The sequence below is a fragment of the Pantoea sp. X-Soil-TKNS-1207 genome, assembly GCF_059730485.1.
In genome coordinates, this window is record NZ_AP035958.1 from 1,722,498 (window position 1) to 1,777,297 (window position 54,800).

60 protein-coding genes and 10 pseudogenes (1 of these 70 only partly in view) are annotated in these 54,800 nt (G+C 50.7%); 59 read left to right on the plus strand and 11 right to left on the minus strand.

Annotated features, from left to right (window positions below; genetic code table 11):
• Positions 1-1,282 precede the first annotated feature (1,282 nt).
• From AC6I8V_RS08000 to AC6I8V_RS08025, 6 genes are all read left to right on the plus strand, one after another.
• Positions 1,283-1,645, plus strand: a complete 363-nt coding sequence (locus AC6I8V_RS08000; protein ID WP_497845347.1) for a phage holin, lambda family — start codon at positions 1,283-1,285, stop codon at positions 1,643-1,645.
• Entirely contained in the window at positions 1,629-2,255 is a 627-nt protein-coding gene (locus AC6I8V_RS08005) for a glycoside hydrolase family 19 protein (RefSeq protein WP_497845348.1), read from the plus strand. The genes AC6I8V_RS08000 and AC6I8V_RS08005 overlap by 17 nt, the downstream gene beginning before the upstream one ends.
• Before the next feature lie 100 nt (positions 2,256-2,355).
• The gene (locus AC6I8V_RS08010) at positions 2,356-2,493 is read left to right on the plus strand and encodes a hypothetical protein (RefSeq protein WP_497845349.1); all 138 of its coding nucleotides are present in this window, start codon (positions 2,356-2,358) and stop codon (positions 2,491-2,493) included.
• Positions 2,494-2,550: 57 nt separating this feature from the next.
• Positions 2,551-3,006, plus strand: coding sequence for an Rz lytic protein (locus AC6I8V_RS08015; protein WP_497845350.1), 456 nt, complete (start codon positions 2,551-2,553; stop codon positions 3,004-3,006).
• Positions 2,897-3,133, plus strand: coding sequence for an Rz1-like lysis system protein LysC (gene lysC / locus AC6I8V_RS08020; protein WP_497845351.1), 237 nt, complete (start codon positions 2,897-2,899; stop codon positions 3,131-3,133). The genes AC6I8V_RS08015 and lysC overlap by 110 nt, the downstream gene beginning before the upstream one ends.
• 67 nt (positions 3,134-3,200) lie before the next feature.
• Entirely contained in the window at positions 3,201-3,572 is a 372-nt protein-coding gene (locus tag AC6I8V_RS08025; RefSeq protein ID WP_497845352.1) for a hypothetical protein, read from the plus strand.
• Between the two features lie 22 nt (positions 3,573-3,594).
• Here AC6I8V_RS08025 and AC6I8V_RS08030 read toward each other — a convergent pair whose 3' ends face one another.
• On the minus strand, positions 3,595-3,780 hold the full coding sequence (locus AC6I8V_RS08030) for a hypothetical protein (RefSeq protein ID WP_497845353.1): 186 nt from the start codon (positions 3,778-3,780) through the stop codon (positions 3,595-3,597).
• Between the two features lie 363 nt (positions 3,781-4,143).
• On the opposite strand from AC6I8V_RS08030, the gene AC6I8V_RS08035 reads away from it, so the two are divergent.
• From AC6I8V_RS08035 to AC6I8V_RS08050, 4 genes and pseudogenes are all read left to right on the plus strand, one after another.
• Positions 4,144-5,076, plus strand: a complete 933-nt coding sequence (locus AC6I8V_RS08035) for a hypothetical protein (protein ID WP_497845354.1) — start codon at positions 4,144-4,146, stop codon at positions 5,074-5,076.
• Positions 5,073-5,318 (plus strand): hypothetical protein, encoded by a 246-nt coding sequence (locus tag AC6I8V_RS08040; RefSeq protein ID WP_497845355.1) that lies wholly within the window; start codon positions 5,073-5,075, stop codon positions 5,316-5,318. Before AC6I8V_RS08035 ends, AC6I8V_RS08040 begins: the two co-directional genes overlap by 4 nt.
• A 21-nt stretch (positions 5,319-5,339) precedes the next feature.
• Positions 5,340-5,783, plus strand: a pseudogene (locus tag AC6I8V_RS08045) (ParB/Srx family N-terminal domain-containing protein); the annotation flags it as partial.
• Between the two features lie 45 nt (positions 5,784-5,828).
• Positions 5,829-6,761 carry a DNA methyltransferase gene (locus AC6I8V_RS08050; RefSeq protein ID WP_497845789.1) on the plus strand — a complete coding sequence of 311 codons (933 nt, stop codon included), beginning with the start codon at positions 5,829-5,831 and terminating at the stop codon, positions 6,759-6,761.
• On the opposite strand, the gene AC6I8V_RS08055 is transcribed toward AC6I8V_RS08050, so the two are convergent.
• The gene (locus AC6I8V_RS08055) at positions 6,758-6,982 is read right to left on the minus strand and encodes a hypothetical protein (protein WP_497845356.1); all 225 of its coding nucleotides are present in this window, start codon (positions 6,980-6,982) and stop codon (positions 6,758-6,760) included. The two genes, AC6I8V_RS08050 and AC6I8V_RS08055, sit on opposite strands and share 4 nt — an antisense overlap.
• Before the next feature lie 67 nt (positions 6,983-7,049).
• Here AC6I8V_RS08055 and AC6I8V_RS08060 point away from each other — a divergent pair, with 67 nt between their 5' ends.
• The 23 genes and pseudogenes from AC6I8V_RS08060 (at position 7,050) to AC6I8V_RS08170 (ending at position 25,753) form a co-directional block, all read left to right on the plus strand.
• The gene (locus AC6I8V_RS08060) at positions 7,050-7,316 is read left to right on the plus strand and encodes a PAS domain-containing protein (protein ID WP_497845357.1); all 267 of its coding nucleotides are present in this window, start codon (positions 7,050-7,052) and stop codon (positions 7,314-7,316) included.
• Positions 7,313-8,377: a terminase small subunit gene (locus AC6I8V_RS08065; RefSeq protein WP_497845358.1), complete on the plus strand. Its 1,065-nt coding sequence runs from the start codon at positions 7,313-7,315 to the stop codon at positions 8,375-8,377. Before AC6I8V_RS08060 ends, AC6I8V_RS08065 begins: the two co-directional genes overlap by 4 nt.
• Positions 8,355-9,659: a terminase large subunit domain-containing protein gene (locus AC6I8V_RS08070; protein ID WP_497845359.1), complete on the plus strand. Its 1,305-nt coding sequence runs from the start codon at positions 8,355-8,357 to the stop codon at positions 9,657-9,659. The genes AC6I8V_RS08065 and AC6I8V_RS08070 overlap by 23 nt, the downstream gene beginning before the upstream one ends.
• 2 nt (positions 9,660-9,661) lie before the next feature.
• Entirely contained in the window at positions 9,662-11,050 is a 1,389-nt protein-coding gene (locus AC6I8V_RS08075) for a DUF4055 domain-containing protein (RefSeq protein ID WP_497845360.1), read from the plus strand.
• Position 11,051: 1 nt separating this feature from the next.
• Positions 11,052-12,137 (plus strand): putative phage head morphogenesis protein, encoded by a 1,086-nt coding sequence (locus AC6I8V_RS08080; protein ID WP_497845361.1) that lies wholly within the window; start codon positions 11,052-11,054, stop codon positions 12,135-12,137.
• 110 nt (positions 12,138-12,247) lie between these two features.
• Positions 12,248-12,661: a GNAT family N-acetyltransferase gene (locus tag AC6I8V_RS08085; RefSeq protein ID WP_497845362.1), complete on the plus strand. Its 414-nt coding sequence runs from the start codon at positions 12,248-12,250 to the stop codon at positions 12,659-12,661.
• 81 nt (positions 12,662-12,742) lie between these two features.
• A complete protein-coding gene (locus AC6I8V_RS08090) occupies positions 12,743-12,985 on the plus strand; it encodes a hypothetical protein (protein ID WP_497845363.1) in 243 nt (80 codons plus the stop codon).
• Positions 12,986-13,098: 113 nt separating this feature from the next.
• Positions 13,099-13,863 carry a DUF6651 domain-containing protein gene (locus AC6I8V_RS08095; RefSeq protein ID WP_497845364.1) on the plus strand — a complete coding sequence of 255 codons (765 nt, stop codon included), beginning with the start codon at positions 13,099-13,101 and terminating at the stop codon, positions 13,861-13,863.
• 83 nt (positions 13,864-13,946) lie between these two features.
• Complete coding sequence (locus AC6I8V_RS08100) at positions 13,947-15,083, plus strand: major capsid protein (protein ID WP_497845365.1); 1,137 nt, start codon at positions 13,947-13,949, stop codon at positions 15,081-15,083.
• Between the two features lie 46 nt (positions 15,084-15,129).
• On the plus strand, positions 15,130-15,462 hold the full coding sequence (locus tag AC6I8V_RS08105) for a hypothetical protein (protein ID WP_497845366.1): 333 nt from the start codon (positions 15,130-15,132) through the stop codon (positions 15,460-15,462).
• A 2-nt stretch (positions 15,463-15,464) separates the two neighbouring features.
• Entirely contained in the window at positions 15,465-15,860 is a 396-nt protein-coding gene (locus AC6I8V_RS08110) for a protein singed (protein ID WP_497845367.1), read from the plus strand.
• A 2-nt stretch (positions 15,861-15,862) separates the two neighbouring features.
• A complete protein-coding gene (locus tag AC6I8V_RS08115; protein ID WP_497845368.1) occupies positions 15,863-16,285 on the plus strand; it encodes a hypothetical protein in 423 nt (140 codons plus the stop codon).
• A 2-nt stretch (positions 16,286-16,287) separates the two neighbouring features.
• Positions 16,288-16,671: a glutamate 5-kinase gene (locus tag AC6I8V_RS08120; protein ID WP_497845369.1), complete on the plus strand. Its 384-nt coding sequence runs from the start codon at positions 16,288-16,290 to the stop codon at positions 16,669-16,671.
• Positions 16,671-17,303 carry a hypothetical protein gene (locus AC6I8V_RS08125; RefSeq protein WP_497845370.1) on the plus strand — a complete coding sequence of 211 codons (633 nt, stop codon included), beginning with the start codon at positions 16,671-16,673 and terminating at the stop codon, positions 17,301-17,303. The genes AC6I8V_RS08120 and AC6I8V_RS08125 overlap by 1 nt, the downstream gene beginning before the upstream one ends.
• Positions 17,300-17,692 (plus strand): phage tail terminator-like protein, encoded by a 393-nt coding sequence (locus tag AC6I8V_RS08130; protein ID WP_497845371.1) that lies wholly within the window; start codon positions 17,300-17,302, stop codon positions 17,690-17,692. The genes AC6I8V_RS08125 and AC6I8V_RS08130 overlap by 4 nt, the downstream gene beginning before the upstream one ends.
• 23 nt (positions 17,693-17,715) lie before the next feature.
• Entirely contained in the window at positions 17,716-18,762 is a 1,047-nt protein-coding gene (locus AC6I8V_RS08135; RefSeq protein WP_497845372.1) for a phage tail tube protein, read from the plus strand.
• A 40-nt stretch (positions 18,763-18,802) separates the two neighbouring features.
• A pseudogene (locus AC6I8V_RS08140) lies at positions 18,803-19,254 on the plus strand (phage-derived protein YdaY family protein); the annotation flags it as partial.
• A 470-nt stretch (positions 19,255-19,724) separates the two neighbouring features.
• The gene (locus AC6I8V_RS08145; RefSeq protein ID WP_497845373.1) at positions 19,725-20,546 is read left to right on the plus strand and encodes a hypothetical protein; all 822 of its coding nucleotides are present in this window, start codon (positions 19,725-19,727) and stop codon (positions 20,544-20,546) included.
• Positions 20,530-20,913: a hypothetical protein gene (locus AC6I8V_RS08150; RefSeq protein WP_497845374.1), complete on the plus strand. Its 384-nt coding sequence runs from the start codon at positions 20,530-20,532 to the stop codon at positions 20,911-20,913. The genes AC6I8V_RS08145 and AC6I8V_RS08150 overlap by 17 nt, the downstream gene beginning before the upstream one ends.
• Positions 20,914-21,446: 533 nt before the next feature.
• On the plus strand, positions 21,447-24,434 hold the full coding sequence (locus AC6I8V_RS08155) for a phage tail length tape measure family protein (RefSeq protein WP_497845790.1): 2,988 nt from the start codon (positions 21,447-21,449) through the stop codon (positions 24,432-24,434).
• Positions 24,434-24,907, plus strand: coding sequence for a hypothetical protein (locus tag AC6I8V_RS08160; protein WP_497845375.1), 474 nt, complete (start codon positions 24,434-24,436; stop codon positions 24,905-24,907). The genes AC6I8V_RS08155 and AC6I8V_RS08160 overlap by 1 nt, the downstream gene beginning before the upstream one ends.
• On the plus strand, positions 24,894-25,376 hold the full coding sequence (locus tag AC6I8V_RS08165) for a DUF1833 family protein (RefSeq protein WP_497845376.1): 483 nt from the start codon (positions 24,894-24,896) through the stop codon (positions 25,374-25,376). Before AC6I8V_RS08160 ends, AC6I8V_RS08165 begins: the two co-directional genes overlap by 14 nt.
• 8 nt (positions 25,377-25,384) lie before the next feature.
• Complete coding sequence (locus tag AC6I8V_RS08170; RefSeq protein ID WP_497845377.1) at positions 25,385-25,753, plus strand: hypothetical protein; 369 nt, start codon at positions 25,385-25,387, stop codon at positions 25,751-25,753.
• On the opposite strand, the gene AC6I8V_RS08175 is transcribed toward AC6I8V_RS08170, so the two are convergent.
• On the minus strand, positions 25,734-26,003 hold the full coding sequence (locus AC6I8V_RS08175) for a DUF1883 domain-containing protein (RefSeq protein ID WP_497845378.1): 270 nt from the start codon (positions 26,001-26,003) through the stop codon (positions 25,734-25,736). The two genes, AC6I8V_RS08170 and AC6I8V_RS08175, sit on opposite strands and share 20 nt — an antisense overlap.
• A 141-nt stretch (positions 26,004-26,144) precedes the next feature.
• Between AC6I8V_RS08175 and AC6I8V_RS08180 the strand changes: the two genes are divergently transcribed.
• From AC6I8V_RS08180 to AC6I8V_RS08195, 4 genes are read left to right on the plus strand one after another with little or no spacing between them, the layout of a single operon-like run.
• A complete protein-coding gene (locus AC6I8V_RS08180) occupies positions 26,145-26,525 on the plus strand; it encodes a nitrite transporter (RefSeq protein ID WP_497845379.1) in 381 nt (126 codons plus the stop codon).
• The gene (locus AC6I8V_RS08185) at positions 26,522-29,245 is read left to right on the plus strand and encodes a host specificity factor TipJ family phage tail protein (protein WP_497845380.1); all 2,724 of its coding nucleotides are present in this window, start codon (positions 26,522-26,524) and stop codon (positions 29,243-29,245) included. Before AC6I8V_RS08180 ends, AC6I8V_RS08185 begins: the two co-directional genes overlap by 4 nt.
• A 37-nt stretch (positions 29,246-29,282) precedes the next feature.
• A complete protein-coding gene (locus tag AC6I8V_RS08190; RefSeq protein ID WP_497845381.1) occupies positions 29,283-31,709 on the plus strand; it encodes a putative phage tail protein in 2,427 nt (808 codons plus the stop codon).
• A 7-nt stretch (positions 31,710-31,716) separates the two neighbouring features.
• Entirely contained in the window at positions 31,717-32,004 is a 288-nt protein-coding gene (locus AC6I8V_RS08195) for a hypothetical protein (RefSeq protein WP_497845382.1), read from the plus strand.
• Between the two features lie 58 nt (positions 32,005-32,062).
• On the opposite strand, the gene AC6I8V_RS08200 is transcribed toward AC6I8V_RS08195, so the two are convergent.
• Complete coding sequence (locus AC6I8V_RS08200; protein ID WP_497845383.1) at positions 32,063-32,404, minus strand: NirD/YgiW/YdeI family stress tolerance protein; 342 nt, start codon at positions 32,402-32,404, stop codon at positions 32,063-32,065.
• 750 nt (positions 32,405-33,154) lie between these two features.
• Between AC6I8V_RS08200 and AC6I8V_RS08205 the strand changes: the two genes are divergently transcribed.
• Positions 33,155-35,029 (plus strand): type VI secretion system family protein, encoded by a 1,875-nt coding sequence (locus tag AC6I8V_RS08205; protein WP_497845384.1) that lies wholly within the window; start codon positions 33,155-33,157, stop codon positions 35,027-35,029.
• Positions 35,020-35,682, plus strand: coding sequence for a DUF2931 family protein (locus AC6I8V_RS08210; protein WP_497845385.1), 663 nt, complete (start codon positions 35,020-35,022; stop codon positions 35,680-35,682). The genes AC6I8V_RS08205 and AC6I8V_RS08210 overlap by 10 nt, the downstream gene beginning before the upstream one ends.
• A gap of 340 nt (positions 35,683-36,022) precedes the next feature.
• Here the strand turns inward: AC6I8V_RS08210 and AC6I8V_RS08215 are convergent, their stop codons facing one another.
• Positions 36,023-36,568 carry a Rha family transcriptional regulator gene (locus AC6I8V_RS08215; protein ID WP_497845386.1) on the minus strand — a complete coding sequence of 182 codons (546 nt, stop codon included), beginning with the start codon at positions 36,566-36,568 and terminating at the stop codon, positions 36,023-36,025.
• 455 nt (positions 36,569-37,023) lie between these two features.
• Here AC6I8V_RS08215 and AC6I8V_RS08220 point away from each other — a divergent pair, with 455 nt between their 5' ends.
• From AC6I8V_RS08220 to AC6I8V_RS08240, 5 genes and pseudogenes are all read left to right on the plus strand, one after another.
• Positions 37,024-38,898 (plus strand): type VI secretion system family protein, encoded by a 1,875-nt coding sequence (locus AC6I8V_RS08220; protein ID WP_497845387.1) that lies wholly within the window; start codon positions 37,024-37,026, stop codon positions 38,896-38,898.
• On the plus strand, positions 38,889-39,548 hold the full coding sequence (locus tag AC6I8V_RS08225) for a DUF2931 family protein (RefSeq protein WP_497845388.1): 660 nt from the start codon (positions 38,889-38,891) through the stop codon (positions 39,546-39,548). Before AC6I8V_RS08220 ends, AC6I8V_RS08225 begins: the two co-directional genes overlap by 10 nt.
• Before the next feature lie 322 nt (positions 39,549-39,870).
• Positions 39,871-40,044, plus strand: a pseudogene (locus AC6I8V_RS08230) (NADP-dependent isocitrate dehydrogenase); the annotation flags it as partial.
• 178 nt (positions 40,045-40,222) lie between these two features.
• On the plus strand, positions 40,223-41,038 hold the full coding sequence (locus tag AC6I8V_RS08235) for a RexA family antiphage protein (RefSeq protein WP_497845389.1): 816 nt from the start codon (positions 40,223-40,225) through the stop codon (positions 41,036-41,038).
• 13 nt (positions 41,039-41,051) lie between these two features.
• Positions 41,052-41,471 carry a hypothetical protein gene (locus AC6I8V_RS08240; RefSeq protein ID WP_497845791.1) on the plus strand — a complete coding sequence of 140 codons (420 nt, stop codon included), beginning with the start codon at positions 41,052-41,054 and terminating at the stop codon, positions 41,469-41,471.
• Here the strand turns inward: AC6I8V_RS08240 and AC6I8V_RS08245 are convergent.
• Positions 41,468-41,983, minus strand: a pseudogene (locus AC6I8V_RS08245) (tyrosine-type recombinase/integrase); the annotation flags it as partial. The gene AC6I8V_RS08240 and the pseudogene AC6I8V_RS08245 sit on opposite strands and share 4 nt — an antisense overlap.
• Here AC6I8V_RS08245 and AC6I8V_RS08250 point away from each other — a divergent pair.
• From AC6I8V_RS08250 to AC6I8V_RS08270, 5 genes and pseudogenes are all read left to right on the plus strand, one after another.
• Positions 41,978-42,610, plus strand: a pseudogene (locus AC6I8V_RS08250) (hypothetical protein); the annotation flags it as partial. The pseudogenes AC6I8V_RS08245 and AC6I8V_RS08250 overlap by 6 nt on opposite strands.
• A gap of 25 nt (positions 42,611-42,635) precedes the next feature.
• Positions 42,636-43,040: pseudogene (locus AC6I8V_RS08255) on the plus strand (hypothetical protein).
• Positions 43,040-43,657 (plus strand): annotated as a pseudogene (locus tag AC6I8V_RS08260) (hypothetical protein). The pseudogenes AC6I8V_RS08255 and AC6I8V_RS08260 overlap by 1 nt, the downstream one beginning before the upstream one ends.
• A 66-nt stretch (positions 43,658-43,723) precedes the next feature.
• Positions 43,724-44,308 (plus strand): hypothetical protein, encoded by a 585-nt coding sequence (locus AC6I8V_RS08265; protein WP_497845390.1) that lies wholly within the window; start codon positions 43,724-43,726, stop codon positions 44,306-44,308.
• A 41-nt stretch (positions 44,309-44,349) separates the two neighbouring features.
• Positions 44,350-44,742 (plus strand): tail fiber assembly protein, encoded by a 393-nt coding sequence (locus AC6I8V_RS08270; protein WP_497845391.1) that lies wholly within the window; start codon positions 44,350-44,352, stop codon positions 44,740-44,742.
• Between the two features lie 377 nt (positions 44,743-45,119).
• On the opposite strand, the gene AC6I8V_RS08275 is transcribed toward AC6I8V_RS08270, so the two are convergent.
• A complete protein-coding gene (locus AC6I8V_RS08275; RefSeq protein WP_497845392.1) occupies positions 45,120-45,572 on the minus strand; it encodes a hypothetical protein in 453 nt (150 codons plus the stop codon).
• A 9-nt stretch (positions 45,573-45,581) separates the two neighbouring features.
• On the minus strand, positions 45,582-46,076 hold the full coding sequence (locus AC6I8V_RS08280) for a lysozyme (protein WP_497845393.1): 495 nt from the start codon (positions 46,074-46,076) through the stop codon (positions 45,582-45,584).
• Positions 46,077-46,479: 403 nt separating this feature from the next.
• On the opposite strand from AC6I8V_RS08280, the gene AC6I8V_RS08285 reads away from it, so the two are divergent.
• The 5 genes and pseudogenes from AC6I8V_RS08285 (at position 46,480) to AC6I8V_RS08305 (ending at position 50,211) form a co-directional block, all read left to right on the plus strand.
• The gene (locus AC6I8V_RS08285; RefSeq protein WP_497845394.1) at positions 46,480-46,719 is read left to right on the plus strand and encodes a DNA polymerase V; all 240 of its coding nucleotides are present in this window, start codon (positions 46,480-46,482) and stop codon (positions 46,717-46,719) included.
• Positions 46,719-47,981 (plus strand): annotated as a pseudogene (umuC, locus tag AC6I8V_RS08290) (translesion error-prone DNA polymerase V subunit UmuC). The gene AC6I8V_RS08285 and the pseudogene umuC overlap by 1 nt, the downstream one beginning before the upstream one ends.
• A 409-nt stretch (positions 47,982-48,390) precedes the next feature.
• Entirely contained in the window at positions 48,391-48,996 is a 606-nt protein-coding gene (locus AC6I8V_RS08295) for a DUF2971 domain-containing protein (RefSeq protein WP_497845395.1), read from the plus strand.
• Between the two features lie 291 nt (positions 48,997-49,287).
• Positions 49,288-49,455, plus strand: a pseudogene (locus AC6I8V_RS08300) (isocitrate/isopropylmalate family dehydrogenase); the annotation flags it as partial.
• Positions 49,456-49,671: 216 nt separating this feature from the next.
• Positions 49,672-50,211: a DUF2058 domain-containing protein gene (locus tag AC6I8V_RS08305; RefSeq protein WP_497845396.1), complete on the plus strand. Its 540-nt coding sequence runs from the start codon at positions 49,672-49,674 to the stop codon at positions 50,209-50,211.
• 16 nt (positions 50,212-50,227) lie between these two features.
• Here the strand turns inward: AC6I8V_RS08305 and AC6I8V_RS08310 are convergent, their stop codons facing one another.
• Positions 50,228-50,926: an RluA family pseudouridine synthase gene (locus tag AC6I8V_RS08310; protein WP_497845397.1), complete on the minus strand. Its 699-nt coding sequence runs from the start codon at positions 50,924-50,926 to the stop codon at positions 50,228-50,230.
• A gap of 191 nt (positions 50,927-51,117) precedes the next feature.
• Here AC6I8V_RS08310 and AC6I8V_RS08315 point away from each other — a divergent pair, with 191 nt between their 5' ends.
• Entirely contained in the window at positions 51,118-51,600 is a 483-nt protein-coding gene (locus tag AC6I8V_RS08315) for a cold-shock protein (protein WP_497845398.1), read from the plus strand.
• 42 nt (positions 51,601-51,642) lie between these two features.
• The gene (locus AC6I8V_RS08320; protein ID WP_497845399.1) at positions 51,643-51,888 is read left to right on the plus strand and encodes a DUF2543 family protein; all 246 of its coding nucleotides are present in this window, start codon (positions 51,643-51,645) and stop codon (positions 51,886-51,888) included.
• Positions 51,889-51,933: 45 nt separating this feature from the next.
• Here AC6I8V_RS08320 and AC6I8V_RS08325 read toward each other — a convergent pair.
• Positions 51,934-52,152 (minus strand): annotated as a pseudogene (locus AC6I8V_RS08325) (site-specific integrase); the annotation flags it as partial.
• Positions 52,153-52,404: 252 nt separating this feature from the next.
• On the opposite strand from AC6I8V_RS08325, the gene AC6I8V_RS08330 reads away from it, so the two are divergent.
• From AC6I8V_RS08330 to AC6I8V_RS08340, 3 genes are all read left to right on the plus strand, one after another.
• Positions 52,405-52,833 (plus strand): hypothetical protein, encoded by a 429-nt coding sequence (locus AC6I8V_RS08330; protein ID WP_497845400.1) that lies wholly within the window; start codon positions 52,405-52,407, stop codon positions 52,831-52,833.
• Positions 52,834-53,222: 389 nt separating this feature from the next.
• On the plus strand, positions 53,223-53,522 hold the full coding sequence (locus tag AC6I8V_RS08335) for an energy transducer TonB (protein WP_497845401.1): 300 nt from the start codon (positions 53,223-53,225) through the stop codon (positions 53,520-53,522).
• A gap of 259 nt (positions 53,523-53,781) precedes the next feature.
• Positions 53,782-53,979 carry a DUF6404 family protein gene (locus AC6I8V_RS08340; protein ID WP_497845402.1) on the plus strand — a complete coding sequence of 66 codons (198 nt, stop codon included), beginning with the start codon at positions 53,782-53,784 and terminating at the stop codon, positions 53,977-53,979.
• Positions 53,980-54,040: 61 nt separating this feature from the next.
• On the opposite strand, the gene AC6I8V_RS08345 is transcribed toward AC6I8V_RS08340, so the two are convergent.
• Positions 54,041-54,800 carry the end of a TonB-dependent siderophore receptor gene (locus tag AC6I8V_RS08345; protein WP_497845403.1) on the minus strand. The gene runs 1,493 nt beyond the window's last position, so 760 of the gene's 2,253 nt are visible here — the last part of the coding sequence; its start codon lies beyond the right edge, outside the window; its stop codon occupies positions 54,041-54,043.

Here is a 54,800-nt window from a genome sequence, read left to right on the forward strand (position 1 = left end):
ATTAAAGAAAAGAACCCGCCAACGTGCGGGTTTTTTCTTTTCCGGGTTCGAACCTGAATAGAATTGATTTACGTCAAGCCATCCTGAACTTAAGGGGCGATATAAAATCATAGCTACGTTTTGTTTATCTTTTACCTGGTATGGTTTCTGCGTTACGGTGAATCCCCCTAAGCGGCGGGGTCAGCCCAGGATCTCCGACAATAAGTGACGGGACAGCTTGGCTATCTGTTCCACCGGGAGGCACCCGGCACCGTAGCAGCTAACACCAGGGCTATTAAATTAACACTCGCTCTCATATGACACTGAATTTATGATTGCCAGAGTGTGGAAATTGATTTTTGCCACTTCCGGAAAAAATAATTCCGGGTTAAGATTGATTTTGTGTCAAACGCGAATGCGATATTGCTTGGGTTTATACTTTATAGATGCGCTACCTGTACTTGCTTTTAACGTCACTTAATAGCCTTAACCTGCGAAAGCAGGTTTTTTTTACCTGAATTAAATGATTTGTTTGCCGCGCCGGTTGCGCGGGTTTTTACATCTAATTAATTCAACACCTTCCAGTGTGCCTCTTCCCATCGGGGTTTATATCCCACGAAACCGGAATTCTCCGGGCCATGCCGGAGGCGGGCATGTATTGACGGAACACGTTTACTGTCCGCGAGGTCTTTCATGACTGAATACCTTTGTAAGTCATAGCGCATTAATGCATTTCGGATTTTTACCTTGAAATATAAATTCTTACCAGCATTGATTTACGTCAAGCTGTCCTGAACTTAAGGGGCGATATAAAATCATAGCTACGTTTTGTTTATCTTTTACCTGGTATAGTTTCTGCGTTACGGTGAATCCCCCTGTGCGGCGGGGCTAAGCCATTTCTCCTGTGTCTATTGACTGAAGCGAGTCAGGTTATGGCTTTTTCTGACTCACCGGGAGGCACCCGGCACCGTAACAACTAATACCAGAAATTATTAATTTAACACTTCTTATCATATGGCGTTGTATTTATGATTTTCAGAGTGTGAAGATTGATATTAATCAAATATTACAATAGGCAGTGGATTATTATTGAAGTGCGTTAAACATCAATGAACTTTGTTCATATTGTTTAACTGCATGTCTGTCAAAAAGCTATTGTCTTCACTTTAAACCTGCGAAAGCAGGTTTTTTTTTGCCTCATATAAATACTTTCTCAACCCGCCATTGTGCGGGTTTTCTCGTTTTACTTCAGCGCAATTCATTCCTTTAACACTGGCATCCGCCCCATACGCGGGAGATGGAGATGAAAAGAATGCCGGAAAATGATGTTGGGTTCTGGGCCAGTCTTCTTGCATGGCTCTATGCCCACAAGAACGAAGCCGGTTATGCCGCAGCTTCAGGAGTAATGGCAATCATCAGAGCCTCATACTTTGGCAGGGACACCTGGCCCCGGCGTCTGATGGATGCCGCAATGTGCAGCCTTTTCGCCTTCTTCGTTAAGCCTTCGCTACAGCTACTGGTATCGATATTTCACTGGAATATCGGGGACGATTTCGCGTGGGTGGCGGCGATTCTGATTGGTTTTATTGGCATTGATTACCTGTCATTCCGCTTCAGGAGACAGCTGGATAAGAAACTCGGAGGAGCTGATGATAACAGCCAGTGATTTTCAACGGGCGACCGGGATTAGCCCCGGTCAGGCGACAACATGGTTTTTGTTTATTGCAGGGGCAATGGCTGATTTCCAGATCGATACTCCGCTACGGCAGGCCCATTTTCTCGCTCAGACCGGTCATGAATCAGCCGGATTCACGAAAGTGGAAGAGGGGCTTAATTACAGCGAGAACGCGCTGACGGCGATGTTTCGTAAACGTATCACCGCTGAACAGGCGCGTACTTACGGGCGTAATGATGACCACGCCGCCAACCAGAAAATGATTGCCAACGTCATCTACGCGAATCTGAACGGTAATGGCGATATTGCCTCGGGCGATGGCTACCGTTATCGCGGGCGCGGTTTAATTCAGATCACCGGCAGAAAGAATTACGCGGCACTGGTTAGAGCGCTGGGCGCTGACATCGTTGCGCAGCCTGACCTGCTTACCGGCAATCAGCTTGCGGCAGCATCGGCGGCGGCATGGTGGAAAAATCACGGTCTTAACGAACTGGCTGACCGGGATGATATCGACGGTATCACACGAATTATCAATGGCGACACTAACGGCCTGGATGACAGGAAGAAACGGCTGGCGCTGGCGAAAGCCGCGTTGCTCTGACGGTAAAGACAAACATTATTCGTTAAAAGGCAAAAACCCCGATTGCAGCAACAATCGGGGTTTTCTGTTTCTTCGCCTTGAGCATAACAAGGGAGAACCTGTGATTGATTTTAGCAAACTGATTCGGGAGATACGAGAAATGGCAGAAAAATTGCCCAACTGGAAGTTTTTACTCATCTGGTTCGTGTTGCTCATTTTATCAGCCGGTTATTTCATCGGTCAGGTGCGCTGGTGGTAATCCTTATAAATACCGACATCGCAAATGATACTGATAAAACAGAAAGTTAGAGGGTTTATGTTCAGTCTGATCAACTTCATCAGGAAAAATATCGGCATCTTTTTCGTGATTCTGGTCTGCGGTGCCCTGTGGGTACTGAATGCCAGAGACGCACAACTGGAAGCCACCAACCAGCGGCTGGAGAAGCTGAACGACAGCAAAGATCAGCAGATTAATGGCCTCCGCTCAAAAAATGATGATCTGGCCAACAGTGTGAAAGACCTGGTGATTGCAGTGAAGCGTCAGAACGACGTCATGGGCGAGGTCGCCGCACAACGCGCGGTGACAGCCGAGCAGAACAGGAAATTACAGGATGAAATTAAACGCTACCTTGCCGCCGATAAGTGCGCTTCTGCTGCTGTCGATGCTCGTGCTGTTGAGCGGCTGCGGGACGCCGCCAAATCCGCAAGTCGAGTACCGGACAATCAAACAACCCCGGCTAAATCTGCCAGCGGAGCTGACAAGCCCGATTGATGCGCCGGAACCAAAACCCGGAATGCTTTACGGCGATAGCGTGGAATTGAATCTGCTGCTTTATGGCGTGGTGAAAGAGTGCAATATCCATCGTGCTGCTGTTCGCCGGATTGATGCTGGCTTTTGATGAACATCGCTGATTCCATCAAAAGGCGCGTTTAAGAGTGCGTCTGATATTGGTTACTGGAGAAAGCATGGTAAAAACAAACTGGCCAGACTTACCTAATATGTCAGTTCCGCTCTTTGAGTGTGCTCAGGTCTTTTGCTGCTTTGAGCGTGAACGATGGTATGCAGCTTATAGTAGTCTCGGTTTAACAAGTAAAAGTGTCGACAATCTTTCGGGTTGTGTGCGTTATTTCAAAAGCGATACAGGCGGGGAATTAATATTTATTGGTGTATTCGATGGCAAACTTGGTACGGTAGCACATGAGTGCGCTCATGCAGCTTTCAGAATTTGCGAGATATGCGGTGTACCCGTGAGGGAAACGGAAAGTAACGAGACATTCTGCTATTTAATTGAGTCATTATATAAGTTTGTAATTGCTCATAAAAAACCGGCTAGTTAGCCGGTTTGATTAAATTTGGCTGTCACTTATCCCGTTTGCTGTCTGGGGTTCGGTCAACCTGCTGCCAGGAATGGCCTGGCTTCTGAGTCGGTGGCATGGGTTTATTATCGGGTACTGTTGTATAGTTCTCTTTTGCTCCACCACGCGGGCCAATCTCTTGATAAATCCCGCCATCTTTACCCGTGTTTTGACCAGGTTTTAAAGGCATAAACACCTCCTCATTTTAGACCACCTTATTGTGGCTTTAATTTTATAAGGCTGACGAGTGTTGAAATAAAGTGAAATCATTTCACTACTTTATATTTGAGTGAATTGACTTTGGTCAAAGATTTTTTTCGCCATTTCATATGGGCAATGATTCATTGTCATTAAATACTGACAGGCCGTTAAGTTGACTCCAAAGAATGACATAAGTTTATGACGCATTCTGATTCGGCTGGAGACACTAGATTCACGCCGGGAAGAATGAAATGAATGATGCACTACCTCAGCATGGCGAAAAATTAAGGGTTATAGAACTGACTGACCAGATACGTAGTGAATATCTACCCAATTCACAGCAGGTAGCGAAATGATGTCAGCCCATTCATTGCACACTATCAACGGGAAAACGAATATGATTTCAATACTTGAAGTACCGTTCATCGGTGGACATTCCGCAGGATTTTCATGTCCCTACGCAGGGGTTATTGGTGGCGCTATAACACCCATCAAAAGCGTTAAGCTGGATTTAATGGTGCAGGACGTGGATATCCGTCTCACCTTTAGTGGTCCGTCTCATTTTTACTGGAACGCCGATGGGCTGATGGTACTAAGTGTTGTAAACGAATGGCCGCTTGAATATCAAAACTGCATAGCAGTCGGCAGGCATGCCCCGGAACCGGCAGCAACTAACTTACAGTTACAGATGCGCGGTAATGTGGCGGTGGCCTCCGGTAATACAGGGCAATTCATTTACTCCACATCATCAGGCTACGCCATTGGCACCGGGCCAGATGGTGGGGGGATTTCCAGCGTAAACAGCGACAGCGTGCTGTACGGCGTGTATGACCAGACCAACGCTAAATGGCTGGTGGATGCGGTGTCTGTTACCGCCACGGCAGCGTGGCAGCGGATCAAATCAACCCTGACGGCCTCCGGCATCATCCGGACATATACAGGCCGCAAAGATTCAACCAACTACCTCTATGCGCTTTGTACACTGCCGCAATCAGCAATCTACACCATTTCGCACTACCGCAAACTTGGCACCAGCCTGCTGACCGGTTTTGTTCAGATTGAGGCGGGGTCAGTTGCAACTTCGCCAATTCTGACGACAACCGCCACGGTAACGCGCGCGGCAGCATCGGTTACGGTCGATACAACGGGTTATTCATCTGTACTGATCACCTACAGTGACGGCACCACGGAAGCAGGCACGCCAGAAAATGACGTGTTCACGCTGCCTTTGTCGTCGCTTAACTGGGGTGATCGTTATCTGGAGAGCATCTTACTGGAGGCATGATGGCCACAACCAACAAACAGGTTACGAAAGTGTGGACGCTGATCGCGTCCGATGCTGATTCAGCATTAGTCACGGCGATCGCGGGATACGGGGAAATCTGTAAATCCGACGGCACCCCTGATGCCAGTCTGAAGGGACATCCCATTGCAGCAGGTACAACGAACAGTGCCTACCAGGTGACGGGGGAAATCTATGCTCGTGCTGCTGCCGGCTCGAATGAAATGTTGCTGGCGCTGACCTGATAAAACATCCGGAGAAAGATTTTGAATCACAGTGAAAATCAGCTGAGTGTGGTTTACCGCCGCACGGCTGATCTCATTCCCTACGCGCAGAACGCGCGAACGCACGACAGCGATCAGGTCCAGCAGCTGGTGGCCAGCATAAAAGAATTCGGCTGGACGAATCCGGTGCTGGTGGATACTGCCGGTGAAATCATTGCCGGTCACGGTCGCACGATGGCTGCTGATATCATCGGGATGGATAAGGTGCCGTGCATCGTGCTGGCTAACCTGACGGATGCACAGAAACGTGCTTACCGGTTGGCGGATAACAGACTGCCATTAAACGCCGGGTGGGATGAGGAATTATTACAGCTGGAACTAAGCGATCTGCTCGATGGCGGATTTGATATTGAACTGACGGGTTTCAGCCTGGCCGATATCGATGACGTCCTTGATAACTTAGGGGCAACACCAGGCGAATCGAAAGCGGGCAATCTGGCAGAGAAATTCCTCATCCCTCCTTTTTCTGTCATCAGTGCCCGAGAGGGCTGGTGGCAGGAACGAAAGAAAAACTGGATCGCCACAGGTATCCAGTCAGAAGAAGGACGCGAAAGCGAACTGCTTTTTTCTAAATCAGCTCAGACCGGTGCCGTGTACGATAAAAAAAATGCGTATGAGGCTAAAACCGGCAAATCGGTAAGCTGGGAAGAATTTTTCCAGGTGCACCCTGAGCTACAGGCTATCTCCACGACGAGCATCTTTGATCCGGTATTGTGTGAACTGGCTTATCGCTGGTTCTCTCCGGAGAGTGGTACGGTCGTTGACCCGTTTGCGGGTGGCTCTGTCCGGGGCGTGGTAGCGGCAAAACTCGGTCGCCAGTACTTTGGCTGTGATCTGCGCAGTGAGCAGGTGGAGGCAAACAGACGGCAATGGGAAAGAATAGGTACTGACACAGTAACCGGCCCCCACTGGCACTGTGGCGACAGCCGGGATATTCACCAGCACTTTAAAACGGTGCAGGCTGATTTTTTGTTTAGCTGCCCCCCTTATGCTGATCTGGAAGTGTACTCAGATAACCCGGCGGATATTTCGACACTGGGTTACAGCGAGTTTGTCGACGCCTACCGGCAAATCATCAAAAACGCCTTGTCTCTTCTTAAAGATAACCGCTTTGCCTGCTTTGTCGTGGGGGAAGTCAGGGACCGCAAAGGCATCTACCGTAACTTTGTAGGCGATACGATCGCCGCGTTCACTGATGCAGGCGCGAAGTATTACAACGAGGCCATTCTGGTAACGCAGGCGGGAAGCCTGCCAGTCAGAGCCGGTAAGATGTTCTCATCCAGTCGCAAACTCGGTAAGACACACCAGAACGTACTGGTGTTTGTAAAAGGCGATCCGCGAAAAGCGGTGGAAGCGTGTGGCGACGTCGATGTTACGGACATATTTCCCGACGAAGAAGATTAAAGACGGTATTTCGCTTTCAGAGCTTCAATACCTGCGGCAATCAGTATGGCCGGATCTCTTCCCATCTGGATTTGAAAATCAGGCCGGAGCATCGCCTCTCTGGCGCGTGTAATCACCTTTGCTTCATGACCCAGGCGGGGAAAAGTCCCGGCAAGCCTGATCGCTGCATCCCATTCATTATTACTGGCCAGTTCCCTCAGAACGTCGATTTTCTTTTTCATCTGTATTTCTCCTTTGTCTGGACGATAGCGCAGCTATAAGCGACGTTCGAGGGCACCCGGGGAAGATATGCAGACTTTACCGATAGCAAAAATAGAGGCACTGGCAGCGTGCCGCCTGACCGAGCAACAGATAGCGGATGTCATTGGGCTGGATATGGAACAGATCAAACACCAGCGTGATGAGGTCGCCAGATTCCGGCGTGCCATCCGCACCGGCCGAGCAAAAGGAGAGGCGGAACTGCGTGGTGCTTTATACAAACGGGCAAAGAGCGGTGACGCATCAGCCTATAACGAACTGATGAGACTTTCGCGCAGTAAGGATAATGATTCATGAGCAAGCCCGACTGGAAGGAGTTGCAAGATCAGTTTTCTGCGGCTCATGCCAGTACGGGAATAAAGCTGAAAGACTGGTGTGAACTGCGGGGACTAAAGTACGAATCAGCTCGTCGTTACATAAAGAAAAATGCGCAAAAAAACGCGCAGAATGAAACTGCGCAAAAAACTGCGCAACCATCTACTGAAGCCGCGTCAGCAAAGGAAATGGCTGCCGAAGAAACTGCGCAAAAGCGCGCAATTACGGTTCCAAAAAGTTCCGCTTTTTTTGCTGGTTTATCCCCCGAAGAAGTCAGCATGGTTAACGGATATCTTGAGCATGGGGATAAGTACCGCGCCTATTCCGAAGCTAAGTTTAAGGGGGGCGACAGGGCTGCAAGAAAGCTGTTCCGGAAGCCCTCCATTATGAAGGCAATTAACTATGGCCTGTCGCTGATCCAATCAACGGCCATTCTGGACAGGCAGCAAGTGTTGCTCCATTGGCATGAAATAGCGACTGCCGATCCAAGTGAGATTTCACAATTGCGGCGCTGCTGCTGTCGTCACTGCTGGGGCGAAAATTTTCATTACCACTGGCGCGACGTTGATGAATATGACAAAGCAGCGGCAAAAGCCTCGTCGGATGGCAAACCGCCGCCGGATTATGGCGGGCTGGGGTTTATTGATAACGACGATCCCAATCCTGATTGCCCCCGTTGCGGTGGTGAAGGTATTGGCGATGTTTTCCATGCCGATACGCGGGATGTGACCGGTCCAGAGCGTCGGCTGATTGCCGGGGTGAAGAAAACTAAATTCGGCATAGAAATCCTGATGCGCGATCAGGATGCGGCGTTAAAGAATCTTGCCGCTTTCCATAATCTTGCTGCCAGTGAACAGGAGAGGGAACTACGCCTCCTTGAAATCGAACGCTCCCGGCTGACCAATCAAAAACTTAACGCTGAAATTGAGGCGCTGAACCGGGAACTGGCTGCTGATGCAGAAGATAACCAACCCACGCCGGTGACGATCAATATCAACGTTGTAGACGCGAGTGAAGACGATGGGGATCAGCCCGACACTTAATATCCCCCAGGCGCGCTTTCTGGCGATGCCTCATAAGTTCAAGGCATATGTAGCCGGGTTCGGCAGCGGAAAAACATGGGTCGGCTGTGGCGGCCTCTGCAAGGGGTTCTGGGAGTTTCCAAGGATCAATCAGGGCTACTTTGCGCCGACCTATCCGCAAATCCGCGATATTTTTTATCCCACGGTGGAGGAAGTGGCTTTCGACTGGGGGCTAAACGTCCGGATAAACGAGAGCAACAAAGAAGTTCATTTTTACGAGGGACGTTTATATCGCGGTACCACTATCTGCCGGTCGATGGAGAAACCGGCGAGTATCGTGGGCTTCAAAATTGGTAATGCGCTGGTGGATGAGCTTGACGTCATGCCTGCGGCGAAAGCCCGGCAGGCATGGCGCAAAATCATTGCCCGTATGCGTTACAAGGTGCCGGGACTGCGCAACGGTATCGATGTCACCACTACGCCAGAGGGGTTTAAATTCGTCTGGCAGCAGTTTGTTAAAGCTGTGCGTGATAAGCCTGAGCTGGCAACGCTCTACGGCCTGACGCAGGCGAGCACGTTCGACAACGCGAAGAACCTGCCAGCGGATTACATCCCGTCGTTGTTGCTGAGTTATCCCGAAGAACTGATTAAAGCCTATCTGCGCGGAGAGTTTACCAACCTTACCAGCGGCACCATTTACCACCAGTTTGATCGTGATAAAAACAATTGCAACGACGAAGAACAGCCCGGCGAACCGCTGTTTATCGGGATGGATTTTAACGTCGGGAAGATGGCGGGCATCGTACACGTAAAACGTAACGGACTGCCGCGCGCCGTGCGCGAACTGGTCAAGGTGTATGACACACCCGCCATGATTAAGCGCATTCAGGAGGAATTCTGGCGCTATGAAGGGGGGCGCTATGTTCCCAGCCGCCAGATTTATGTCTATCCCGATGCCTCGGGTGACAGCCGCAAATCCAACTTTGCCAGCGCAACCGATATTGCCCAGCTCAGACAGGCGGGTTTCAGCGTGGTCGTAAACGCGTCCAATCCACCGGTAAAAGATCGCATTAATGCCATGAACGCAATGTTCTGCAATGCGCTGGGCGAACGTCGTTATCTGGTGAACGTCCAGCGCTGTCCGGTTTACACCGAATGCCTGGAGCAACAGATTTGGGCGTCCAACGGTGAGCCGGATAAGAAAGCCGATAACGACCATCCCAACGATGGCGGCGGCTATTTCATTGTGAAGGATTACCCGATCATTAAACCGACCGGAAGGGTCGAAAAACTCCGGATATAACCATGCCCGATATTTCCACACCCAACCTTGATTACAACGACATGCTTGATGCATGGGATCTGAATGATGCGCTGATGGGCGGCACGTTCTATATGCGACAGCTGGGCGAGATTTACATGCCCCGCTGGATAAATGAGGAGAAAGAGGATTACCGGGCGCGTCTGGAGGTGGCAACGCTCCTTCCGGCCTATGAGGAAACCATAAAGCAGAACTGTGGCCGGGTGTTTGCGGAGCCGGTAAAACTCAGCGAGAGCACCCCGGACCGGATTGTTGAGTACAGCAAAAACTTTGATCTGTCCGGCACCCGTCTTGATGTCTGGGCGCAGGAGTTTTTCAGCATTGGTCAGCAGTACGGGCTGGCGCACGCGCTGGTGGATTATCCCAGGGTAGATTCAGAAGAGGTGAAAACACTCGCAGATGAAAAGGCCACCGGCGCGCGACCCTATGCCACCATGCTTAACCCCCGGCAGATTATCGGCTGGCGTTCCAAAATTGAGAACGGCAAGGAGGTGCTGACACAGCTGCGTATCCGGGAAGTGGTGATTATCGATGGCGATGATTACGGGCAGACGAAGGTCGAGCAAATCCGCAACATCACCGCGGGGCAAGTGGAAATATGGCGCAAGGGGCCGGGCGACTCTAACAGAGGGGCGTGGATAGTCCATGAAACCTATAAGACCAGCAGCACGTCCATCCCGTTAGTCACCTTCTACACCAAACGTACCGGCTTTATGCGCGGCAAACCACCGCTGCTGGAGGTGGCCCACCTGAACGTCAAACACTGGCAAAGCCAGAGCGAACAGGACAACATCCTGCACGTTGCCCGCGTGCCGCTTCTCGTGACGTATGGTCTGGACGAAAACACGACCCTTAAAATCGGTGCATCCAGTGCCACCCGCTTTCCCGATAAGCTCGATAAGGGGCTGGAATTCGTTGAGCATTCTGGCAGTGCGATCGGTGCCGGAAAAACGTCTCTGGATGACCTGGAAGAACAGATGCGGCAGGCGGGGGCAAAGCTGCTGCGCTCGGAAAACACCTCGACCAAATCGGTTGACCAGACCAGCGAAGAAAAAATGCAGGAGCATTCGCCGCTGTTCACGATGGCGAATTCGCTTGAGGATGCGCTCGATAACATCCTGCAAATCATGGCGGAATGGATTGATGAGGAAGACGGCGGCAATGTCGATGTGCGCACCGAGCTGGATGTGGCAGAGCAGAGCATCAATGCAACCTCAGCGCTGGCGATCCAGAGTCTGCGGCAGGGCGGCGACATCCGACCCATTGATGCCGTGCGCGCCTATCAGCGCCTGAGGATTATCGATCCGGACGCGAAGCCCGAAGATGTGATCGACGAGCTGAATAATCCGCCGGTTACGCTGACGGAAGAATGATATGGCCACAGTAAACGAAACGCTGCGTGATGAAGCTGTGGCCCACGCACTCTGGGTCAGCCGTTACGGTACCGGCGTGGCTAACCGCATGGTTAAGCTGCTCACTGAGAGCGATGCGGAGCTGGTCGCGCGCCTGCTGGTGGCGATGGATACGCTCGATGCTGACAGTTTTACCGTGACGCGCCTGCAATCGCTGCTGACTGGCGTCAGGACACTGAACAGCCAGGCAGTGCAACAGATGCAACTGAGCCTGTCCGACGAGCTGCTGAAATTTGCGAAGTATGAAGCGGGCTATCAGCTGAGCCTGTTTGAATCGGTTGTGCCTGATGAGGTTGTGGATCTTCACCCCCTGATCGGGATTTCGGGCGATGCGGTTTACGCTGCCGCGGTGGCCCGACCGTTTCAGGGTAAGTTACTGAGTGAGTGGGCGTCCGGTCTGGAAACCGACCGTCTGAACCGCATCACCAATACGGTGAGGAAGGGTTTTCTGCTGGGTGACACCAGCACGCAGATTGCGCGTAAGGTTCGCGGGTTGGCGAATAAAGGTTATCAGGATGGTGCATTGCAAATGAGCCGTTCCAACGCCGCCAGCATCGCCAAAACCGCCGTGGGGCATATGGCATCAGCAGCGAGAAGTAGTTTCGCCAGCGCCAATGAAGACCTTATCGACTGTAAGCAGTGGCTTTCGACGCTGGACAACCACACAACACCGATGTGCCGCGTGCGTGACCGGCTGAAATATACGCTGGCTAACAAGCCCGTCGGGCACAAAATCCCGTACCTACAGGGTCCGGGGCGTATTCATTTCTGCTGCCGCTCCACCGAAACATACGTCCTGAAATCCGCTGAAGCGCTCGGGCTGAATATCCCCGATATTCCGGCATCCACCCGCGCCAGCATGGACGGGCAGGTACCCGCCGGTACCAATTACAGTGAGTGGTTTTCCCGCCAGTCGTTTGCTCGCCAGACGCAGATTGTTGGTGCTCAGCGTGCCCAACTCATCAGGGACGGTAAGGTATCCCCTGATGATTTTTATAATGATCGAGGTGAATGGCTTTCGCTAAACCAGTTAAAGGAACAAATTTGAATTTTAAATAATACGTCACCAGGAGATGAATATTCGTTTACCAGCAATTACTGACCATTTATGGTGACCGGGTTGCACTGGTTAAGCACTATAAAATAGGGATGTATGTTATGAATATTGAGAGAGTTTTCAATACACACCAGTCAGGTGTTGTTAACAAATTGCTGCACCTTGAACCTTCCGATCAGAATACACTTCCATTTTTCATTCATGATTCAGCCATCTCCCACCATGATATTTACATGCTGAAAATGGGGGAGTGTTGTGTGGGCCTGCTCTATATGTCGGATCATGGGGGTGGCACTGCTGAAATATACAAACTTTACCTGTTCTATCATTTTCGTGGCCGGGGATATGCAACTGATGCAGTACAGACGGTCATAAGTATTCTTAAGGGTGAAGGGTATAAAGAAGTTTGTGTTGAGGTGCTTACTCTGGATGTGATCCCCTTCTGGCTATGTCTGGGATTCAGGCCCATTGATCCTGACCAGGTTGATAATAGGCATTTTGCCCTGAATATCTAAACCCTATTTTTTTGATTACCCGCTTTGGCGGGTTTTTTATATTCGAAAATCCGCTGAGTCGTTTGTGTAGGTGGGGAGTTAATGAAATTTCGCAAAATGCCGGATGTTGTTGATGCCGTACAAGTTCAGGGGCAGTTCCAGACACGTCTCGAACCCTGGCTTATCAATCATCCGGACATCATCTGTAAAGGGGACCACCTGATTATCAAAACACCTGAGGGTGACCGCCGTGCTGACCTGGGCGACTGGATTATCAGGGGTGTCAACGGTGAGCTTTATCCCTGCAAGCCAGACATATTCAGCAAAACACACGAGCCTGCCTGACTGCGCAGGGATGAAACTTAACAATGGCTGCCATCAGGCGGCCTTTTTTATTGCCGTAATCCGGATGGTACGCGGCGCCACGGTCGGATGACCAGTAACAGGAATTATTTTTTATGAAACTCAAAACAGTTGAAGTGAACGGCAAGACCTATGCAGAAGTTGATGGCAGCGGTCTGCCGGTTTATGTCCACAATGACGGGAAAGAAATCGGTTTTGATGCCGCCCAGGCGGTCGGAAAAATTTCAGAACTGAATGGCGAAGCAAAAAATCATCGGGAGGCGAAAGAAAAAGCAGAGACCTCACTGGCGAAATTTTCCGGCATTGCCGATCCGACTAAAGCTCTCGAAGCGCTGGATATGCTGGCAAAAATAGACCAGAAAAAGCTGATAGATGCGGGCGCTGTTGACCAGGTGAAAGCCGAGATCACAAAGACTTTTCAGGAGAAACTTGATGCGGCGGAGGCCCGTTCAGCCACCCTGGAAGGCCAGCTTTATGACGCAAAAATCGGAGGCAGTTTTGCCGCGTCAAAATTCATCACTGAAAAAATGGCGATCCCGTCTGATTTTGTTCAGGCGCGCTTCGGCCAGTCTTTCAAACTCGAAGACGGTAACGTTGTTGCCTATGACGCCAGTGGTAACAAAATCTATTCCCGCTCAAAAGCGGGTGAGCTGGCAACGTTCGATGAAGCACTGGAATTCCTCGTAGAACAGTACCCGCAGAAAGATTACGTCCTTAAAGCCAGTGGCAACAGCGGTGCAGGCTCAAAGCAGACACAGCACCAAATGGGCCAGAAGACCATGAAGCGTTCAGCCTTTGATGCGCTGGATGCCACCGCGAAACAGGCTACCCTGGCCGACAAAATTACCATCGTTGACTGAATCAATGCCGGTGCCCGGATGGGAGCCGGTGCAGGAGCTGGATAGCTCAGACAATCCATTCTCTCTTTTTCCAAGGAACAATCATGTCAAATACCCTTACCGGGTTGATCCCGACTATTTACACGGCGCTGGACATCGTTTCGCGCGAGCAGGTCGGTTTCATCCCGGCCGTCGCACGTAATGCCAAAGCTGATGCGGCGGCAAAAGGCCAGACAGTTGCCGCACCAGTCGCCCCGGCGGCCACTACCGTAGATATCACTCCGGGACCCACAGCCCCGAATGATGGTGATCAGGATATCGATACGGTGGAAGTGAAAATCACCAAATCCAAAATGGTCCCGGTTAAATGGAATGGTGAAGAACAGCTGGCACTTGGTCCGGCGGGCACTTACAACACCATTCTCGCTGATCAGTTCACGCAGGCATTTCGCGCGATTTCAAACGAGGTCGATGCTGACCTGGCAGCACAGTATTACGGTGCTTCCCGTGCCGTTGGCACCATCGGAACGACCCCTTTCGGGGTTAAAGAAGACCTGTCGGATTTTGCCCAGGCTCGCCAGGTCCTTGAGGACAATGGCTCACCGACAACCAGCCTCCAGATGGTGCTTGGCTCTGCGGCTATCGCAAATGTTCGCGGTAAACAGTCAGTGCTGTTCAAAACCAATGAAGCGGGCACTGATGAGCTTCTGCGTGAAGGTATCATCGGTCGTATAGAAGGCTTCAACCTGCATAACTCAGCGGGCGTTAAAACGGCACCGGCAGCGACTGCAAACGGCTACCTGGTGAACGGGGCCAAAGAAGAGGGCGACATCATCATTGCGGTTGATACCGGCAACGGGACCATTACGCAGGGTTCGATTGTCACCTTTGAGGGCGACCCAAATAAGTATGTTGTCGCGGCATCTACCGCAACCACCATGACCATCAGCGCGCCGGGGCTGCGTCAGGAACTGGCTGACAACACTGAAATTACCTTCCACGGTGGTTTTGTTCCAAACCTGGCATTCGACCGTAATGCCTTCCTGCTTGCTTCACGTACACCCGCTATGCCGATTGGCGGCGATAGCGCGGATGATGTGATGAACGTAACCGATTCTGTTTCCGGTATCACCTTCCAGGTGGCGGCATATCGTCAGTATCGCCAGATGCGCTATGAGGTCGGTCTGGCGTGGGGCGTTGCTTCGGTTAAACCGGCACACGCAACAATCATTCTGGGCTAAATCCTGGGGGGCTTCGGCCCCCCCTTTTTCATGATGGAGAATTTTTATGGCTGGAGTAACAAAAGCGCAGCGCGCTGAGCGTGCAGCACAGCAGGAACAAACCCTCCCTGAGCAGTCACAGGAGCTGATATCGCAACAGCAGCAATCCGGATTATTGCCGCAGGACAATCAGCAACAGGCAGATTTGGCTTTGCTGAAAGAAAAGCTGAGCCTCGAAGAAGAGGAAGAGGAAGAGGAAGAGGAAGAGGAAGAAATTTCCATTACCCGGATGATTCGCCAGGAGCCTGAGTTCCGCGGTGGCCCGGTTGAAGCCGATGTGCACAACGACCATGTAGCAGCATGGATAGCCCACGGCTGGCGCATTAAGGCACAGGAATAACCATGATGATATTCATTACCGAGGATGACGTGGACACGCTGCTGGGCGCTGACTGGACTGATACCGATAAAAAGCCCAAGTCGGTGCTGATGGCGAATGTATGGCTGAACTCGCTCAGTCTCCGGCCCTTCCGGGATGACGTTGTCCCGGATGATGTGAAACAGGCCGGTGCGTATGCCGCCTCTGTTGCATCTCTCGGGAAGCTCTACCAGCAGAAAAACGGGAGCGAGATTCTGACCGGCAAAACATTTAAGTTGGACACCGTGTCGATCACAAAATCATTTTCCGAAACCGGCCTCACCAGCACCTCAATGCTGCCCGCTGATTTGCAGCTTGCGCTGGCGCTGTTGAGACCGTGGGGCGTCAGTACCAACACCATAAGGGTGGTAAGGGGGTAATTGTGACCACACTGGCTTTTGATGGCACCTGTGTTGCTGCTGATTCACTGATTAGCCAGGACGGATGCGTATACGGCTATGGAAATAAAATCGTGGAGGTATCCGGGGGGATATTGCTGACGGCAGGCAATGTTGAAGACGGCGAGCTTGCAATTGCCTGGTTCAACGACGGTCAGCCCGTCGATAAAAAACCGGAACTGAAATGTTTTTGCGGTCTGTATGTGCCCGGGTCCGGTGAGCCGAAGGAATACAACGAACGGCTGATACCCATCGTTGCACCGGTCCCCTGGGCAGCAGGTTCGGGGCGCAACTTTGCGCTGTCGGCAATGATGCTGGGGAAATCTGCACACGAAAGTGTGACTTTTGCCTGCGGTATTGATCTTTATTCTGGCGGTGAAATCCGCTCAGTTCGCGTAAGGGGATAACGATGGGCCTGCTTGATGAAATTCAGTCTGAAATTGGCGAGGCATTTGATGATGATCTTGCCGATGTCGTAAAAACGTTCACCGGTTCATACGCTACGCAGACTGGCTTTAACCCGGTTACGGAAAAAGCGGAGACGGTGAAGAGCACGTATCACGGTCGGGGTGTTCTGACGGCTTACAGCCTGGATCGGGTGGACGGTGTGAACATCCTGCGCGGTGATGTTAAGTTGCTGGCCCTGACAAATGAAGTGACTGACCGGCCAGCAGTGGAGCACCTCATTACCGCGCCGGATCTGGTAACGGGCAACCCGCAGCAGTACACCGTTATCAGCCTCAATACTGACCCGGCATCAGCTGCCTGGATAATGCAACTGCGGAGGTCGTGATGGCAAAAGGCTGGAGCATTTCCCCGTCAGCGTTTATGGGGCTGGTGGATGAGGAAGTCGGCAAGATGCAGCGCGCGATCGCCATCCAGCTCCTGAACGGGCTGGTGCTGCGCTCGCCGGTCGGCAACCCTGAGCTGTGGGCCATTAACAGTGTGCAGGTAAAGCAGCGGGAAAAGGTCAGCGATCTGAATGCCGCGCTGCGTGACAGCGATGAGCACGCGTACACCGATAAAAAGGGCAATCGCAGGCTGAAACCCGGTCACAGGGTGCTGCTGGCCGATGCGGTGATGAGCAGCAACGCGGGGCGTTTCGGCCCACAGCGCGTGCGCAAACTGAAACGCGGGCAGGGAGAGATTTACCGGCCACCGGATTACCGTGCCGGGACTTACCGGGCGTCACATTTTGTGAGCATCGATTTTCCCAGCGGTTTTATCCCGTCAGAACCCGATCCGAATGGTGCGGATACCATCAGCAGAGGGACATCAACCATTCTGTCTGCCCCGAATTACTGCGCGATTTATATCCAGACTAATCTTCCCTACTCAATGGCGCTTGAGAACGGCCACTCCAAACAGGCACCCGCCGGTGTGTACGCCGTGACATTTAACGAGGTCGCGCAGGCATACAAATGACTTTTACCGAAATACGCGAAGCCATCATCTCCCGGATGACGGCGCAGACGGCTGTTGCCGCTGAGAACGTGTGTTACCCGAACAGCAAAATGTTTGATCCCGCCGGAAAAGCTATCTGGGCGCGGTTAACCAACATTCCCGGTCAGTCCGGGGCGAACGAAATCGGCAATGGCCCGGTGGTGCACCGGACGGGCGTAGTGATTATCCAGTTGTTTGTTCCCGCCGGTGCCGGCTCGCTGCTGATCACCGAAACTGCCGATCAAATCCGTGAGCTTTTCGAGTTTCAGCACGACGGCCGCCTGGATTATTTCTCCGTGTCAGCGATCGACGCGGGTGAAAACAACGGCTGGCAGCAGCTGAATCTTCAGATCCCTTACCGCGCTCAGTAGCGCTTAACAATGGAGGTGCCCGCATGTCGAGCGGCGCTAAGGTAGTCTCGGCCTTTATCCGGGAAAATACAGCAGGTGTGACGCCGGTTGACGGTAGCTGGAGCCTGTTAAAACGTACAAGCTGGGGTATTGCCCCGGATCAAAGTACCGATGATAACGATGAAATCGGCGGCACCCGCATGGCACAGGGAAAAAGCCTCGGCACCATCGACGTCGGCGGGGATGTCGAAACCAAATTCCGCTGGGGTCAGCATGATGATTTTCTGGCGTCCTGCTTCGGCACGGAATGGGCGAACGACGTGCTGACAATGGGTAATGACCGTATCGCCTTCAGTATGGCGACGTATGCGTCAGATATTGGCGTGGCGTCGATCGCGCGCGGCTGCCAGGTCGGCACGTTCAAATTATCCATTCCCAACGACGGCGAGATCACCGCCACGGTGACGGTTGCAGGGCTGGAATGGGCATCTCAGGCAAACGATGTCAGTTATTTTTCTGATCCGGTCGATAACGCGGGTGATCTGCGTTACTCGTTCAAGGAGGTCAGCAATATCCGCCTGAACGGTATCGATGGCGGTACCGGCTTCTGTGTGGATTCGTTCGATATCTCTTTCGATAACAACCTGCAAACCCAGCGCTGTATCGGGACCGGCTCGGCGTTTGCCGGGGCGAATATCCCGACCACGTTCACGCCGTCCGGCTCCATTACGCTGTCCTGGTCAAAGGAAGCCTGGAACCTGTGGAGCAAGACTCTTACCGGGGAAACCGTGCCGTTCAGCTTTATGGTGGGGAACGATGAAGGCTCCTATACCTTCGATTTCCCCAAAGTGCAGGTGGCCGGTGACTGGCCCGACGGCGGCAATACCGACATCATCCAGGTGCAGCTCGATATCACCGCGGCAGATGAATCGCCGACCATTACGCGCGCGGCTGCGGCCATCGATGCGACCGGCATTACCGTTAACCCGGATTCTGCGTCTGTCGCCGTCGGCGCAACGACGGAGCTGTCGGTCACTCTCACGCCTGCCGGTGCATATACCGCCACCTCTGCAATTAACGTGACCGCATAACTTTTATGCCCGCTCCGGCGGGCCTTCTTCTGGAGATAACATGCTGATTATTGCCCCCCGCATTGATGTGAATGGCGAGCGCTGGTTCACGCCGAAAGAGAACGGAAAAGAGATAGCCGGTCTGCGGCTGAAAGTCGCCAGCATCGGGAATGACGAATACCGCAGCCGCAATGCCCTTATCCGCCGCCATATCGACAAGCTGGACATAACGTACGGTGCCGGTACTGAGAATTTCAGCCTGGAAAGTGTCGGTGATATCGACTCGATGGATGACTTGCTGATGGAGAACTGTGCGCAGTTTCTGCTGCTGGGCTGGGCTGGGAGGGTGTGGGCGAAATGGTGGACGGTAAAGCCGTAGCCATTGATTACACGCCAGAAAAGGGCGTGGCCATGTTGAAGCAGAAGCCGGAACTTTACTGGCAGGTACTGGGTGTGGCCTCTGATATCGCGCAGGGTAAGGAGGAACAGATCCGGGAATCGGTGGGAAAGCCCTTGAAGCGCAAAAGTGGTTCAACGAGTTCGGCGGCGAATCAGCAGAAAAGGCCCACTGGCGGCGGGAAAAATTAGGGCTGCCAGCAGCTAAACAACCGGAGTTCGATCCGGTAGTGCGCGAAGTCCTGAACGCCTATGCGGTGATATCGCGCGGGCGGCGGTATGCGGGTATGAATGCCGTACCCCTGCCGCTGAGCATCGGTGATATCGCGTTTTATCTGTCATCAAAACCGGTGCTGATTGATAGAGCTGAATTTGAGGCATGCATCTTTGCGCTGGATAACGCATATCGGGAAGGATGGTCAAAGTCTCTTCCTCGACTTAGAGGAAAATCTCGACCAAAATGAATTTACGTATAGTCAGAGTGTTGACGATAACCTTTTCAGATTGACTGATTGTCTTTGAGCTTTCAAAATCAGTATCCCGGTTAGCATGTGCTTCCAGGTGCTTTTGAGAATAAGTGAGAATTTGTGGTACAGCCAAAAAGTCGAAAATCCTTAGATATTGATGCGACTAATCGCATCATAAAAAACCTGACTCCATACCTGTTTTTCGAACAGGAAATGTCCAGTTTTGTATCTAACAGGATGATTTCTTTAACCGAAGAGATCGGAGATGTTGGTCTGAAAGCTGTAGCACAGGGTACGCTTTTCTTCGCATTGAACAATACCGAGTTGGGTATAGATGCGATGGAAACAGCGGTAACCTATATGAGCAAGGACTGGGTTACCTGGCGTCAGTATATGCAATGTATGTTTTGGCGTTTTGGTCCTGCGGGGGCGTTGGACATTGCAAAAAGAGCCGAAGTGCGTGAAATCGTCAGCCCTCTACTAGCCAGAGATGCCATGTTTTATGCCATGAGCATTGGAGATTTGGCTTACATGACTGAAATGCACAATGTTTTACATAAACTCAATTGCTTCGATGATATTTTCTCTTCCGACAGAGTTATTGAGAGGGCCGATATGGAACGCGGATTGGGTTATCATAAACTTGCAGAACTATCTGGTAAAGTTGATACGATACATGCTTTGTCTCGATTGATGTTTCAACAGCTTAACTTAGGGCAGAAACTCCAAACCTCTAATCGGTTAATTGATGTTTCGGAAAGTAATGAAGAAACCTCACTTATTTATGAATTGCATATAGTTAATGCCGATTCTGAAAAGTGTGCTGAAATGAACCGTAATTTCATTTCAACAAGAGTTGAAGCGGGACTGTTAGATTGGGATGTTGGATGTATGTTCATTAGCAAACAGCAAGGTGATAAATTAAATGCCTGTTTCGCCTGATGATTTTCTAACTCTCGCCTTAAAGCATGATTCAGCATGCGATGAAATGCAATTAAGAAATTCAGTCAGTAGGGCTTATTATGCAGGCTACCTTCATACGATAAAGAAAATTCAGGAAGCTAATATTCTTTTATCCACCGCTCCTGCTGGGATGCATGACAAACTCATCAATTCGTTAAACTCTAATTTGTGCTCAGGTCTGTGTGGTGGTATGTCTTTTCCCAAACAATGCGAATTAGCCGGAATGCTCAGATTGACAAAGCAGTTGCGAGTGAAAGCTGATTACAAGCTTAATGAGACTGTGAGTCAAAACGACAAGGATACTGCTTTAAATACAGCCACTGAGATTATTAAATTTCTTCCATAAATTTGATTTGAAATACAGACCCGCTTCGGCGGGTTTTTTTATGCCCGGAGAAAACCATGCTTGAACAACAATCCCGTCTTGCGCTGGTTATCGACAGCACCGGCGCGCAGAAAAACAGTGAGTCGTTAGTGACAGTGCTGGATAAGATGACGCAGGTCGGACTGGAGGCGGAAAAATCAATCGATGGGGTGTCAGCCGCCACCGGGCGCGCCACAACGTCCAGCAGGACGCACACCGCACAGACCCGTAAGCAGAGCGATGAACTGAACAGCCTGCTCGAAACCATTCGACCCACAAACAAATCACTGGCCCAGCTTGATTCTCTTAATAAGCAGTTAACCCGTTCCTTTTCCAAAGGGCTGATCAACGAAAGCCAGTACCAGACCTACAGCAACATTCTGTCCGGCCTCGTGGAAAAAAGCGAAAAGCTCGATGATGAGTTAACCGGGGTGGCACAGGCCCAGCGTGATGCGGCGAAGTCAGCGCAGCAACTCCAGGCAGCGCAGGAAGCTGAAGCGCAGTCTCTGCAACGTATGCTGGACAAAATTGATCCGGTATCGGCAGCGCTGCGTAATATCGAGCGTGACCAGCAGGCACTGGCCTCCGCCCTGGCAAGCGGCAAGATCGATAACGGCCAGTTCGATGCCTACAGCAAATCGCTGGACCAGGCAAAGCAGGAAATAAACGGTGAAGCCAGAGCCGCGCGCGATGCAGCAAAGGCCCACGATGAACAGGTCGCCTCACTGCGCAGGCTGGAGGCGCAGATAGACCCGGTGGGCGAGTCTTTCCGCAGGCTCAATGAGCAGCAGCGCCAGCTCGACAGCGCAAAAGCCACCGGATTACTGTCGCCGCTCGTTTATGACAGCCTCAATACGAAACTGGCCGCCACGCGTGACGCCCTGGAAAAAACATCCTCACAGCTTGGCAGAACCGGTCAGTCTGCGGCTGCAACCGCCAACGCCATGCGCATGATACCGGCACAGATGACCGACATTATTGTCGGCCTGTCTACCGGCCAGTCGCCGTTTATGGTAATGATGCAACAGGGCGGCCAGCTGAAAGATATGTTCGGTGGTATCGGTCCGGCCATCAAAGGCGTCGGCACTTATGTGGCGGGGTTGATTAATCCCTTCACACTGGCGGCGGGCGCGGTGGGCCTGCTCGGGCTGGCATATTACAAAGGAAGCCAGGAACAGAGTGAGTTTTCTAAATCACTGACGCTTACCGGTAATCTGGTGGGTAAAACCACGGCACAGCTGTCAGATATGGCATCCCGCGTGGGTGTCGCCGCAGGCGCAACACACGGGGCGGCGGCCTCCGTCATTAATCAGTTAGTGGCTTCGGGTAAAGTAGCCGGTGATGAGCTTGAACGCGTCAGCGCCGCGATAATTCAGACAAGTGATGCGACCGGAATCGCCACAAAACAACTGGTCAGCGATTTTGACAATATCGCCGCCGACCCCGTCAGCCAGATAAGCAAACTCAACGACCAGTATCATTTCCTGACGCTGGCGACTTACAACCAGATCAAAGCTCTCCAGGATGAAGGCAATCAGCAGGAGGCGGCGCGGGTTGCAACCGAGGCTTACGCCAGCGCGATGCAGCAGCGCGCGAGCGATATTCAGGGTAATCTCGGCCTGCTGGAAAAAGCGTGGAATTCGCTGTCTGTTGCTGCCGGTAAAGCCTGGGACAGTATGCTGGATGTGGGGCGCGCCCAGACGCCTGAAAACACGCTGGCCACGCTGAACGCAAACATCGCAGAGATGCAGAAAAAGCAGGCCGAAGGCGGGTTGTGGAACCGCTTTTCTGCCAATGCGTCCGGCCTTGATCTCCAGGATATGATCCGCCAGCGCGATGAGTTGCAGGCACAAATCACCACGCAGGACGTGCTGACCGGCGCCATCAGTCATTATCAGCAGGAACAACAGAAAGCGGTCAAAACCCAGCAGGATGCGGATCGGGTTAATCAGCAGTACATGACGAACGCCGAACGCCGGAATAAAGCCATTAAGCAGCAGAGCGAGTTTCTTAAGGCGGGGGCAAATTCGGCTGAACAGTACGCAAAAAACGTCGCGCGCATCAATGAAATGTACAAAGACCCGAAAACGCCGAAGCAAAAGAAAACCCCGGCTTACCATGAGGATTCGGGCCAGCGAACGCTCGACCAGATTAACCAGCAGACGGCGGCCCTCAATGCGCAGTTAAGCACCACGGATAAACTGTCTTCCGCCACTCAACAGCGTATTAAGTTCGAACAGCAGATTGCTGACCTCAAAACCAAAAAGCAGTTAACGGCAGACCAGAAATCCCTGCTTGCGCACGCCGATGAGATCACCCAGGCCTATAAAGCGCAGGAAGCGATTCAGTCACAGGTCACCACGCTGGATGAGTATCGCAAGATGCAGGACGAAATTGGAGGAAAAGACAAAAAGAATAATGACACGCTTAAAAAGCGTCTGGAAATCCTTGAAAAAATGGTCGCACTTAAGAAGCTCCCCCCTGAGAAAGCGGGTAAAGAGGCCAACGACCTCGTCAGCAAGTCGCCGCTGCCCGATTCTGTTATTTCAGGGGTAAATGCTGCCGGAGGCACTTTGCGATCTGGTGCGACCAACAGCGATTTGTCCGGCCAGGGTATGAGTATGCTGGGCCTCAATGCTGATCCTCAGTTGAAAGTCATCGCGCAGCTTAAACAGGCACAGACTGATTATGCGACGTGGCTTAATTCTCAGGAAAAGATCATCACCTCAAACAGCCTGCTTAATGAGCAACAGAGGCAGCAACAACTTCTTCAGTTGCATGAAACAGGAACGCAAAATCAGAAGGTTTTAAGCACGGCTCTATACTCAGCCGAGATGCAGGCCGCACAGAACGCATTTTCAACTATCACTGACTCAATGGGGACCATGTTTGGGGAACAGTCAGCGGCATATAAGGCGGCTTTTGTCACGCAGAAAGCCTTTGCGCTGGCACAGGCAGCTATTCAGCTGCCAATGGCTATGGGGCAGGCTCTTTCCGGTCTGCCATTTCCTGCGAACCTGGCTGCGATGGCGACTGTAGCCAGTCTGATGGCAACAATCACGTCAAGCATAACCAGTGCTGCCGCCGTTGGATTCAAAACAGGCGGATACACTGGCAATGCGGGGGTGAATTCTGTCACTGGCGTGGTGCACGGCAAAGAGTATGTGTTTGACGCGGCCTCCACGAAAAGCATCGGCGTGGATAATCTTGAAAACATACGAAAAAACGGCCTGGACGCGACGTTGTCACGTCCGGGCTATGGCACAGGATCTACCAGCGTCACCGGAGACACCATCAGCAACGAGAGCAATTACCACTTTACCGGTTCGCCCATCACGATTAACGGCAATCCTTCCGATGCAACGATCGCGCTGGTAAAACAGGCGCAGATAGAAGGAGCGAAACAGGGCTATGAGGAGGTGGCACAGCATCTGGCCACGGGGCGCGGCAAGGTATCCAAAGCGCTCAGCTCCGGCTGGAACACAAAAAGGAGGGCGGGCTGATGGCCGACATTTACTATCCACATGATTACCTGCCAATGCCGTTACAGGATGGCTACGGTTTTAAACCGGTCAGCCCGCTGGTGCGTACGCAACTGACCTCCGGGCGGTCGCGCCAGCGCCGCCGGTATCTATCGACCCCGACCAATGCATCCGTGACCTGGCAGTTTATTCAGGAGGGAGCCGCGCAGTATTTCGAACTGTGGTACCGCTACATTCTTGCCGACGGTGTGAACTGGTTTTTTATGAAGCTCCAGACGCCGATGGGTGTGGACACGTATAAATGCCGGTTCACGGATATCTATGAAGGTCCGACGCTGGTACCGCCGCATTACTGGCAGTACACCGCCACGCTGGAACTCTGGGATCGCCCTGTGCTGGACAGTTCCTGGGGGGAATTCCCGGATTACATCGTCAACGCGGATATTCTCGATCTCGCGCTTAACAGGGAGTGGCCGAAAAATGACGGTTCTTAATCGCCTTTACGCCTCCGGGGGATCGGAGGTCATTCTTGAAACGCTGGAAATTAATGTCGCCGGGGAAGTGTACTGGCTGACGGCTGGCTGGACTGATTTTACCGCCACGCTGGAGGACGGCACGGAACAGGAATTTACCGCATGTGGCGTGGATATCGCCCTGCCTGCGCGTAATGCTGACGGCACACAGGATCTGAATTTTGCCATCTGCAACATAGACGGCGTGGTATCGACCACCGTCAGGGACGCCATCGGTAATCTTTCGAATGCGTCCCTGACTTACCGGTGTTTTAAATCGACTGACCGATCTGCTCCGGCGGCCGTCCCATACACCCTGGAAATTAAATCCGGTTACTGGACTGCCGTCGAAGTGCAGTTCACTGCCGGATACATGAACGTACTCGATACGGCCTGGCCCCGAAAAAGTTACACCCTCCCTGAGTACCCCGGACTAAGATATTTAAGTTAAGGAAAAAAATGAGAAATCGTAACCATGTAAATACACAGTCATGCGGTGCAGACATTGGGCATTTTCAAAAAAATGATGCTGGGGAGGAAGTACCAGGTTATGAAATTATCTCCCCGCCTGTCGAAAATTATCATTCAGGAATGAATATCTTCATTGAGTATGGTGGAGAAATAATATGGGCTGTTCCAGAGGTTAACCATTTCGGGGAATGCATCGCAGCTCCTTCGCTGGCGGAGGATGGGGTAATGGACAGAATTATTTCTGCACTTGAAGGTGCTCTGGGAAGTGCCCGACTGGATAAGGAAAATTACCGGAATTCCGAACCATCAGAAATTATCGAAATCCCGGAAGAAAATATTACTTACGCTTCGGAATGACTTTCAATGTCTGCCTGGCTGATGCGTGTAGTTCTCCTCCATCCATCACAACATGCCAGTCACCACTTTTAGGAGCTATCAGCCTTGCTGGTGACCTGCGGAATGATCCACCGAGAACAGTCTGGCGTCTGTTTTCCTGATAATTACGGTACTGCTCTGACGTCATGAGAAAGACTCTGGCGGAAAGGTGAAAAGATACTTCAACTGTATCTCCCTGATTTAAATGAATCCGTGCATGGTATTTTGCCATTACTGCTCCTTATTTGAGGGAATCAGCCATTTCTATCCTGAGTGAACCGTTCATTAAACAGTGGCTGAATGACCAATATAACCAGTTCATACATATTTAAATATCCTGTTATTTAAACAGTGAATATTGCTGGAGAATTTCATGCTTAATCCTGATAAATACCTTTCGGTCACCTGGCTGAAGGGCGGTCGCGTTTTTCCCGAACTCGACTGTTTCGGCGTGATCAACGAAATCCGGGCCGATCTCGGTCTGCCGCTCTGGCCTGATTTTGCGGGTGTCACAAAAGACGATGACGGGCTGGACAGAGAAGCCCGGAACCTGATGAAAAACCTTCAGCGCTGCGAACCGCAGGAGGGAGCCGGGGTGGCGTGCTATTCCGGCATCATGGTCACGCATGTTGCCATTGTGGTGCGAATCGATAACAGGCTGCATGTGGCCGAGTGTAACCCGCGCACTAATGTCACTTTTCTGCCTTTAGCCCGTTTTATGCGCCGGTTCGTCCGGGTGGAGTTCTGGCAATGACCATCCGCATTTATCCCTCCCGCCTGCCGGGCGAACCGCTGGAAACGCATCATCACCGGGCGATGACGTTGCACGCCTGGTTTACCGCAAACGTGGACGGTTACACGCAGGACCGTCTCCAGCCGGTCGCGGCGGTGGTCAACGGCAGGCCGGTGAAATCGGATAACTGGCCGGTATGCCATATCGCTCCGGATGACGACGTCCGGCTGTATCCGACACCTTACGGTACCGGGCTGGAAATTGCTGCCTGGATAGCGGTCGCCGTGTCGGTGGCGACCGCCGCCTATACCATTTTTGCCATGCAGGGGCTGGGCAGTAGCTCTTCCAGCGTGGGGAGTGGCACATCCCTGGACCTGAACCCCGCGAAAGCCAACAGCGCGGCACTGGGCGATCCAATCCGGGAGGTGTTCGGCAAGTACCGCATCTATCCGGATTATGTCGTGGCGCCGGTCGGGCGGTTTGACGCCGACGACCCGGAAAAATACGTGATGAACCTGTTCGTGAGCCTCGGCGTGGGCACCTTTTCTTTTACCGAGGGTGATATGCGCGTGGGGGATACGCCAGTCAGTTCGCTGGGCGACGGCTTCAGCTATTCGCTGTTCCAGCCAGGCGCAGACGTCAGCGGTGATGAACGTACCGAAAACTGGTTTAACTCGACTGAGGTGGGCGGGACGAGCAGCGGTAGCGGGCTGGATATGGGGACCACGGCACCTGATACCGATGAAATCCTGGCGGATTCGGTGACGGTCGCCGGGGGCAGCGTGACGTTTAATAACCTCATCACGGACGACGATGATGATTCCACCGATGACGATAATCAGTTACCCGACAGCTGGACCGAAGGGGCTGCTATCACGCTGGTCGTGCCGGATTCATTTACGGTGGCAACAAGCGGGCAGCACAGCCTCATCACCGGCAACAGCGTTGCCGAAATCGCGCCTTACACTGGAATGCCCGTATCGCTGACCTATAACAGCATCACCTATTCACTGTTTATCGCGTCATACACGGCGGCCACTGCTGACGAACAGGCTTCGATCACGCTCGCCTATGGCAGCGCCAGCGGGGCGGCATTTTCGGGCATTCCTGACGGCTCACAGCGCCTGTCGCTCAGTCATGCCGACAGCGAATATAAACTCCTGTCCATTGATGGCGCGACCGTCACGGTGGCAAGGCTGCTGGCAGGCGCTGAGGATGACTCCTGGCCGGGTTTCAGTGCGCGCACCGCGCTGGATTTTCAGGCCACGGGCATCAACGACAGCGACACCTGGCTGGGACCGTTCCTGGCGTGCCCGGAGAATGAGACCACCGACTGCTTTGAAGTTAACTTCTCTTTTCCAAACGGCGTGTGCGGTTTTAACAGCTCCGGCAGTAAGCAGATCCGCCATGTGGGCTGGGAACTGCAATACCGCGTTTACAGTTCCGGAAAGAACTGGACGAGCATAACCGGCACCTTCGCACAGAAGAACATCAACGGGCTGGGGTTCACCGAACGGGTCGTTCTGGATACCGCTGGCCTGGTTGAAGTCCGCTGCCGTCGCACTAACGAGCAGGGCAGCAATAATGCCAGGGACAGCATGTACTGGCAGGCACTGCGGGGGCGGCTGACGGCACGGCCGTCGTCGTATTCCGGCGTAACGACGATGGCCGTCAGCGTTGTCACCGGGGGTAAGCTGGCCGCGCAGTCTGACCGGCGCATTAACATGGTAGCCACACGTGATTATGCGCGGGGCACGGCACGTACTGTCTCAGGTGCGCTTTATCACATTCTCGATAATCTCGGTATCGCTGCGGATGACAGCACCATTGATGCGCTGGAGGCCAACTACTGGACGCCGCGCCAGGAGTTTTTCGACTTCAGCACCGATTCAGATGACACCTCGGCGCTGGACATCCTGCAAAAAATCACCAACGCCGGGATGAGCTATTTTCTGTTGTCGGACGGTATGGCCTCAGCAGGGCGTGAAGGTGTGAAGGCCTGGACCGGGGCGATCACCGCGCAGGATACGGTTGAGGAGCTGAAGACGTCCTTCACAATGCCTTCACAGGATGATTACGACGGCGTGGACGTGACCTATATCAACGGCAGCACCTGGGCGGAGGAAACCGTGCAGTGCCGCACCAGTGATAACCCCACGGCCTCAAAAATCGAGAGCTATACCCTGGACGGCGTGCTGGATAAGGACCGCGCTTACCGCATCGGGATGCGCCGCCTGATGGGCTATATCCATCAGAAACTGACGCACAGCACCACTACCGAGCTGGACGCGCTCTGTTATCAGTATATGGACAGGATAGTGCTGACCGATGACATACCGGGCCACGATACCCTCAGTTGTCTTGTCACCTCGGCCAGTTCTGACGGCAGCACCTTAACGCTCGGCCTGAGCGAACCACCGGACTGGACGTTCACAAACCCGCGTTGCCTTATCCGGTTGCAGGACGGTGGCGCCACGGCGCTGCTGGTGCCCACACGGGTGGATGACTTCACGTTGTCCGTGCCGCTGACGGCCGCACTGCGGTTTGATGAGTGGGACATGGATGACCCGGCCATCGAGCCACCGCGCCTGGTCTTTTGCAGTTCCGAAAAGGTGGGGTATGACGCGCTGCTGACGGAAATCGCGCCATCCTCTGACGGCACCTGTGAGGTGACGGCCGCACAATACACGCCGCTCAAATACCAGTACGACGACGCCACGTATCCGGGCGACGTATCATGACCAGACCCGCTGCGGCGGGTTTTTTATTGGGGTAAGAATGACAACCTACAACACCGGCAACGCGCTGGGTTCTGCCGCAGTTAAAGATATTTACGATAACGCCCAGAATCTCGATCACTTCGTCAATGACCTGGACAGCATCGAATGGGCTGACCGGTTTGGCGTCATGCGGAAAACCTGGTCGGGCATGGAGAAAGAATTCACGGCGCAGATGGAAAGCCAGGAAAACCGGTTTGTCGTCCAGCTTGGCAGCCAGGCTAAGCGCTTCAACACCTTTATCCAGAACTCCGGCTATCAGGTTATCGGGGATTATACCGACGGGCCGCTGACCATTACCGACTATAACCAGCTCATCCGCTTCAACGGCGAGCTGTATAAGCTGACGGCGGCAACCGATATTCCCTGGACCGCGACCGGCAACGATGACACCTCATGGGCGGTGGATTCCCTGCATCTGGTCTCCGTGGGCGACGCGGTGCTGCGCCAGGAGCTGACCGGGACTGACGGCCTGAAGATGGTCGGGCAGTGCCCGGACATCATTACCCTGCGTCTCACCGAACCGGAGGCAGACGGCCAGCGGATATTTTTGCAGGAATATGCGATCGGCACAGGGAAGGGCGGCGGCACGTTCATCTTTCACGAAAGCGACACCACCTCAGCGGATGACGGTGGTTTTTGCATCGTGACGGAAGGCGGGAAACGCTGGAAGCGCGACTGTACGCCGGAGATGCTGAACGTGGAACACTACGGTGCGCTCATGGATGGCGTCACCGACGATATGCCCGCGGTGATGCGCATGTATTATGGCACCGTGGCGATCGCGACCGGCTTCCCGGTTGGCGTCCGGTTCCCGGCGGGCAAAGTGGCGCTCAGTTCCACTTTTGATATTTCCGACGAGACGGAGCAGCCGATGTTCCGTGTGCGCGGCCCGGACGTCGAATATGGCGCCCAGCCGGCGACGCGTGTTTATTTCACCGATACCACGTCCACCACGCCGGTTTTTCAGGTCAATGCCCGCCGCATGGAAATGTCCGGGCTTCACCTGGTTGCCGACGATACCGTGACGCCGTTTTATAAAAACGCGTGCGCGGCGGGCCAGTACATCCGGGTGAAGTCTTTCCGCTGTAACGGAAACGGTGGCCTGGTGTTTGACGTGCAGGACATCATCGATACGAAACTTGATCAGATTTACTGCTACTCGCTTTCCGGGGGCTTCCTGAACAGTGGCTGGTCTAATACCGTGGCGGGCGGCTGGGATCATTCCACGGCCATTGAAATCTCAAACGCCAACTTTACATCGTGCAAAACGGTGGATGTCCTGAAGATGATCCGCGCCACGCAGTGCCTGATGCGCAACGTCTGGTTTTCCAGCAATGAATACACCTTCGATGTGTCCCAGGGTGGCTGGCTGTTCGACACGGTCATTGTGGAAGGTTCGACCTATCCGGCGAAAACGAAATACGCGAAGTTGCAGGAGATTAACTGTCGTTATGAGCAGGGCGCGACCAAAGACAGTACGCTGTCCGGTTACACCTCCGATATGGATAACGGCGGCAGCATCCCGAGCTGGGTGACTAACGCTTATGATCAGGGTGGTTTCAGCCTTAATGCAACGGGGAACCGTTTTAATGCAGGCGTCGCGGCACGGTTTCACTACCCGACCACCATACTCGAGAACAGCAACAACGCAGAAACCTGGTTCTATGTGGGGCGGCTCAGCATTCCGGCGCTGGGGCGCACGGCACAGGTGCGGTTTGCGGGAGCGTCAGGGTGGGACAGCGCATCGGGTAACGTCACGCATCCGGGGGCGACCAACTTCGGTTCAGGGGAGGCGAAAGTTTTTCTGGAAATGAAGCAGCCCAACGTGGAAACCACCTCTGTCGTCGAGGCGCACTGGCACGGGGAGGCCAACTGTCCGGTAACGGACGTGGGGATCGTTCACAACTGGCAGTACATTTTTCTCTATGTGAAGGTGGCGCAGTATGCCCGCTATGTTGGCGTGTTTATGGAGACGAACGCGCTGCCGCGCGCTGATACCAGTTCCCCGTTCTATTTCACCGAGTCCAATACGCAGATAGCGGATATCAGCACCGTTGAAAACCTGGTGACGGCAAAGCCACGCTGGACCATCAACAGAGGGCGGTATGACGGCAACGGGTTCGGGATGGATCTGGACAGCGGCGATTTACTGCTTTACTCGGGTAATCTCCAGGCGGTGGCCGCCGGGAAATACATATCGGTCTATATCAACGGTGAACAGCAATATATACCTTACACGGAGCACACCGGTTCAGTGTTGTTACCGCGTTATGCCTATGCTGATCTGCCGTCACCGGCCACACACGTCTACTGTATGGTGATGTGCACCGATACCGCGCTTACTCCGGCTGTGCAGCCTCTTTTTTCCAACGGTTTAAACTGGTATCCCGTCTCTGATCCGGCGGCGAGCTGGGCACCTTCGTGAGGGTTTTATGTCAGTAACTGAGAAACTGATCCTGTTTACGGATGATGATTATGGGGATATCGGGGAGGCAGACAGCGCCGGGTATTACGATGTGACGTTTACGTTTGTGAGCGTTGAGGAGCTGTCTAACGCCCAGGCGGTGTGCCGCTTTACGATGGAGGTCAATAATGTGCTGTTGAGCAAGTTTTACCGGCTGGGTGTTTCGTATCAGGACCAGGAACCCTCGGCAGATGAGGCAGAGCTGGCGTTGAAAAATTATCTGATGATGGTTTATCAGTCAGCTAAAAGCACATAACTGCATGTGAATTAATGATGCTGCCCTGCGAAACATTACTGAATGCAGGGCAGTGGATTTAATTCAGTATCTGAATACTGTCTGAATCAATTTCGATGTGTCCATCATCACGGTCAATCTCACCTGCTACGCGAACGGTTTTTCCTACCAGTCTGTAATTTCCTCCATCGTCATCCTCATCGTCGCCGTCATCATCCGCATCAATACGGATCCTTCCAGTAGCATCTTCCAGCCAGTAGTCATCATCTCCGGCCCTTCCTGTAATCTTACCTTCGACAACAACGTTTCTGTCATCACGCATATTCTTTGCTTCTGCCACAGTCACACTCTGGTGTACGGATGCATGTGCTGTGGTGCATGCCATTAACCCGAGTGACAGAAGTAAGCCGACTATCTTCATCCCTGCATCTCCCTGTTTTCGGCTTAAACGGTTTAAGCCACTTAGCATGGTAATTTAACTTAAAAGCCGAGGAAACATTGTAAAACCAAGTAGTTATGCTCATTTGGGTTGTAATGTAGAACGGTGGTAATCGAGTTGTATAATCTCTGGTTAATGAAGGAGCATGATGTTTGTAATTGATCGTTTTGAACGATCAATCGGCGATGATTGATCTGTAAAGCCACTTTGAAAATATGGGTTTAAAAGATTAATTTTTGAACACCATTTAAGAGGGAAGGTAAACAGGGAATGTCTCGTCGTAACACGTGGCTAATAGTGATGCTGCTGTGTAGTTTGTTCTGGTTGGTCGTCTTCTTAGCATTCAAAGCCGGTCTGTGACCGGCTTTTTTATTGCGGGTGTTAAATGTTTTTGTACAACATATAGAGATACCATGCCAGGCCTGCCCAGTAAGCAAAACAAAATATAAAAACCATCGTGAACAGCTTTGCATTTGATAAATTCATCTTTAGCCCTCCTATACAGGTCGCATCATTGGTTGAAGTTTGAGCGGTGCGACTGTAGATCTGGCTGAATAAACGCTACGTAAACCTGAGGTCGTGAGGTTTAGCGGATCGCGCCAGAGTTGACCGGGGACAATTTTTTAGTTCATTTATTAATCACTCCCGCAAAACCATTTTTAAATTTCCTTTCTTAAGTCATGATTAAGGTATGATGCGCTGATTTTATAACCATTTCATTCATGAGGGATTATGACAACGGGATTTTTTCTGTATCACCTGGATAAAACCACCTGTGGTGGGCGGATCCTTTCGGGTGCATCTGACGACACCTACGAAATCGGTGGCATTGAGCGGCAGCAGGTCAGGGTGGGTGACCCGGTGACCTGCGGGAAGCATGAGGGGCGCTTTCGCGTGTGCGGCGGCATGGGGGACACCTACGAGGTGGGTGGAGAGCTGAAAGAGTGGGCGGGTTCGCTGGACAGCTACAGCTCCTGCCCGTGCCGCGCCCGGTTTAGTCCTTCAGTCCAGACGCACACCTACGAAAGCGATTGTAACGCCGGACGGGTGGCCGAACGGGCTGAGACCGCGAGGAAAAAAGCGCAGGAATCAGAACCTGAACAACGTGCACAGTCCGCGAAGAAGAAACGTGAAATCACGCTGACGATCGGGGTGTTCTTCGACGGCACCGGCAATAATGCCAATAACAGCGGAGATCGGCAGGCAGTCTGTACTGCCGAACACTATGGGATGAATGATGCAGAATCTACGTCTGCGTTAGAGCAGTGTGTTCGGCTGAATCGCGGGGTCAGCGGCACCGCAGCTGGTAGTTATCTCGGCTACTACAGTAACGTGCACTGGCTCAATACACTTTACACTACTGATTTTCCTTCTGATGCCGGACAAGGGCAATACACCATTTATATCGAAGGTATTGGCACGGAAGACGGTACCGGCGACAGCGGTTACGGAATGGCTACCGGGCGGGGCGACACCGGTGTGGTTAGAAAAACGGACAGGGCAGTAGCTGCACTTGCCACTGCGATCAAAGACTATTTAGACAAGCCATCTGAAAGCAATGTGGGACTCGTCAGGGAATTACAGTTTGATATATTTGGCTTCAGTCGCGGAGCCGCTGCGGCCCGGCACTTTGCCAACCGGGTATTCAGTCAGGATCGCGGCATTATTGCGGCCATCAAGTCCGGGCTGGGTGACGTCGAGTTCTCAGGTACGCCGGGAGGTAAAACCCGCTTTCTGGGGATATTTGATACGGTGGCGGCCATCGGGACGCCGGTTAACGGCCTCAACCCGCACAGCGCCGATACCGGGGATGTCAATCTGGTGCTGCGGCCGGGTGTGGCGGAGAAGGTTTTTCACATTACCGCGCAGCACGAGTGCCGTTTTAACTTCGCGCTGAACAGTGTAAGACCTGCGTGGCCGGAGCTGCCCCTTCCCGGGGCGCACTCTGATATAGGCGGCGGCTACAATCCCGATGAGCATGAATCCTACTTCCTGACCCGACCGGAGTTTGAAACCGTACCGCTTGCCACTCCCGATACGGAAACGCGGATTTACCGGCAGACCTGTGCACAGCTTGATGTGATGGACGGTTATCCGGCCATCGCGCCGTTGCTGAATGCGGTAGAAGTGAACGCGGATACCTGGCATGACGACAGAATGCCAGCCGACCGTTACGGTACGTTGCAAAAGCGCAGCGGTGCCGCGCTGGTGATTGATCGTTCCACGCGCAACGACTGGTCAAAGGTGACATTACGCGTAATGCTCGATGCGGCGCAGGATGCCGGGGTGGTATTTGATCCTATCCGAGATACAAATGCAGAATTAAAACTTCGCTCAGAACTCAATAGCTTGTGTGAAAAAGCTATTGTAATGGGCCGTGCCGCTCGCAGCGGTCAGTCTGCACCTGGCTTTACCACGCCGGAAATTCGGATGCTGGCCGAAAAATATATTCACTGCTCGGCCAACTGGAACAGCGTAGTGCGGGAGGGGCAGGGTATGGTTAGTGGTGCCGTCAAACCGGCGAAGCTGGTGACCTTTACCAACCGACCGGACGAGCGCTGGCAGCGGACGGTATACGATATGGACGGGAATAAAACATGGAAATAATTCGTGTGGCCTGTCTTCTTCCATTATTGGCACTGGCGGCCTGTCAGGGGAAATCCTTGCCTAGTACAACCGCTCATAGCTATGTGCCGGAAGAGTGGTGGTTTAATTTTTTCACGCCCAAGGCGCTGCCGGCTCTAGTGACGTTCGCCGTTGTTCAGGATACTGATGGTAAGGTTTATGAGTTTAATACTCTCGACAGCACAAAAGCGCTTAATGGTGTCGTCGGCGAATGGAACGATAACGCCCGGACGCTTAACGGTCACTGGAATCACGTTAAACGCCCATCCAGGCATATTATTTTTTGCTGGGACTCGGTTATTGATAAAAAAGTTTATGAGACCGTACTGACCATCCCTAAACCTATTTTGGATAAAATGCTTCTGTCTAGCACGAGCAAGAATTCTCAGGGGAGTGACGAATATTATAAATCTGTGCAAATTGGGCTGGCCCCAGAAGGAAAAGTGGCCGTCTGGTTAAGTGGTGTTGCGCGGGGAGAACCTAATTATCGCATCACACCGTCAGTTCTAAAAACTGTATCAGGGGATAAATTAGATATTTGCAAAGGGATAACCAAGAGCGATTTTACTTATGGATATGACAAAGATATAAAAGATTTTATCAAAGGGAAAAAATATCCTTACGGTAGTTGGTAATCAACTTGTTGCCCCCTGGAGAGTCTTCCTAAGATCCCCCAGGGGCTTGGTGGTCAATTTTTAGTCTTAACGTACAATATTTCCGTTTCCCAAACGGAGTCCTAGCGGTGATCGGTGTAGTGGTGTGGGTCGTAACGCGTTCATGGTACCCGGACTCGCCGAGCATCTGAGAAAAAAAGCCCGCGTTAGCGGGCCGAAGATGTAATTGGAATAACGACTGCACTGAAATAAATCGGTATTAAACGCAATCCGGGTGGTAGGTCCGGAATAGAGATAGTAGGCGATCGGTGAGGTACCGATGTGACCTGTCTGGCAAATTGATTCTTCCGCGCTGACTTTTTTATGATGCCAGTTTTTTCAGCAGATCATCTTTGTGGATCACCACATAATCTGCCTTCCTGGCGATCTCCAGAAAGGCTTCAATAGTGCAAATGTATTCGCTGTCTAAGACTGGCCGCTGGCAGGTCACTAGCCCGTTTTCCATGTAGATGACGAAACGTTGCTTGTGGCGATGGGTGGGTGTGGGATGGCTGCGGTGGTTAAGCTCGTCTTCCATGCGGTTAAAGGCGTTGATGTAATTTATTTTCCACTGAAGGGCTTTTTTCCCAGTGAAGCCCATAGCGATCAGCACGAACGCATCGCGGGTGAGTTCAAACATAGGCATTTTTCGCACTGCACCATCACCACCAGGTACTTCACGGACCATCTCCCGAAAATTTGGGAGATGCCAGGCTGGATCACATTCGGCAATTGTTGTTCGAATCTTATCGATGACGTGATCATGCCGTTTATGAAAATACTCAGCCACAGCAGTTGAGGTTGTAACGGCTTTCCCGTCATGGGCTAATATTTCAGGTTGAAGAAGATTGACGAGCAATGATGTCATGGGATTTTCCTTTTTAGTGAAGGTAAATCACCACCGTCGAGACCAATCTTGGGTGGTGAGTTGTGCAGAGTTGGTCTTACCGGCTAAAAAGGACCCGGCGCGGATTTCTCCGCCCCCACACAACCCACCATTGAGATGTGACTGTGCTTAACGCATAAAAAAACCACGTCTGGCGTGGTATGCGCCTTTTTAGTTATCCGGGAGACCAATCCCGACACCAGATTTTGCTGGCGCGTGGAGAGTATTAAAAAAATCCGTCATGGAGTCAACAGCTCCTGCCTGAGCCTGGAAGCGTATTTTGGGAACCAGTAGAGGGTCTCCCTGGTGCTCTGATACGACAAAAAATCAGAGAAAGCCGGGAGGCCAATTCCGCCAATCAGAAGCCGAAGATTTTGGTTAAGTCATGATTAAGGTATGATGCGCTGATTTTATAACCATTTCATTCATGAGGGATTATGACAACGGGATTTTTTCTGTATCACCTGGATAAAACCACCTGTGGTGGGCGGATCCTTTCGGGTGCATCTGACGACACCTACGAAATCGGTGGCATTGAGCGGCAGCAGGTCAGGGTGGGTGACCCGGTGACCTGCGGGAAGCATGAGGGGCGCTTTCGCGTGTGCGGCGGCATGGGGGACACCTACGAGGTGGGTGGAGAGCTGAAAGAGTGGGCGGGTTCGCTGGACAGCTACAGCTCCTGCCCGTGCCGCGCCCGGTTTAGTCCTTCAGTCCAGACGCACACCTACGAAAGCGATTGTAACGCCGGACGGGTGGCCGAACGGGCTGAGACCGCGAGGAAAGAAGCGCAGGCGTCAGAGCCTGAACAGCGTGCACAGTCCGCGAAGAAGAAACGTGAAATCACGCTGACGATCGGGGTGTTCTTTGACGGCACCGGCAATAATGCCAATAACAGCGGCGATCGGCAGGCAGTCTGTACTGCCGAACACTATGGGATGAATGATGCTGATGCTGGATCTGCGTATTCCCAGTGCGTGCGACTAAAACGTGGCTACAGCGGTACTGCTGCAGGGAGTTATATCGGTTACTACAGCAACGTACACTGGTTGAATACACTGTATAGACAGGATATCAGGCCCGATACAGGAGCAGGTCAGTACGCTATTTATATCGAAGGTATCGGTACGGAAGACGGGGCTGGCGACAGCACTTACGGAATGGGAACAGGCCGGGGCGATACTGGCGTAGTGAGAAAAACCGATAAAGCAGTTGCAGCACTGGCTGCCGGTATTCAGGATTATTTACTCCAACATGCCAACGCCGGTTCCTGCACCATAAAAGAGCTGCAGTTTGATATTTTTGGCTTCAGCCGGGGAGCAGCGGCAGCGCGCCACTTTGCTAACCGGATATTCAGCCAGGACCAGGCCATTGTATCGGCGATTAAGGCCGGGCTGGATGGTACTGAATTTTCCGGGGCGCCAGGAGGAAAAACCCGCTTTCTGGGGATATTTGATACCGTAGCCGCCATCGGGACACCGGTTAACGGCCTCAACCCGCACAGCGCCGATACCGGGGAAGTGAATCTGGTGCTGCGTCCGGGCGTGGCAGACAAAGTGTTCCACATCACCGCGCAACACGAATGCCGCTTTAACTTCGCACTGAACAGCGTGAAACCGGCGTGGCCGGAACTGGCTTTGCCCGGTGCGCACTCTGATATTGGCGGCGGTTATAACCCCGATGAGCACGAAGCCTATTTCCTGACCCGGCCGGAGTTTGAAACCGTGCCCCTTTCCACCCCCGACACGGAAACGCGGATTTACCGGCAGACCTGTGAGCAGCTTACAGCCATGGACAGCTATCCGGCGATAGCGCCACTGCTGAATGCGGTGGAGGTGAATGTTGATACCTGGCATGACGACAAAATGCCAGCAGACCGTTACGGAACGCTACAGAAACGCAGCGGTGCCGCGCTGGTTATCGACCGTCCTACGCGTAACGACTGGTCGAAGGTGGTGTTGCGGGTGATGCTCGATGCGGCACAGGATGCCGGGGTAGAATTTTCCCCTATTTTACCTAAAGACGACAACCTGTCACTCCGGCCAGAGCTGAACAGCCTGTGCGAAAAAGCGATTGTGATGGGCCGCGCCATAAGGGGAGGACACTCAGCCCCCGGTTTTACCACGCCAGAAATTCTGATGCTGGCCGAAAAATATATCCACTGCTCAGCCAACTGGAACAGTGTGGTGAGAGACGGCCAGGGAATAATAAGCGGTGCGGTCAAACCGGCGAAGCTGGTGACGTTCACCAACCGGCCGGACGAGCGCTGGCAACGTACAGTTTATGATATGGACGGGAATAGAGTATGGGAATAATCCGTGTGGCCTGTCTTCTTCCTTTATTGGCACTGGCGGCCTGTCAGGGGAAATCTTTGCCCGGTACTGTCGCCCAAAACGATGAGCCAACAGAGTGGACTTTTAACTTTTTCACACCCAAAGCGTTGCCAGCAGTGGTGACGTTCGCCGCTATTCTTGACGCTGATGGAAAGGACTATCGTTTTAACACGCTGAACAGTACACCCGACCTGCCCGACGTTATCGGCGAGTGGAACGACAGAGACCGTGCGCCTGGTGGCTACTGGAATCACGTTAAACGCCCCCCCCGACATATTATTTTTTGCTGGGATTCGATTATCGATAAAAAAGTGTATGAAACTCACCTGACGATCCCTAAACCTGTACTGGAGAAAATGCTCAGGCCGAGTGAGTACAGGGATTATCGGGGAAAAACTGCGTATTACGACAGAGTGCAAATTGGTCTGGCTCCGGAGGGAAAAGTAGCCATCTGGTTACAGGGAAGTGGTTCTGAGCCTAATTACCGCGTCACACCGTCAGTTCTTAAAACCGTATCAGGGAATAAATTAGATATTTGCAAAGGAATAACGCGGTTCTCTAACGGCTATGAGTACGGAAAAGATACCGAGGATTTTATCAAAGGGAAAAAATATCCTTACGGTAGTTGGTAATCAACTTGTTGCCCCCTGGAGAGTCTTCCTAAGATCCCCCAGGGGCTTGGTGGTCAATTTTTAGTCTTAACGTACAATATTTCCGTTTCCCAAACGGAGTCCTGGCGGTGATCGGTGTAGTGGTGTGGGTCGTAACGCGTGTATGGTTTCCAGATTCACCAACTTTATAGAAACACTTAGTCCGGGATTATCTGGAAAACCTTTCCCCAAAACCAATAGCAGCCTATTGTAAAGTAAAGGAATTTTCTCGGTGATTTTAAATGATAATCTGAGTGGAAATCCTTAATAAAAGCCATGTATTTCATGCTTTTAACTAACTATCGCTAAAATACTGCTGCGTCACATGGAGTGGTTCGAAGCCGCAGACCTGATCGTTAAAGGCATGGAAGGCGCTATCGCCAACAAAACCGTGACCTATGACTTCGAACGTTTGATGGATGGCGCTAAACTGCTGAAATGTTCAGAGTTTGGTGACGCGATTATCGCGAATATGTAAGCTGCCTTTTTGGGTGGAATGTAGAACGGGAGCCAATGGCTCCCGTTTTTGTATAAGGCAATCGGCGGTTATCAAAAAGTTATCAAAAAAAGTTATCAAAAAACCTGATCTTTTTATTGATTTTGAGTTCTGCGTGTAGAATATTTAATAATTAAAACACAAGACAAGAGATACAGGGATGAAAGTTAATTATTATAGTATCGGCTTGAGGCCCCAAGTCGGATCAAGTCTTTTCAGTAATATTTCGACTTCACTTCACAGTTTGATTCAAGCAGGAAATCAGTCAGTTTCACTTAATGGTGCTTTTTATACTATCCATCATATGTCCGGAGATGTTTTTGTTTTTTTAAAAACAAATGATACAGACATAATTAAAAAGGTTGATAAGGTACAAAATAGTTACCAAGATATTTCTACTATACTTCAACAAAATGAGGAAATAGCATTTGCTTCATATGTTATAGCTAACCCAAGGTGCATCGGGTTCGGGAGTACATTGTTTGGCCCTAAGATTGGTGCATTTTCAACATATTATGATAAAATGTTTTTTAATCTGAATAATAATAACAATATCGTTTTGTCGCCAATCACCACTACGATTACTCCTGCGAAAGCGTTGTCATTTGCACATATGGGTAAAGTGAATTTCACTATAGATAGCACAGCCCCTTTTTCTATGAATGAAATAGGGAATTGGCTGGGTATTGGTAATGCAGATCTTCTTGATGTTGATAGTTTCGAAATAACTATCAAGCCTAAGAATAGGAAAAACATTAGAAATGTTATGGTTCCTACTCTTACGAATTTGCCTACTGGGATCAGAGACATGACGATTGCTGCCAAGCAACTTATTGGTGATCAGGCTGTCGAACTTCAAGTGATCGCCGCTGGAGGTATTTATGATAAGATTAATATTAGAGGTGCGGCATCAATTGATTCTCAAATGATATTTTCATATAATAATAATGCAGATCTACGGTTGGCTGGGTTTTAAAATTATGAAAATAATGCCTCCTGCTTTGTTTATAATCCTTACCAATTTGGCAGGGTGGTTGTTATATAAATTCAGGTATCATTTTTTTCCCAATGTAAGTTTCGTTGAACATCTAGATGGACTCGGGTCAGCCCTCGCTTCATATGCTACAGCTATGATGGCATTAGTATTTGCTCTTATAGTGATCCTAACCTCAATGAATAGCGCATTTATACAGCGCTATAAGGCTTTGGGATATATGAAAGGGACTTACATGTTTTATTTTGTTTGTTTCCTTCAATTGGGGATGACCTTGTTTTTATCTATATTGTGCTTATCAAATATAAAGACTTATTTCATAGCTTCCTTAGCAGTTACTTTAGCGCTGATAACGTTTCTACAGGTTTTGATAATAGTGTTTCAAATCGTATGTATATCAATTAAACATGGCTAACTAATTAATAACCTCACCCATTCTTTACCTCGAGTATCATGATATCTATCAGTTTGTTGTTGGGTCTTGTGGCCCAGCAATACTTTTGTATCGATACCTTGAGTCTTATATAGGCGCTCGGAAAGTGAACGTTGCTCATGGAATGTAGCGGGTGTACCTTCACCCCACTCAATGTCTGCTTTATCACTGGCATGGCTAAAATTAGTCGTTATTGTTGTCGCTTGTACTTGCGATCCTCGTTCAGCCTGGGATGTAGAGCGAAAGAAATGCACAAGGTAAGGACTAACTACATAATCCCTGCAACGATTCACAACCTCTTCTAAAGACATATTGATCGCCTGTAACCGAAGTGAAAGAGGGATCGCGACTTTACTCCCTGTTTTTTCCTGTATTACGTGAAGATAATCATCCCATATGTCAGAGAACTTCATGTTCGAAATGTCACCGATCCGTTGACCTGTCACCAGAGCAAGTAACATCGCGTTGCCCATATATTTATGGCGATCATCAGCCCGTATTCGGGTATTAAATCGATAATTGCGGTCGCAGATGACACATATCCATCAACTAATGCCGCCGCCGCAATGTGGAATCTGATCTCCGCATCACCCTCGGAAATCAATAAGGTGCCACCGATGGCTTTTCGTTTTCTCAAGGCTGAGAACGCCAATAAGGCTAAGAACAGTATCCTGAAAACGTTGGTGGCACAACACGTCAGCTATGTTGATACCGGCGCGGAGGGGGGCATCTCCAACACGATTCTGGTTAAGGGCGTGACCAGTGACGGTAACGAGATGACTTACTGGTACTCGGTGGATTGGGTGCAGATCAATGTCGATATGGCGCTGGCTAATGAAGTGATCAACGGAAGCAATAACCCGATTAACCCCCTTTATTTCGACCAGGATGGTATTGACCGCCTCCAGCTACGCGCGCAGAGCGTGTTTAACTCCGGTGTTTCTTACGGTCTGGTCAATGGTAAGACACCGGTTAATGCCGTCGCATTTAAACCCTATGTCAAAAACAACCCGAACGATTACGCCAAAGGGTGCTATGCCGGGATGTCAGCGAAATACACCCCGATGCGCGGATTTACCGAAATTCTCTTCAACATCAACGTGACAATGCAGCTGGCTTAAAAGGAGGTAATCCGTGCCAAATCCTATGCTCAGGCCTGGTGTGCTTAATCGCGTCCGCGCCAGCATCAAATTTACCGCACACTCCGAACTTAACGTTTCGGCATCGTATCTGGCAAAGGAAGGTGTGGAGTTAAGTTTTCAGGGGAACTTAACCGACTTTCTCCCGGCTATGACCGGCGCGGTTCAGTCGCCGCAGCCTATGTGATTATGCAGGCGCGCGTGCACCTGCTTCGCAGCCAGGCGCTGGGGGCACAGTACAAACGCCAGCGGCTATTGGTGATGCAAAGTTGTCACCGTATTCGGCGGCTTTAAACTGATGGAAACCGCAATTACCGGCGTGCAGGGCATGTCATTTGCCGGGGGCGATCCCGGAGTGGCTATTACCATCACAGGCACTTACTACATCAACGCTGAAATGTGGGAAATCTGATGAAAATATCAAGGAGCATGAATTTTATTCTGCCTGTCGAAACCGACGTTGGATCGGCTTATATCCATGCCACGCCAATTTCTAAAGCGGTCTACAAAGAACATTTTTTTATTCTCAGCAAAAGTTTTCTCAGCCATTTTTTCAGAAGGTCTTGGCGTGGTGGCCGGTCCCCGCGTGGCCTATCTGCTGATGTAAAAAATCGCCACAGGAATGAAGGCCTGGGAGGGAGAAAACGGCGCGCGTAACACGCTGGTGAACGAAATTATCCGACTGTCGAATCTGGTTTACCCGGTGGAAGGGAAAGGATGGTAGACCAAACCACTGGATGTTGCTCTCGAGCGCGGTGTTATAGAGCTGGATGAGGCAATAGGTGAACTGGTTTTTTTACATGCCTCTCGTCGATAAACAAACCCGATCAGGCGCACGCGTTGATGCAATCAGTCAGTGGAATGTGGAGCAGTCAAATCTCGTCATTGAATATTACGGACAGGATTGTTTCGTTGCAGACATCGGCGCTACCCGGCAATTCTGGCGGGACGGAGAACACGTCATCAGTGAAATCCTCGACTACTCAGCCGGAGCCGGATTTGGAGACCTCTGGGCAGATACCAGTCTGAATTTGAAAATTGTTCGCCCGGAATGCTTGTCTACCGCATCTGCAGTAACCAGTTTGAGGCCACCTGATGCGCTACTACCGAATTGAAATCACGGACAGGGACGGCAAGCCTCCGCTGGATAGCACAGGGAAGGCCATTGGTCCGTTCGACACTAAAAATTCGCCAGGGGCAGGATTGCAGGTTGAGTTTGACGCTTTAATTACCAGTTATGACGTGGTTAGCAGCGGCACCCTGATTGTGATCTACGGTCTGCCTATTACCATGCTTCGGCAGAGCGTCAATCTGAACGAACATCAGATAACAGTATATGCCGGTTTTGCAGAAGGTTTGCCTCTCGCCACGCCGCGTGATGATAACCAGATCATCAGCGGCCAGATTTACAACCCTTACGCGAACTGGCTGGGAACTCACCAGACGATGAATTTAATCGTCAATCCCAGCCCGCTGAAAAATAAAGCAGGCAATGACATCAGTATCACCCTCAACGGGAAGGAAGGGGAAAAGGTAAGTGATGTACTCCGGAGGGCGTTAAAGGAAGCATATCCTGATTTCACGATCGAGATTGCGATCAGTGATCTGCTGGTCAGTTCAGAAGACGAAACGGCGTTTATCTCCGTTTTGGTCAGCTGGCCACCGTCATCAAAAGCCTGAGTATTTTCAAGATAAAGGGAAATGATTACTCCGGTGTGCAGATGGTTATGCATAGCCACACGATTCGGATATTCGATAACTACAGTATCAAAGGCAACAGTAAAAAAATTCTTCCGCAGGAACTGGAAGTCCCGGAGGGTTTCATTCTGCCCCTGCGTGGAAATGACTGGCAGTGTGATGACATGCGCGTGGTACCGCGAATTTACACCACAGATGAAATACTTCAGGCCAATGAGCGAAAAAAAACCGAAAGAATGCAGGTTGCGGAAAGCATTATTGCGCCGCTGGAGAGAGCAGAAAAACACGGCGTGGCCACAGAGGAAGAGCAGATCAGGCTCGTCGCGTGGGAAAAGTACACGGTGCAATTGAGCAGGGTAGATACATCGACTGTGCAGGATATTGACTGGCCTATCATGCCTGAACAAACAGTTTAAAATTGTCATTCCTTTTTTGTGTGTTTCATTGTTCCCTATGATAATAACGGCAGGTTACAATTCCTTGGTGTAGTTTCGTTAAGACAGGGATGACTTATTATTGTGATAAGTGTTGTAGTGGGGATGCTTGTTGTTGCTGTTATAGCGCTGGGATTTGAGGTCCGGTATATCAGACGTAAGTTGAAGAAATACGAGTTATACGATTTCAACTAAAGAGATAAACCAGGAATCAATCTGGCGATAGTTTCTTAAATATGACTGTAACAACTTATCTTGTGCTATTGAACCACAGATGATAACTTTCGAGCCTGGTTAATTGTCAGGCTCAATGTTAATGCTCGAATTTTATTTTACAGTGGATGATCAATATCAGCTTGTCATTTGTTGTTAATAGCAATAATTCGTATAATGAACTTACTACAGTCTTTTTTGGTGCAAATTCCACTGTACCACACTTCACCAGTGTCACCGACCATCACGCCTGTATCCTTAACGAAAAGGTCTGAGTATTTTTTACTAAGGATAATGTCGCTCAATCTTTTATCGAAAACCTTATCATATACTTTAATAAACTCACTGGGTTTTTTTATGTCGGTTTTTCTTTTATCTACATACACAGTTATCGGATAATCGATTAATGATGCAAGTTTTGCTTTATCTTTTTTAGCAACTGCATTTTGCAAGGTATCAAAGAAAGCATGATATTGCTGATGCGTTCCTTCTCCCATCAGCTGGTCAATTCTGACATCCATATCATTATCTGTTGCAGCATAAGCACTGCCAGCAATGACAAGAGATAACAGGGCACTGGCAAAGAGGTTCCGTATCATAATATATCCTTATTTAAAGGGTGCTGATTCTTCGACACGTCTGTGATAGAGCGGAGCAAGTATTTTGGGGTTTCCTACCTTGTGTCCCCTTGCATCATGTTTATAAACATAGATGTACTGGAGCATTTTTTTTCTGACAGATTCCATATCGCCTTTATCTGCCGACTCCATTACGGACGAAGGATTACCGACATTGTAAGAAAAGGAGACTAACGCGTCGAATTGAGCTTGTGTTAATTGGGTATGTGAGACTTTTTTCCGTATATATCGTTCAACCTGATGTACATGCTTAGACAACGCTGCATTAATGTCTTTCGTTGTCACAACAGTTTTTAACTCAGCTTCAGTACATGTCCCGAAGTGGGCAAGAGTACCTACACCCCAGGTACAATTTCCTGCGTGTGGCCCTAAATCGTTATAGTAGCCGTAAACCACACCTTCACGCATACGCAGGTTGGAGTATCCCTGCATGCTCATTGATAACGAATCGTTTACACCTGCCATGTATTTAATCTCCTGATTATTCGTCCAGTCCATTCATACTGTTAAACGTTATAGTACCAAAAAGCACTAGTCGCAGTTCAAATGTAGTTAAAGAGGTGCTCTACGGCAGAATCCAGATGACAACTCAAAGGTTATAACACATGCCTTTGTTAACTTTCTCTTATGCTATCTCCAATTGCATTGCGATGGAATAGTTTAATGACGCGAGATTCTGCCAACCAGGTCAATCTCTGTACGGTGAAACGGAGTAAGTGACCGAATCCCTGTAAACATGCGGCAATGAGTCTACTAAATTTCCTTCCCTGACAATCCCTTCTCGGAAACCTCCTAAGTTCGGGTTGATCGATGCAATCGATCAATAATACTGTATATAAACGCAGTTGTTATTGATGCCGAACAAATCATGCCACGCGACTATGAAATCATGATTGCCTTCCGGCAGGCGATAAAACGCGATGCCGCTGGCCGCTTCACTATCAGCACAATCGACTTCGTGCGGGAACTTGACCGGCTCAACTGGTATTACACGTTGCGCGCAGCGAATAAGTGGATCGAGACACACACAACCACTTTTCGAGACATCTCGACCGCCGATGGTGAAGTACGTCTGCTCCAGGTGTTTAATCCGAATCGTGGCATCTGATGTTTGCCCTGGTTGACGTGAACTCGTTCTATGCGAGCTGCGAAACCGTGTTCAGGCCAGATTTAAGCGACAAACCGGTGGTGGTGCTATCGAACAACGATGGTTGTTGCATTGCCCGCTCAGCCGAGGCGAAAGTACTGGGCATCAAAATGGGCGATCCGTATTTCAAAATTAAAAACGAACTGCGCCGCCACAATGTGCATGTCTTCAGCTCCAGTTACTCGTTGTACGCGGATATGTCTAATCGGGTGATGGCCACGCTTGAGGAAATGGCTCCTGCGGTGGAAATCTATTCCATCGATGAGGTTTTCATGAATCTTTCGGGGATGGAGAGGCATAACTTACTGGAAGAATTCGGGCGGCAGGTCCGCGCACGGAGCAAACGCGATACCCATCTTACTGTTGGTGTTGGCATTGCCCAGACTAAAACGCTGGCGAAGCTGGCAAATTATGCCGCCAAAAAATGGACGCAGACAGGCGGAGTGCTGGATTTGTCGAATGTTGACCGCCAGAGAAAACTGATGGCGCTGGTGCCGGTTGAGGATGTGTGGGGCGTCGGCCGCCGCATCAGTAAAAAACTGAATGCAATGGGCGTTATGACTTCGAAAGACTTGTCAGAGCAGAGCACCTGGATCATCAGGAAGCATTTTAATGTGGTGCTGGAAAGAACGGTGCGAGAGCTGCGCGGCGAGCCGTGCCTGGAGATGGAAGAATTCGCACCGACAAAGCAGCAAATTGTGTGTTCACGTTCGTTTGGACACCGCATCACGGAGTACATGGAAATGCGCCAGGCCATCTGCGCTTATGCGGAAAGAGCAGCGGAGAAACTGCGTGGTGAAAAACAGTATTGTCGGCAGATAACTGTGTTCGTTCGCACCAGTCCGCACGCGGTTAATGAAGTGTTCTACGGCAATCAGGCAATGGGGAAGCTGCTAACGCCATCAAACGATACACGGGACATCATACGTCTTGCTATGGATGCCCTCGACTGTATCTGGATTGATGGCCATCGTTATATGAAAGCAGGCGTAATGCTGGGTGACTTTTTCAGTCAGGGCATTGCACAGCTCAATCTCTTTGATGAGTTCAACCCACAGGCTAACAGCGAGTCTCTGATGCGTGTAGTTGACGGCCTTAACCAAAGCGGGAAGGGCAAATGATGGTTCGCAGGTCAGGGCATTCAGTAAGCGTGGGATATGAAAAGAGAGATGTTGCCACCGGCTTACACAACCCGATTTTCGGACCTGCCGGTGGTGAGGTAACAACCAAGCGTTCCCTGCTATTGCCTAGCGTTTATTGCTGTGTGTATCATCAAGATTCACCCAAAAACCATAAGAATCATATGTAAATACCGGCGAATTTATACAAGTATCTCTCTTTTAATGAAAATACTATTGAAACACTTACACTCCATAAGGCATATTTCTCCGATCCTGGCAACTTCAATGATCCACTTGATTGTAAGCCGGTTATTTCCATCGATGTGGATGATGAAACATTGAAGAGCGTGGTGTGTAATCTAATAAAAAAAGAAGGGAAAAAGAATTTTCTCAATTAGCTAAAATACTAAAAATTAAAGCAGACGCCGCTGCTGAAAGAGCTAGTGTACTTTCAGATTCGGAGGTTTTGAGGTTTTTACAGGATGTAAGTTACTACGCTACAGACCCTGATGTGGACAACCCTGATTGGTATATAAGGGAGAGATATAAGCGTGCTATTGAAGAGGAAATTCTACGTGTTTTCAAAAGGGGAGTGCTGTGCCTAAGTAGAAAATTCGATAGTCCGTTAATGTGGTCGCATTATGGTAATAATCACAAGGGATTATGTGTCGAATATGATATGCGCGAAGCAAATGAAGGGCTTGCAAAGAAAATTATTTATGCTGGTTCTCGTAAGTTGAAGGTTAGCCTTATTGATGAATGGCTTTCCACAGGAGTTATGCCAGAAGAAATTGAGAATGTATGCCTCTTAACTAAATCTAGTGATTGGCGTTATGAAAATGAATGGCGGATGTTTGGACCCATTGGGGTTGGGGAGATTGACACCTCAATGAAGTCAATTATATTTGGCATGCACTGCAAAGATACTACCATTTCCAATGTGATTAAGGCTCTTTCAAACTCATCGAGACAAATTAAGTTTTGGAAGATGAGCAATGAAGGTTCTGATTTTAAATTAGTAAGGAAAAGGGCTGAAGAAAATGAGTATGAAATGAGATATGCAGGGGCGCTTTCATATGGGGAAATTAAGTCATTATTCAATTCCCTTCATGGTTGAGTTTTAAATAATCCACTTGATGATATGTACGTATTAAATTAATTAAAATTATAGGTGCATATGTTGGAGGGTATTTTTTTGATCAAGCATATGCTAAAAATCTCGATTTACAAACATTCGTGATGAGCATCAAGATTCTCGATTGTTCATAAATGGAGCAAGGCTTGGTTATCAAAATCTCTTTTAAGTTAAAAAAAATCAGTGGGTTAGATTACGGTTTATTTTTAACTTGTTTATTTTGTATTCTGAATTTTATCCTTTTTATCAATATATTATGATGGTTTTATAAATATAATGCTGCGTCATCTCGAGTGGTTCGAAGCCGCAGACCTGATCGTCAAAGGCATGGAAGGCGCTATCGCGGCGAAAACCGTGACCTATGACTTCGAACGTCTGATGGAAGGCGCTAAACTGCTGAAATGCTCAGAGTTTGGTGACGCGATTATCGCGAACATGTAACACCTGCTCCATCATTACCCTGGTCACCGCTGCGGTGGTCAGGGTAGTTTTCCGCTGAGCCAATCCCTTTCTGCAAAACCTCTGCAAAACCCTTCTGCAAAACCCGCGCAAAAATGCCCTCCTCTGGCCCGCATCCGCCGCTGTGTCTGATATTCGCGTAGCGACGAAAATTACAGGTATAATCGCGGAAATTTTTTAACGGGTTTAGATACGAAGATGACAAAGCTCACCCTGCAAGAGCAGATGCTCAAAGCTGGATTAGTGACCAGCAAAAAAATGGCCAAAGTGCAGAAAACGGCTAAAAAATCACGCGTTCAGGCGCGTGAGGCCAGAGAGGCGGTGGAAGAAAATAAAAAAGCCCAGCTGGAGCGTGATAAACAGCTCAGCGAACAACAAAAACAGGCCGCGCTCGCCAAAGAATATAAAGCGCAGGTGAAGCAACTGATTGAAATGAATCGAATCAGTATCGTTAAAGGCGATATTGGTTTTAACTTCACCGACAATAATTTAATTAAAAAAATCATGGTGGATAAGCTCACCCAGTCGCAGCTGATTAGCGGTCGCCTCGCCATTGCCCGTCTGGTGGCGGACAACAACGGCGAGAGTGAATACGCGATTATCCCCGCCAGCGTGGCCGATAAAATCGCGCAGCGCGATGCCGGCAGCATTGTATTAAACAGCGCGCTGAGTCAGGAAGCGCAGGATGAAGACGATCCCTACGCAGATTTTAAAGTGCCAGATGATTTGATGTGGTAATAAACGGCCCGTCGCGTCAGAACGGGCAATCATGCCGGGCGTTGATCCCGGCGGCGCTGATGGGATGCACAAAATGCAACTCACTGGCGTGCAGCATCAGCCGCGGCGTCTGTGCGGTGCCCGGCAGCAGACGTCCGCCATACAGATCGCAGCCCAAAATCGGGTGGCCCAGCTGCTGGCAGTGAATGCGCAGTTGATGGGTGCGTCCGGTCTCCGGGCTGAGCTGCACCCGCGTCAGCGGCAGCGGCGTCCCGTCTTCCTGCGTGTGATAAAAGCGCTCCACCACCCGATAGCGCGAGCGAGCCGGCTTGCCGTGGATGGCGCAAATCGCCATGCGCGGAAACTGCGCCGGATCTTTGGCAATCGGCGCGTCTATCAACCCTTCGTTGTCCTCCAGATGCCCGCACAGCAGCGCGCTGTACACCTTAGTCACGCTGCGATCGCTGAACTGCTGGCAGAGCGCGGCGTTGATCGCCTTATTACGCGCAATCACCATCAACCCGGACGTGCCGAAATCAAGGCGGTGCACCAGCGTGCAGCCGGGAAATATCTGTACCAGCCGATGATGCACCGAATCGAGATTTTGCGGATTTTTCCCCGAGAGGCTAAGCAGCCCGGCGGGTTTATTGATCACCACCAGATGATCGTCCTGATAGAGAATTTCTATCTGGTCATGACACGGCGGGGCAATAAAGCTATCGAAAATCACAGACATCAGGCAGCCGGGATGGGGAAGGGGAGCGGATAATAACCAATTTTCTCCCGGCTGGCGAATCTGGCCGTTCCGCCACTCGCAGACCACAACTTTATCGTCCAGACTTAAAGCAAAGACGTAGTCGGCGCCCACATTGTGCTTTACACTGCGCGCTGCAAAAACTGAGTAGATAAACGATTAAACAGGCGGTAATGGCGATGAAAGGAACGATCACAACCTGGTTTCAGGATAAAGGTTTTGGATTTATCAAAGATGAAAACGGCGACAACCGTTATTTTCATGTGATTAAGGTCGCCAACCCTGAGCTGATTAAAAAAGATGCTGCGGTGACGTTCGAACCCACCACCAATAATAAGGGTTTGTCCGCGTATGCGGTGAAAGTCGCGCCGGAAAGCAAATACATCTTTATCGCCGGCGAGCGCATTAAGCTCACGTCGATCAAATCGTATCTCGTCTATAGCGAAGAAGTGCCCGCCGATACCCGCATTGATAAAGAAAATGCGGTGATGTCGGTGGGGATACTGATGAGCAATATCCGACCAAAATCAGACGCGAAGCCTGATGCCATGCGTTCGCTGAAAAAACTGGCGATCACCACCTTCCAGGGAACGACGTTAATCTTCTCAGAAGATGAGATCGACGTGGATAGCACGGTGAAACTGCTCAAGGTCTGATTATCAGGCTGAAGACATCGACCTTAACCCCAGGAAAGACTTATGAATCAGGAAGTACCGATTAAATATTATGACATCGCGGATGAGTATGCGGCTGAAACGGCAAAGCCGGTCAGCGAGGCCGAACGCGAACCTCTGGCGCGCTATTTCCAGCTGCTGATCACCCGCTTAATGAATAACGAAGAAATCAGTGAAAATGCGCAGGGCGAGATGGCCAGTGAGGCCGGTATCGACGCGCTGCGTATTGATGAGATCGCTGAGTTTCTGAATCAATGGGGCAATGAGTAACCCCTGCGATCGGATCGATGGTGCCCTGCCGCAGGGCGCCGTCGCTTAACAAATCAACACCCGCCACTCTTTGCCTCTGTCATCATGATATTTATCTGTCTGCACCTGATTTTTATGTCCCAGCAGATGTTGCGTATTCACGCCCTGAGCGCGATATAAGCGCTCGGCCAGTGAGCGTTGTTCATGAAATGTCGGCGGCGTTCCCTTCTCCCAGCGCAACCCTGATTTTTGCCGCGCCTGAGTAAATCCTGAGGTTATGGTGCTGCGCCGGGCCAGCAATTGTGTCCCTTAGGCAGATATTGAATTGAGAGATTTGTGAGGGTGATCAGATACACAATGTTATTGTAACTTGCAGGTATAATGACATGTGTTATTATCCGGCGCTGATGTAAGTAGCCAGAAACTGCATATTAAACCGGGCTGTATCAATGCCGCGTTTGCGGGAAAAGACGTAGGGTGTGAATTCATTCGCACCATCACATTTAAGGGAATGTTATATCTGCATTTGGAAGCAACATGAAAAAATTGATCTGTCTTGTTCTGGTATTTTTGGTTAGTGCCTGCACAACTTCTGCGGTTAGCACCCAGGATGCGAAAGCCGTTCCTGCTGAACGCCTGCTGTATACGGGGGCGGGACCCTCAAAAATAACTGTCACCAGAGATAAAGGCTGGTACGTGGGGGGTGGGTGCTATGTAATGGTGATTCTGGATGGGAAAGAGGTTGCCAGAATAAACACAGCTGAATCCGTCACCATTTCCGTTCCTGATGGAAGGCATATTTTGGGTATAACCGCCGACCGGCTGGGTAGCGGGTTTTGTAATTCTGAGACCTTTTGGCCAGTTAAGGAAAATTCAATAGAATTAAAAGATGGTGAAATACAGCGTTTCCGAATATCCGGCGATATGAACTCAGGTCTGGATATCAGGCCGACTACCAGAATCTAAAAGCAGCTGAGAAAATCCCTTTTCGGTGGGGGACAATCAATTCCAGGGAAGGAATTGATGAAAATAAAATCATTAGCATTGGTCGTGCTCTTATTCATGGCAAATGTCATGACAGAAACATCTTCTGCAGCATATCCCTTAAGGGCGTGACAATTAGGTAAGGAAGGCTATGTCTTATTAAGTTACGATATCGATAAAATGGGAAAGGCTAAAAATACTAAGGCGCAGAACTCTCAACCCGAAGAGTGTTTTAAGCGAATATTATCAAAGATGAGGGATTCGCATCTGGAAGCCCTGAATATGGCGAAGCGATTAAGATAATCTTCCGCAGATAATGATTTTTAGTCATGACAGATAATATGTTAATCAGACTAAAAAGGAGTTGTGCTATGAAAGGACTAATATTTCTAACATTGCTGGTCATGGCTTCCATAGCTCTGCCGATTGATGCCTGTGCCGATAATTCAATAAATTATCCAGATCGTGCCTGGAAGTTAAATCAAACCGGTGAGGTGATTGTGGTTTATGACATTGACGCAAACGGCAAGCCTGCTAATGTGCGTATCGAACATTCAGATCCAAAGTTTTTATTTGATGATTCAGTGAAGGCGCAGATATACAGATGGAAATTTCCAAAAGAGATGCCGCAAAAAGATGTCAGGTTGCGAATGGTTTTTACAAAAAAATGAAGCTTTCAATTTAACAACACCCGGCCATTGCGCCGGGTTTTTTATTGCCTGAAGAAAATCATGGCAGCAGGCACGCTGGCGTTTACGCATAATTCCCGAACCGTTACGGGGACGGATACCAGCGTATAGGCTGCCTGCGCATTTGACGGGCCAACCACCAGTAAGCCGGCATGGAAGGCACCAGGCTGATGAAATATATAGTTTGGTGACGAAATTATCGCGAACAGCTATTCTGTCTTTTACTCAGGAGGGAGGTGTTATGCAGGGTGTGAAGAAGTTTATAAAAGGCTGGCTGTTGTTTTCGTTGCTGTGGGGCATTTTTATGTGGTTCACGACCTGGCAAGCACAGGGCAAAGAGATCGGTATGGTAGTGATGATGAGCCTGTATGCCGGCCTGATTTATCAGGCGCTGATGACGATGGTAGCCCGTTACAAAGCGCGTAAAGCGCAGACCTGATCGCCCTATCAAAATTAACGGGGCCGCTGTGCGTTGCGGCTCCCGTTCTGTTGCCTAAAACTTAGAACGACGTAGTGACACCGGCATAATAAGCACGGCCCGGCTCGTTATAAGTTGATGCGCCATCGTTCTCGCGATAGATGCGTTTATCCAGCAGGTTGCTGATGCCGACGTTGAAGCGCAGGTTTTTGTTCAGCGCATAATTCACGCCCGCGCCGACAATCGAATACGCAGCCACCTCGGTATCCGACATCGTCCCCACTTCCTTACGAATCTCCGCCGTGGTGCGCGGTTTCTGGCGGCCATACATGGTCCAGCTCAGGGTAGTGGAGAGTTTGTCGGTGATCTGCCAGTCCAGCCAGCTATTCACCGTGTATTTCGGGATCAGCGACAGCGGATTGCCGCTCTCTTTATACTTCGAGGTGAACATATAGGTGGCATTGGTACGCCAGTTCAGCGTATCGGCGATCAGCGGCACCGTCAGGTTCGCTTCCAGCCCCTGAGTCAGCGCTTTGCCGCCATTCTCCCAGCGATACACGTCGTAGGTCGACGAGTAATATCCGTTAACGTCAACGGTGCTGAGCGCATCGGTGCCCGCCACAATCTTGTTCTGATAATCGTTGCGGAAGTAAGTGAGACCCGCCGCATAGCCGTCATGCGTCCACTGCAAACCCACTTCCTTGTTGACGCTGATTTCCGGCTTCAGATTGCCGTTACCCAGCAGATAACAGCCGCTGCTGCTGCCAGGCGCACAGCCATTGCCGCTGCTGGCGAGCAGATAGCCTTCGCTCGATTGATACAGATTAGGCGCTTTGAACACG

Bases quoted from the DNA above. Each gene is read 5' to 3' on its own strand.
- AC6I8V_RS08150 (WP_497845374.1), top strand. From the start codon at position 20,530: ATGCCTGTTTCGCCTGATGATTTTCTAACTCTCGCCTTAAAGCATGAT.
- AC6I8V_RS08305 (WP_497845396.1), top strand. From the start codon at position 49,672: ATGACAAAGCTCACCCTGCAAGAGCAGATGCTCAAAGCTGGATTAGTG.
- AC6I8V_RS08225 (WP_497845388.1), top strand. From the start codon at position 38,889: ATGGGAATAATCCGTGTGGCCTGTCTTCTTCCTTTATTGGCACTGGCG.
- AC6I8V_RS08120 (WP_497845369.1), top strand. From the start codon at position 16,288: ATGGGCCTGCTTGATGAAATTCAGTCTGAAATTGGCGAGGCATTTGAT.
- AC6I8V_RS08320 (WP_497845399.1), top strand. From the start codon at position 51,643: ATGAATCAGGAAGTACCGATTAAATATTATGACATCGCGGATGAGTAT.
- AC6I8V_RS08270 (WP_497845391.1), top strand. From the start codon at position 44,350: ATGGTTATGCATAGCCACACGATTCGGATATTCGATAACTACAGTATC.
- AC6I8V_RS08185 (WP_497845380.1), top strand. From the start codon at position 26,522: ATGACCATCCGCATTTATCCCTCCCGCCTGCCGGGCGAACCGCTGGAA.
- AC6I8V_RS08055 (WP_497845356.1), bottom strand. From the start codon at position 6,982: ATGAAAAAGAAAATCGACGTTCTGAGGGAACTGGCCAGTAATAATGAA.
- AC6I8V_RS08100 (WP_497845365.1), top strand. From the start codon at position 13,947: ATGTCAAATACCCTTACCGGGTTGATCCCGACTATTTACACGGCGCTG.
- AC6I8V_RS08155 (WP_497845790.1), top strand. From the start codon at position 21,447: ATGCTGGACAAAATTGATCCGGTATCGGCAGCGCTGCGTAATATCGAG.
- AC6I8V_RS08190 (WP_497845381.1), top strand. From the start codon at position 29,283: ATGACAACCTACAACACCGGCAACGCGCTGGGTTCTGCCGCAGTTAAA.
- AC6I8V_RS08025 (WP_497845352.1), top strand. From the start codon at position 3,201: ATGGTAAAAACAAACTGGCCAGACTTACCTAATATGTCAGTTCCGCTC.
- AC6I8V_RS08175 (WP_497845378.1), bottom strand. From the start codon at position 26,003: ATGGCAAAATACCATGCACGGATTCATTTAAATCAGGGAGATACAGTT.
- AC6I8V_RS08015 (WP_497845350.1), top strand. From the start codon at position 2,551: ATGTTCAGTCTGATCAACTTCATCAGGAAAAATATCGGCATCTTTTTC.
- AC6I8V_RS08210 (WP_497845385.1), top strand. From the start codon at position 35,020: ATGGAAATAATTCGTGTGGCCTGTCTTCTTCCATTATTGGCACTGGCG.
- AC6I8V_RS08180 (WP_497845379.1), top strand. From the start codon at position 26,145: ATGCTTAATCCTGATAAATACCTTTCGGTCACCTGGCTGAAGGGCGGT.
- AC6I8V_RS08330 (WP_497845400.1), top strand. From the start codon at position 52,405: ATGAAAAAATTGATCTGTCTTGTTCTGGTATTTTTGGTTAGTGCCTGC.
- AC6I8V_RS08310 (WP_497845397.1), bottom strand. From the start codon at position 50,926: ATGTCTGTGATTTTCGATAGCTTTATTGCCCCGCCGTGTCATGACCAG.
- AC6I8V_RS08170 (WP_497845377.1), top strand. From the start codon at position 25,385: ATGAGAAATCGTAACCATGTAAATACACAGTCATGCGGTGCAGACATT.
- AC6I8V_RS08220 (WP_497845387.1), top strand. From the start codon at position 37,024: ATGACAACGGGATTTTTTCTGTATCACCTGGATAAAACCACCTGTGGT.
- AC6I8V_RS08135 (WP_497845372.1), top strand. From the start codon at position 17,716: ATGTCGAGCGGCGCTAAGGTAGTCTCGGCCTTTATCCGGGAAAATACA.
- AC6I8V_RS08125 (WP_497845370.1), top strand. From the start codon at position 16,671: ATGGCAAAAGGCTGGAGCATTTCCCCGTCAGCGTTTATGGGGCTGGTG.
- AC6I8V_RS08195 (WP_497845382.1), top strand. From the start codon at position 31,717: ATGTCAGTAACTGAGAAACTGATCCTGTTTACGGATGATGATTATGGG.
- AC6I8V_RS08040 (WP_497845355.1), top strand. From the start codon at position 5,073: ATGATGGCCACAACCAACAAACAGGTTACGAAAGTGTGGACGCTGATC.
- AC6I8V_RS08200 (WP_497845383.1), bottom strand. From the start codon at position 32,404: ATGAAGATAGTCGGCTTACTTCTGTCACTCGGGTTAATGGCATGCACC.
- AC6I8V_RS08065 (WP_497845358.1), top strand. From the start codon at position 7,313: ATGAGCAAGCCCGACTGGAAGGAGTTGCAAGATCAGTTTTCTGCGGCT.
- AC6I8V_RS08060 (WP_497845357.1), top strand. From the start codon at position 7,050: ATGCAGACTTTACCGATAGCAAAAATAGAGGCACTGGCAGCGTGCCGC.
- AC6I8V_RS08335 (WP_497845401.1), top strand. From the start codon at position 53,223: ATGAAAGGACTAATATTTCTAACATTGCTGGTCATGGCTTCCATAGCT.
- AC6I8V_RS08090 (WP_497845363.1), top strand. From the start codon at position 12,743: ATGAAATTTCGCAAAATGCCGGATGTTGTTGATGCCGTACAAGTTCAG.
- AC6I8V_RS08275 (WP_497845392.1), bottom strand. From the start codon at position 45,572: ATGATACGGAACCTCTTTGCCAGTGCCCTGTTATCTCTTGTCATTGCT.
- AC6I8V_RS08110 (WP_497845367.1), top strand. From the start codon at position 15,465: ATGATGATATTCATTACCGAGGATGACGTGGACACGCTGCTGGGCGCT.
- AC6I8V_RS08105 (WP_497845366.1), top strand. From the start codon at position 15,130: ATGGCTGGAGTAACAAAAGCGCAGCGCGCTGAGCGTGCAGCACAGCAG.
- AC6I8V_RS08085 (WP_497845362.1), top strand. From the start codon at position 12,248: ATGAATATTGAGAGAGTTTTCAATACACACCAGTCAGGTGTTGTTAAC.
- AC6I8V_RS08075 (WP_497845360.1), top strand. From the start codon at position 9,662: ATGCCCGATATTTCCACACCCAACCTTGATTACAACGACATGCTTGAT.
- AC6I8V_RS08285 (WP_497845394.1), top strand. From the start codon at position 46,480: ATGCCACGCGACTATGAAATCATGATTGCCTTCCGGCAGGCGATAAAA.
- AC6I8V_RS08080 (WP_497845361.1), top strand. From the start codon at position 11,052: ATGGCCACAGTAAACGAAACGCTGCGTGATGAAGCTGTGGCCCACGCA.
- AC6I8V_RS08000 (WP_497845347.1), top strand. From the start codon at position 1,283: ATGAAAAGAATGCCGGAAAATGATGTTGGGTTCTGGGCCAGTCTTCTT.
- AC6I8V_RS08070 (WP_497845359.1), top strand. From the start codon at position 8,355: ATGGGGATCAGCCCGACACTTAATATCCCCCAGGCGCGCTTTCTGGCG.
- AC6I8V_RS08130 (WP_497845371.1), top strand. From the start codon at position 17,300: ATGACTTTTACCGAAATACGCGAAGCCATCATCTCCCGGATGACGGCG.
- AC6I8V_RS08205 (WP_497845384.1), top strand. From the start codon at position 33,155: ATGACAACGGGATTTTTTCTGTATCACCTGGATAAAACCACCTGTGGT.
- AC6I8V_RS08340 (WP_497845402.1), top strand. From the start codon at position 53,782: ATGCAGGGTGTGAAGAAGTTTATAAAAGGCTGGCTGTTGTTTTCGTTG.
- AC6I8V_RS08005 (WP_497845348.1), top strand. From the start codon at position 1,629: ATGATAACAGCCAGTGATTTTCAACGGGCGACCGGGATTAGCCCCGGT.
- AC6I8V_RS08215 (WP_497845386.1), bottom strand. From the start codon at position 36,568: ATGACATCATTGCTCGTCAATCTTCTTCAACCTGAAATATTAGCCCAT.
- AC6I8V_RS08235 (WP_497845389.1), top strand. From the start codon at position 40,223: ATGAAAGTTAATTATTATAGTATCGGCTTGAGGCCCCAAGTCGGATCA.
- AC6I8V_RS08030 (WP_497845353.1), bottom strand. From the start codon at position 3,780: ATGCCTTTAAAACCTGGTCAAAACACGGGTAAAGATGGCGGGATTTAT.
- AC6I8V_RS08035 (WP_497845354.1), top strand. From the start codon at position 4,144: ATGATGTCAGCCCATTCATTGCACACTATCAACGGGAAAACGAATATG.
- AC6I8V_RS08315 (WP_497845398.1), top strand. From the start codon at position 51,118: ATGGCGATGAAAGGAACGATCACAACCTGGTTTCAGGATAAAGGTTTT.
- AC6I8V_RS08265 (WP_497845390.1), top strand. From the start codon at position 43,724: ATGCGCTACTACCGAATTGAAATCACGGACAGGGACGGCAAGCCTCCG.
- AC6I8V_RS08160 (WP_497845375.1), top strand. From the start codon at position 24,434: ATGGCCGACATTTACTATCCACATGATTACCTGCCAATGCCGTTACAG.
- AC6I8V_RS08280 (WP_497845393.1), bottom strand. From the start codon at position 46,076: ATGGCAGGTGTAAACGATTCGTTATCAATGAGCATGCAGGGATACTCC.
- AC6I8V_RS08240 (WP_497845791.1), top strand. From the start codon at position 41,052: ATGCCTCCTGCTTTGTTTATAATCCTTACCAATTTGGCAGGGTGGTTG.
- AC6I8V_RS08165 (WP_497845376.1), top strand. From the start codon at position 24,894: ATGACGGTTCTTAATCGCCTTTACGCCTCCGGGGGATCGGAGGTCATT.
- lysC (WP_497845351.1), top strand. From the start codon at position 2,897: ATGCTCGTGCTGTTGAGCGGCTGCGGGACGCCGCCAAATCCGCAAGTC.
- AC6I8V_RS08095 (WP_497845364.1), top strand. From the start codon at position 13,099: ATGAAACTCAAAACAGTTGAAGTGAACGGCAAGACCTATGCAGAAGTT.